Source organism: Lysinibacillus sp. DFXJR4 (genome assembly GCF_057196045.1).
The window spans coordinates 167,018-224,688 of record NZ_JBXUNW010000004.1; the positions used below are offsets into that span (position 1 = coordinate 167,018).

Sequence of the window (57,671 nt, forward strand, 5' to 3'; positions counted from 1 at the left end):
CTGTCATTTGGTGTGCAGCGACTACCTTCATTACAAGGGCTTCAATCCCGTTATATGGTATCACATCTGTCTTAAGCTCAATATTAATACGATGATTTGTACCTGCAAATAGTTCAAGTATTTCACTCAAAGTTGGAATACTTTCACCTTCAAATTCCACAGAAAACCATGAACCAAAATCAAATCCGCGCAACTGCTGTAAGGTATAATCTTTTACATAGCCACAGCCATTGGATGTCCGATCAATTGTTTCATCATGAATGACTACTAGCTCGCCATCAGCTGTTACATGTACATCTAATTCGATACCTGCAATAGGAAGCCTCGATGCTGCGCGAAATGCAGCAGCCGTATTTTCAGGGTAATGTGCAGAAATGCCTCTATGTGCGAAAATATCCAAACCTATAACCCCCTTTGATACCTTTTAATGTGATAAAATTTCCAATTGTATATTCGAACAATTTTTCTTGCTTCTAAATCTAATAGTAACATAATTAGCCTATTTCGCTTTCACTTGATGGTAAATATTATATATAGTAGTATGATAATCTACTTTGAAATTGTTAGTACTTAGGAGGTGCTAAAAATGACTGCACAACATCCAGATTTTCAGGCTGAGGTGGAATGGCTGACCTTCACTAAAAATTATATGCAACAAATTTTAAGTGAATCGAGAAGAGATTTGCAATCTGCTCAGGAAAATATTCGGAAATCAATGGCAGATCTTGATTACTTAGACTCTAGTTTGAGTTATTTAAATATCCTTGCCAACGCCCGATTTTTTGAAATGGCTCGAAACCAGAAAGAAGGCTTAGAGGCTGTTCAAAAGAAACCATATTTTGCTAGAATCCATTTTCAAAAGACTGGTGATCCAGAGGAGTTTCTTTATATCGGCAAAACCTCATTATTCCATCGAGAGACACACGAGCCAATTATTGTAGATTGGCGTTCACCAGTTGCTAACGTCTATTACGATGGGCGACTTGGTGATATGGAGTATGATGTTCGAGGGGAAATCTATAAAGGTCACCTATTTGCCAAGCGTCAATATAAAATCGAAAATGGTGAATTGCTTGATATTCGGGATATTGATTTAACGACCAATGATGAATTACTCCAAGAAGCATTAGCTGGTAAGGCAGATGTCCGTTTAACGGAAATCGTCTCAACCATTCAAAAAGAACAGAATGACATTATTCGAGCACATCTTCGTCAGCCTATTATCGTACAGGGTGCTGCTGGTAGCGGAAAAACAACGATAGCTCTCCATCGAATCTCTTACTTCCTCTATACTATGGGCGAGCATTTTAACCCTGAACAGCTCATGATATTAGCACCAAATAAGCTATTTATCGATTATATTGGTGACGTATTGCCAGAACTTGGCGTTGATAAAATTTGCCAAACAACCTTTTCGGATTATGTCCTTGCTGCCACTAAGCTTAAGCTAAAACTTCAAAACCCTAATGAGCAGTTAGAAGGGCTTGTCGCGGGTGAATCACAGCAGTCCACTGCTTGGATACCTGAGATGAAGGGCTCACTCTATTATCGTGATGTTATAGAGCGTTATGTTCAAAAGCTTGAGCAGGAAATTGCTGAGCAATTTGAGGATGTATTCATCGAAAAATATTGTATTATGCGCGCCTCCCATCTAAAGAAGCTATTCTTATATGAATTTTCTTATATGCCTATTGAAAAACGGCTTGATCATATTAAAAAGATTTTAGCTAGCCATGTACGCCAAAAGAAGCAAGCCGTCTTAAATATGTTGCATAAGAAATATGATGAAGCACTTGGCAAAGCTTTGAATGGAATTCGAGATGATGACAAACGTCGTCGTGTCGTAACAAAGTTTATTGATGAGCGTGATGAACGAATACCCGCCATCGAAAAAGAGGCTAAATCCACTGCAACTGTTTATATGCGTCGTTTCTCTAAACATAATATAAAAACACTATATCGTACTCTACTTACAAAACCTGAGCTTTTAGCAGAGCTTGCACCGGAGTGGCATTACCTTGAACAACAGCAGTTTTTACAGGCTCATCTAAAGGAACATTGGGTTCTTGAAGATTTAGCCGCATTGTATTATTTACAGGCTCGCCTAAAGGGTATTTCAGATGAATGGAAAATGCGGGTGGTTTTTATTGATGAAGTGCAGGACTATAGTTTATTCCAGCTTGCTGCTTTAAAATCTGGACTTGAGACAGATATGTTTACAATGGTAGGTGATTTAGCCCAGGGTATTCATAGTTATCGTTCACTAACTGCCTGGGAGCCTGTCCAACAGTTATTTCCTCGTGCAAGCTTTAGGACACTTCAAAAAAGTTACCGTACAACCATTGAAATCATGGAGGTCGCAAATAAGGTTTTAGCACAAATGGAAGAACAGCTACCCCTTGTGGAGCCTGTAGTTCGTCATGGCAATGCGCCAACCTTCATACAAGCAAATGCATTCGATGCTCTGAAAATTAAATCAATTTTTGAATCAATACGTGCGAAAGGACATCGATCCATTGCGTTAATTTGTAAAACGTCAATAGAGGCGCTCAAAATGCAGAAAGCTTTAACTGACCACGAGATAAATGCCCAACTGCTAACAGAAAACGATTCCATTGATCAGGAATTATTACTTGTAGTGCCAAGCCATTTAGCAAAGGGTCTTGAATTTGATGCAGTCATCGTCGCAGCATTCGATACACCTTTCTATGATACAAAACTTGACAGAAAGCTATTATATGTGGCACTTACACGAGCAATGCATGAACTCTATTTAATCGGTCCAGCAAAAGAAGCGTTTCTTTTAGAAAGCTAAAATTCCCATTCGTAATAAAAAGTCGCTATTTGGGCGACTTTTTAAAATGCTCTTTTATTAATTCCGAGGAGGTAAACGGTAAAACTTCCCTCGGGCTAAATACGCTTTAACAACTTTCCACCATGAGCTAGGTGCTTCCTTTGGAGGAGACTTCTTTTTAGGCAATGCTGGCATGCGCACGTGTCACGACTCCTTTCATAGGGTTATTAATACTATATGAGGATAGTAGGTATTTATGATAAAAAAGCAGTGTTAAATTCTTTCATATAAAAAAGTAAGGAGTTTTTTACTTTTGCTCCTTACCATTCTTTCTAATGCTTTACATAATAATCGATTTGCTGTGCCTTCATAAAGCCAGCCTTTTCATAAACAGAAAGGGCTTTTCCATTATCAATTTCCACATCAAGCATCACAAATTTTGCTCCTATTTTACTTGCATAGTCCTTGGAAAAGGATAGCATTGCTGTACCAATGCCCTGCCCTTCACAATTTGGATGAACGGCCAATGCTGTGACCCATTGAATTTCATTTTCCTGAGCGGTTGTCACTGTTCCAACAACTTCACCGTCCTTGCGGGCTAGCCATAGCTTTCTGCCATTTGTAGATGTATTAAAGGCTATTAGTTCTTCAGACTCTTCTGGTAAATCTCCAAATGCTTCACTATAAATGGCAATTAACTCTGCCTGCTCACCTGCATATGGAATAATTTCGACATCCTTGCTTAACTTTACTGATTCTGCTCTTGTTTCTAAAGTTGCCTCTGAAAAGCTATATGTAAAGCCTTTATTCTCAATAAACGTATGACCAAAGGGTGATCCATCTATTACTACAGCCAATTGCCCCTCTGCTCCACGCTCTTGAAGACCAGCCTGTAAAGCTTCTACTAAAGTGGTTCCGATTCCTTTTTGACGATACGTAGGCGTTACTACCAGGGACCATTCATATGTATGTAGTCCCATTAAGTCTACAGCACTTGCTACTCCTACTAACACATCCTTATCATCTTCATAAGCAAGAACCATAAAGCCCTTTGTTTCAAAAGATCCCGCCATCGGAACTCCCAGCGCAGTTTCATATACACGATAATCATGTACGGTTGCTTCTTCACATAATAAAGTTACTTCTTTTAATGTTTCCCCATCTAACGGAAAAGACACCGTCATCACTGAAATATTCATCGTTTACTCCGTTCTTGAATCAGACTATTGCCCTATTGTAGCAAGAAAGAAAATCAGCTTGCAACAAAATATAATAGTAACTTCTAATAATCAACTATTTTTCTATTAATATAAAGAAAATAAATGGATTTATACAATCATTAATGACTATAATAACTGAAAACTACTATAATTTATAGATATATATTCATACTAAGCGCTCTTATTCAATATTTCAACCCTCCTTATAATTATACCATTTATACAAATAAATTACATTTCTGAATTAGAAAATTTCTTTACTTCAATTTGATTTTTTCGCCTTATAAACGATTCTTTTTCTATTTTTCTAACTTAATGTTTAACCTAAGAAAGGAGCAATCCCAAAGAGAGATCACTCCTTCCTATGAATCAATCACGGCAAGTATAATGCGTCTTAATTTTTTCAAGTACGCTTGAAAAGCTCTTCTCCAAAATCGGTGGCATCTGCCCAGGAGGGGCTTTATCTTTATTCAGCGGACGGTTTAAAAACATTTTTTCTTTCGCATAGTAAAAATCTGAAGAAGCAAGATAAAATAGCGCTATTCTTCAAGATGATATGAAGAAGATTGTAACATTTGCGCATAAATGCCACCAGAGTCAATTAACTGTTGTTGAGGACCTGCCTCCACTAATTCGCCCCTGTGCATTACGAGTACAATATCGGCATTGTGTACAGTATTTAAGCGATGAGCAATCACAAAGCTTGTGCGCCCTAGCATTAGCGTGTCTAGGGCCTCTTGAATGGCAAGCTCAGTAACAGTATCAATACTGCTTGTAGCCTCATCCAGCAATAATATCTTAGGATTAGCAATTAATGCTCGAGCTATTGACAGCAGCTGCTTTTGTCCCTGTGAAATTTCTCGACCATCTGCGGCAAGAATAGTGTCGTAGCCATTTTTTAGCTTAATGATAAAGTCGTGAGCATTTGCGCGTTTTGCCGCCTCTACTATTTCTTCATCGCTTGCATCTAATCGACCATAGCGAATATTCTCGCGTACAGACGCTTCAAACAAAAATGGGTCCTGTAGCACAAAGGCCATTTGAGAACGCAATGCTTGTCGTTCTATTTGTTGAACGTTTACACCATCAAATAAAACCTCACCCTTTGTTACCTCATAAAATCTAGCAATAAGCTGTAAGATAGTTGTCTTTCCTGCACCCGTTGCTCCAACAAGGGCTACTGTTTGGCCTGACTCTACTTTAAAATTAACATCCTTTAACGTGTAAGCTTCCTCTTCTAGTTCATATTTAAAATAGACATGTTGGAAGCTCACCTGTCCTAATAACTTATGCTTTTGTGCTGAAGCAGTTTCTACTTCAGGCTTTTCATCCAGTAACGCAAATACACGTTCAGCACCAGCAATTGCTGATAGAACTGTATTAAATTGATTGGCTAAATCATTTAATGGGCGAGTAAACTGACGTGCGTATTCAGTAAAAATAACAATGACCCCAATTGACACATGTCCATAAAGAGCAAGTACGCCCCCAATCCCAGCTACAATTGTAAAGCTCATATTGTTTAAGAAATTCATGACCTTTGGGATATAGCCCGAATATGTCTGAGCCCAAAAGCCTGTTGTTTTTAATCGCAAGCTTTTCTCATGAAACTCCTTCATCATTCTGTCCTCTTGTGAGAATGCCTTCACAATTCGTTGACCTGAAATTGTCTCTTCAATCATACCGTTAAGCGCACCAATAGCCACCTGCTGTTGTTTGAATAGTGGAGCTGTTCTTCGTGTAATCCAGCGCATTGACCAAAACATAATTGGTATAATGGTCATCGTTAATACAGTTAGCAAAGGGCTTAAGCTTAGCATGATAATTACAGTACCTGTTAGCGTTAAAACACTGGAAAACACCTGTATAAAGGAACTATTTAATGTTGAACTTACCGCTTCTATATCATTTGTCATCCGACTCATTAACTCTCCATGTTGTCGACGATCAAAAAATGAAATGGGCAATCTTTGAAAATGTGCAAAGACACTTGTACGCAGTCTATAAATGGTTTGCTGAGCAATACCAATCATCCAGTAATTTTGTAAAAATAACGCTACAGCTAAGAGAGCATAAATGCCGATTAACAGCATAATGCCCTTACCTAGACCTGCCAGCTCACCATGCGTTACATACATATCTATCATTTTTCCGATTATATATGGTCCAAGAAGAGCTAAAATAGAACTTACCATAACAAGTAAAAGCACAATTATTAAGAGCACACGTTGTTCATCGACAATTTTCCATAATCGCAACAATGTACTTCGCCAATCTGTGGCACGGGGTCCCTTCTTTTTCTTGACAACCTGCTGTACATCCTCTTTTGTCAAAATCGGCTCATAGCCAAAAGGTTTCTGGAAAAAGGCCATTATTTCTCTACCTCCTGCTGGGAGACTGCGATTTTTTTATAGAGCTCAGAAGTTCGTAGTAGCTCATTATGCGTACCATACGCCACTACTTTCCCTGCATCGATTAATAATATTCGATCCGCTCCTTTAGCCGTACGTATTTTCTGAGTAACAACAAGCATAGTTGCTGGTTCTTCGCTCAGTGCCTCCCATAATGCCTGCTCTGTTTTTACATCAAGCGCACTTGTACTATCATCCAGCATTAATAGATGACCTTTTCGTAATAACGCTCTTGCAATAGATAGCCTTTGTTTTTGGCCACCTGAAAGATTAACGCCCTTCTGTCCAACTCTTGTTTCGTATCCCTGTGGAAAATCTTCTACAGAAGCATGTATTTGTGCTTGCATTGTTGCCTGTCGCACAGCAGCCATTTCAGCATCAGTGTCACCCCACCGAACATTATCTGCAATGTTACCTGTAAATAATAAGGATTGCTGTGGGACATAACCAATAATTTCTCTTAGCTCTTGTAAGTCCCAATGCTGAATATCCTTGCCTTCTACTAAGATTCTCCCCTCAGTGACATCATAAAAGCGAGGAATGAGCTGTAATAATGTTGATTTACCTGCACCTGTAGCACCCATTATGGCTAATTTTTCACCTGATTTAACATGAAAGCTTACATTCGCTAATACGGGAGAGTCTCCACCTGGATATATAAAGCTAACGTTTTCAAAGGCCAATTCGCCAAAATGCCTTCCGCTAGAAGGACTTTCTACAGATGATGACTGCTCAGTGTCATTTTCAGTAGACAGAACTTCTGCCATACGCTCTGCTGAAGCCTTGGCACGGGCATAAAAAATAATAATAAAGGCAAACATTGAAAATGAACCTGTCATACGCATTGTATAATTGACAATCGCCACAATATCACCAAGTGGTGTTGTACCTGAAGCAATTTGCTTTGTCCCAAACCACAAAACGGCAAGTAAGCTCATATTCATGATGAATAATAGTACAGGCATAATATACTCCATAGTACGCAAAGCCTTAACTGTATCTAATTTTAAGCGTGAAGCTACCTTATCAAAACGAGAGGCTTCATAGGTACCTCGTAAATAAGCCTTAACCAGCCGAATAGCCTGTAGATTTTCTTGCAATACACGATTTAATCGATCTATCCTCTTTTGAACAAGCCCAAAATAAGACACGCCCTTTGTCACCATAAAAATAAGAAAAATAAAGATTATGGGTGCACCAATTACTAAACATAAAGCAAGTTTTGCATTGACAACAAAAGCCATTACAATACTACCAATAACAGCTAACGGAGCCCGAAGCATAATTCGCAGGCTCATAAAAAGCACGGTTTGAACCTGTGTTACATCATTCGTTAGTCTTGTAATTAGTGAGGCTGTTGAAAATTTTTGATAGGTGGCTAATGTAAATGCTTGAATTTTTTCAAACATCGCATTTCGTAAATCATAGGAAAAGCTTTGTGCGGTATGTGATGAAAAATATGAGTTAATGACACCAGCAAAAAAGGCTACAAAGGAAAGTGCTAATAATATAGCACCCCATTGTAAAATCATCCCCTGGTTCTGAGCTCGTACTCCTTCATCTATGATTTTAGCCATAATAAGCGGCTGTACCAGCTCAACAAATAACTCTAACAGCATTAAACATAACGCTATAAATGCTGTCCATTTATAAGGCTTTACATAGGAAAAAATTTCTTTCATATTCTTCCCCCTTGTTACTTATAGGAATTTTCCCAATTTTAAAAATAGTAATAAACACCTGGCTAGATAATACTTTTATGCTTTTTCTCCGGCTACAGAAAGCCAGGTTACACAAACAAGCATAACAAACACACCAACTAATTGCCAAAAGCCTAAAGTTGTACCAAACACAATGACTGAAATAGCCATAGCTGTTAAGGGCTCTATACTAGATAGTACGCTAGTTTCAACCGCCGTAATATATCTCATACTACTTAAAAACAGCACAAAAGCTACTGTTCCAAAGAATATGAGTGCTAGCATTAACCCAACTATCTTCATATCAGTGAAGACAAGCCATAAATTGGACTGCCATACACGGCCAATTACCCCCAATGTTCCTCCTCCTATTAGCATCCCCCAGCCAACAACGAGTAGAACGTTCCACTCTTTCATCAGACGGGCTGGATACAAAGTGTAGAAGGCAAACGTTAGACCAACAGCTACTCCCCACAATAAGGCTTTATTACTAACTAACAAAGCATCAAATGAAGCGTTCGTTAGTAGGAGAAAAAGACCTATAAGTGTACCAATAATCCCTAACACTTGATATTTAGGGGGCCATTTCTTTAAACTAAGGGAGACATAAGCAACAACAAAAATCGGTGCTAAAAACTGTAATAGGGTTGCTAATACTGCATTACTCGCATTAATTGCCGCCACAAAGGCAAACTGCACACCCAACATTCCGGCGATACCAAATATAATAAGCTGTCTACTCCACAGTTTTTGCTGCCAAATACCGAAAATATCTTTTCCTGTTAACAATAAATATGTAAGCAAAAGTATACCTGCAACTGTTAAACGAATTGTTAACATAAAAGACACTGTTAGTGGTGTATGGCTAAGTAACCATTCCATTAAAGGCCCGGTTGCACCCCATAACATCGAGCCAGTAACGATAAATATTATTCCTTTTAAACGTTCCATACAATTCCTGCTTCCTATATACGTACTAAAAAATGTTATTTTTCTTCAAAACTTTTCTTGCATTTCACTAGAAAAGTCCTAATATTTTTCATCATCAAATATTTACAAATATATTCATAATGACTAATTCCCGATAATTAACTATAATATTAGTATATATTGATTACCCAAGGAGATCGAATAATCATGAGTCATATGCATAAATCATTTACGATTGATGAACATTATTTAAATTCACTTCCTTTTCCTGCAATTGTCGTGAATCAAGATGGACAAGCAATTATTTTTGGAAAACCTGCTGAACAACTATTTGGTATTTCAGCGACTGATATTAAAGGAAATACTACTCCATTCATACACGAAAATCTACTACGTGAGTTATCATACGAGACGTTTCAGGCTATCTTACACAATGATGAAAGTACGTATATTGATAAAGTTCAAGTAGTCACATTTACAAATGAAAAGATCACTACAGCATTGCTTGCTAAACCATTTATAGAGCAAGGAGAGCCTTATATTCTTCTGTTATTTATGTTGCCGGAATTAATGATTAATTCTGTGTCAAATAGCGGTACTCTCATTAATTTAAAGCAAGGGTTAGACGCATCATTTATGACCGTTACACTTGATCATGATGGTTTTATTTTAGAATGTAATGCTGAATTTCTAAAGACAAGTCAGTGGACTCCAAAGCGCGTCATCGGCAAAACATTTTGGCAACTATTCCCTGACAATGAGGCGAGTGAAAAGATTACAAACACTATTTGGCGTAATTTAAACAATGGTCATACGTGGCAAGGTGAGGTTGAAAAAATTACGAAAACAGGTCAATCTTATTGGGTACTTCTAACAGCTATCCCAACGTTTAGCCTAGAAACAAATGAACAACAATTTATATTAATCGAGAAGGATATCACGAAATCAAAGACTATCCAACACCAATTGGAAAAAATTGCTTATATCGATACTGAAACAGGTCTTATGAATGCACATCGACTTGAAAAAGTAATTTCCAATATGATTGAGGATGAGAGACACTTTTCTTTTGTCTATTTAAGTATCGATAAATTTTATACATTAAAAGAGCTACATGATCAGCAAATCGATCAAAGCCTTATTGTAGAATTTACAAACCGTATAAAAATGTATTTCCAAGATAGTACAATGGCACGCATTAATGAAAATGATTTTGTTGTCATCACACCTTTAAGTGAATGGTTTATCCAAGGTTTCCTGTCCTATCTACAGCAGCATCCAATTTATAGCAGCAATATTGCTGTACCGATTTCTATTAGCGGTGGTATTACAAGATTCCCGGAAGATCAAACAACATTCTCTCAACTAATGAAAGCATCTATAGCAACTATTTCTAATGTTCGTGAGGCAGGCGGCGATAAAATTGTCTCATTATCTAAAGCTACTCATAAGGCATTAAATCGAAAAGCTTTAATTGAAAAACGTTTACTTCAGGCTCTAGATCAAAAGAATTTGAAAGTATTATATCAGCCCCAAATCGATGTTTATTCTGGTAAAATCACAGCTGTAGAGGCATTAGTCCGTTGGGAGGATGAGGTAATCGGTGTTGTAGCTCCTGATGAGCTTATTCCAATTGCTGAGGAAACTGGTCTCATTAACAATATTGGTTCCTTTATGCTAGAAAAAGCTTGCGAGCAGGCATTAATTTGGAAAAAAGCTGGCCTAGACATGAAAGTATCTATAAACTCTTCCGTTCGCGAATTCCGTGATAAAAATATGGCAAAATCAATTCTGGAAAAGCTAACTAAAACGGGCTGCCCTGCCAGTCTCATCCAAATTGAAATTACAGAAAAGTTTGCCCTAGAGGCAGAGGCTGCTAGCTTCATTACTCAGCAAATGCGTAAGTTAGAGAACGAGGGAATTTCCTTTATTCTAGATGACTTTGGTACTGGATACGGCTCATTCAGATACATGCAAATTTTACCGATAGATACATTAAAAATTGATAAAACATTTACAAGCTCCTTACTAAAATCTGAAAAGACACAAAAGCTAATGCACGGCATGGTGCAGCTTGGAAAATCAATGGAACTTAAGGTTGTAGCAGAGGGTGTTGAAACAGCAGAGCAAGCAGACCTATTAATTACTTATGGCTGTGACGCTATCCAAGGCTATTATATTAGTAAGCCTGCTACTCCAGAGGAAATTGAAGCATTGCTTGTAAAATAGAAAAATAAAAGGGGCTCCGTTAGAGAAATTTTCAAACGCAGCCTCCTTTTATTTTATTTTTTATAGACTTTTTGTAATTTTGCTTTACTTGAACGAATCGACCTGAATATTAATTGCATAAATACCTCTGCAAAAACAAGACCCATAACGATAGCTCCTGTAATTAAAAATGCTTTTAACCCATACTGTAGACCTTGTAAGTAATCATCCTCTACAACGTTCCTCATGGCATTATAGGCCATACCACCTGGCACTAATGGGATGATCCCACCTACTATAAAAATAATCATCGGCATTTTAAAACGCCGCGCATATAAATGAGCAACTATCGCAATGACAAATGATCCGAAGAAAGAGGCATTGACGACGTCCATTCCTTTTTCTGTTAAAAGATAATAGATGATCCAGCCAATAACTCCAACAAGGCCGCAATGAAGTAGTGTTTTTCTAGGTACATTAAAAATAACAGCAATCCCAGCAGTGGCAAAGAAACTAACAACTAATTGAATGATAATATCCATCATATGCTATTGTGCGCCTCCTAAAATGCTAGAGTGACAGCAATTGCTGCACCAATGGCAAAGGCTGTTAGAAAGGCCTCTGCCCCCTTTGCCATCCCTGACATAAAATGACCTGCCATTAAATCACGCACTGCATTTGTAATCAATATACCTGGTACAAGTGGCATGACAGAGCTAATGATAATTTTATCAAGCTCTGTTCCGAAGCTATACTTGACTGCAAAGAAGGCAACAAAGCCGATTACGAGTGATGCTGTAAATTCTGAGAAAAACTTTACTTTGGTTAAATTATTTATCATGACAAGCACTAAAAAGCCTAGTCCCCCCGCTAAACAAGCAATCGGAAAATCAGCCCATCCACCCTTAAACATAATAAGAAAACACCCACTTGCAAGAGCCGCTGCTATGACTTGTAAATAGGTTGGTAAAAAATAATTTGTTTTTTGTATCGACTTTAACTCGTCATAAGCCTCTTCTAATGTTATCATGTGAGATGTGAGTCTCCGAGATACTGAATTTACCAAGGCTATTTTTTGTAAATCTGTAATCCTATTGGAAATTGATGTGATTCTCGTTGGCTGTGTCTTGCCTAACGAAAAAATGATCCCAGTTGGTGTGGCATAACACTGCGCATCAAGCATATTTTGAGAATGTGCCATGCGTAGCATCGTATCCTCCACACGGTATGTTTCTGCACCACTTTCAATCATAATACGCCCTGCAAGCAATAAGCAGTCAATCGTAAATTCATTATCCGCTTCATGTAAAACCATTACAGCTATCTGCCTCCTTCAAAAGGTTCCTTGCCAATAGTATCGAACTGCCCAAAAAAACTCAACTGAAATTTCAATTATTAATTCTATACTTTGGCTGTAATATGCTGATTAAAGCAAATTGATTTTATATGAAAACAAATTTCCCATAAATTGATAGCAAAACTTTGTAGATTCGTATAACTTTTTCAATGGCTAACACGTCTGATTGTATAGAAAAATAATTTAGGAAAGGAGCGTATCCATAAAAATGCCGGAACGCAGAAGAAGACGCGGCCCGATGATTGATTTTCTATTAATCGGCCTCATTATTACATTAACAACTATTATTTTAGTTATTATCCTATCAAAGGATGACTTTAAGTTTCAAAAAATTAGTGCCTCAAAAGAGACAGAATCAGTACCTAGTAATTTATCCACAGAAAGCTCTGCGTTTCCAGGTATACGTATTGTAACAGACGTTTCTAATGATAAACAAACACCTTTTGCTATTCATTATCCACAGACTGACAATAAAGCATTTAATGAAGCCGTTTTACAGTACATATCGGATTCAAAAGAAACCTATTTGTCATCAATGAAAAAAAATAAAAACAAAGAGGCTATGGGCGAGCTTAACATTAGTTTAGAAACATTCCCGTATCGTGAGCACTATTACTCCTTTGTACTAACAAAAATGGTGTACTTAGGTGGGGCAAATCATGAGGTATCAACTAAGACATTTTTCATCAATAACGAAACAGGCGAACAAATTACCATTAAAACATTACTGCAAGGCGATGAAAACAACTTAGCTTCATTGGCAGCTCAAGTACGTAAAGATTTACAGCAAAATCTTCAATTAAAGGATGATCTCTTTACAGATGAGCTAGAAAAAGCAACAGAGCCTAAATGGTCTAACTTCAATCGCTTCTCCATTGTAGAGGATTCGTTACAATTCTATTTCGATGAGTACGAGATTGCTAGTGGAGCAGCAGGTGCACCAATAGTGAAGCTTCCTCTTTCGCTAATTAACCCATTGTTAGCCTCTGATTTTCAAATTGCTATGGAGACTATAAAACCTACGAAACCAACTAACACAGGTGATTCCAATACAAAACGTATCGCCTTAACTTTTGACGATGGTCCACATCCAAAGGTCACTGAACAAATATTAGATACACTTGATAAATACCATGCAAAAGCTACTTTCTTTATGCTTGGTGGTCGTGTACAGTATTACCCTGATATTGCTAAGGATGTACTTGCTCGTGGCCATGAAATAGGTAACCATACATGGAACCATCCTGTATTAACAAAGCTTTCACAAGAGCAGGTATTGAAGCAGTACACATCAACTTCTGCAGAACTAAAGAAAGCAATTAATCAAGATGCTACTGTATTTCGACCTCCATACGGGGCAACAAACGATGCTATTAACGGGCAAATACCAATTCCTGTTGTACTATGGACGATTGACACATTAGACTGGAAGCATCGTAATGCACAGCAACTATTACCGTATGTAAAAAATAATCTACACAATAATGCCATTGTTTTAATGCATGATATTCATCAATCAACTGCCGATGGACTGGATGCCGTACTTGCCTATTTACAGGGGCAAGGCTATGAATTTGTAACAGTCTCAGAGATTCTTCCCTATCGTCAATAAATAACCCTTCAAGTACTACTTGTATCCAAAAAAAGTAAAAGTCCAATAAACTAAAATTAAGTTTATTGGACTTTTTTTTATTTTATTATTAGCTTATCTAACGGTTGGAAGTCTTTTAATTGATAGCTCTTCACCTCTTTGTGAGCTACTGTATAGAGTGCATCTCCTATATATACAACACGCTGTACAAGCTGATCCCAATTTTCATATGGCTCATCTGTGCTTTCTTCAATGATATTGCCTTTTAGCACGATTCCTTTATCTGCTGTAATTTCATAGATTTGAGCTCCCTGACCTTTGTAAACAATTTCATCGCCCTTTCCTGCCTCATAAAGGACAACTGGGAAGCCAAAATAATTGTATTCCTTATTGCGGAACAATGCCTTAGGATTATATTGAACATCCGAATAAGAACCTTTACCACCGATTTTTACTGATGATTGTTCTTTTGGATTCTTGAAATCTGAAACATCAAACAATGACATTTTCATATTAGTTGTTACTGTAAAATTTCTTTTTGAAAAAGTATCATAGCGTTGCTCTGTATCATAGCCAATTCCGATTAAATGGGTTTCATCTAATGGATGCAAGTAATTACTAAAGCCTGGGATTTTCAATTCTCCGAGAACAGTTGGCTTTTGAGGATTTGCTACATCAATCACGAATAACGGATCGACTTGCTTAAATGTCACCACATACGCTTTTTCACCCATGAAGCGTGCTGAATACACTTTTTCTCCTGGGGCTAAGTCTTTAACCGTGCCAAGCTCTTTTAAATTTTTATCTAAAATAAAGAGATGACTACGTGAAATATTTTTTTCATCCCACGTATTTCCTTCAGTTGTTACAATACGGAAATTACCCTTGTACTCATCCATTGAATATTGATTTAACACAGTTCCCTTTACTTCCGTGTTACCTACAAAATTCATGGTAGTGCCATCAACATTCCATTTAAAGATTTGTGTATTTGTTGCTCTTGGCATCCAAATCCTCATATCCATAATGCGGTTTTCAGCAGGAACGACTGCACTGCCATCATAGACAGGTGTTGTAAGATAAAGTGCATCCTCTGACATATACAGACCGCTACTACCGCCCAAATAACCTTTTGTATTGGCAGTTGCCTTTGCACCATTCTTTAAATCTAGAGCTGTTATTAAGCTATATGTTCCATCCAGGGTATTTGGTAAAATAGATATTTTCTCAAGAGGTAGGCTTTGGAATTCCTTCGTTCCTCTACTATCATATGTTTTTGGCTTTAAATCAATGGTTTTGTTATCTCGAAGCGCCCAATAATTTGGAAACATGTTCCCAATTAAATATAATGTGTCATTGGTAATACGAATATCCTGTAAATATCCCTCTTGCCCTACTTCACGTAAAAATTTGGGGCTCTTAGGATTTGAGATATCATACAAAGTAGCTGTTGACATGCTCGTGCCTGCTTTTTCTAAATATTTATCCCCAATTGCAATTAACAAATGATCGTATAAAGCAAGCTTTGAAATATATTTTGAATCTTCTATTTTTAGAGTCGCTGCTAATGCTAAATTTTTTGGATTGGTTGCATCTACCACTGTAATACTATGTTCTTTTACAGAATAAATAAAACCATCCTTTACAACGACTAAATCACCTTCTTCAACCCCCTCTACTTGATTGTTTGTCATAGAAGAATTACTGCTTACACTTGGGCTATCTGCCTTGTTTGCCATTTCTCTACTTGAATCATATTTTACTTCCTTATCTGGATTAGCTAAAAGAGTGTCAAAATACTGCTGTAACTCTCTCTCAGATTTTACTGCTTCCAGTTTTTCAATAATGGTAAAAGAAATTACTTGTGAGGCTGCTTTCGGTCCATCAAGTACAAAAGCGTCCTTCTGAACATGTAGTTTATAATTACCAGGTGCTAAATCATTAACAATTAATGTCTTTTTATCTTCTCCTAGTGTGATAGCTGCTTCTACCTTTTGATCCTTACTATTTGTAACGTAAACAGTATCTTCTGTTATCTTGCTTTCTTTCAAGGCTTTCGTAAAAGTTGCTTGCCAGCTTTTAGTGGTCATACTAACATTAGCTGCTTTTGCTTCAACAGTTGGGGCCATCGTCAACGTAATGATCCCAGGTAAAATGGCGAGTACGGCAATAACCAAAATTGCTATCCATTTATTTTTCATCTTTTTTCCTCTCTTTCATATGTTTATCAATTAGACTGCTGGAAAGTTGGAAAGTTACATTTTTCAGAAATTTTTTTTATTCTATTATTACTCCATAAGAAAAACGAGAGGAAGACTCTCCTCTCGTTTATTCATGAAAAGGCCATGGTGGCAGCATTTTACCTAAGGGTTTATCCTGACGTCTCCCTAATACATAATCAGCCTGCACAATAGTATGAATTTCACGTGTGCCTTCATAAATAACAGGTGCTTTGGAGTTACGTAAATAACGCGCAACTGGATATTCATCTGAATAACCATAGGCACCATGAATTTGCACCGCATCATCTGCTGCTTTATTAGCAAAATCACAGGCCTGCCATTTTGCAAGAGATGTCTCTCTCGTATTTCGAACACCTTTGTTTTTTAGTTCACCAACACGATAGACAAGTAGACGACTCATTTGATAGCCTGCCTCCATTTTGGCAATCATTTGCCCTACTAGCTGATGTTCACCAATAGGCTTACCAAATGTTTCACGTTCATGACAATATTTCACACTTGCTTCAAGGCATGCTTGAATGAGTCCCACAGCACCAGCAGCTACGGTGAAACGACCATTATCAAGAGCAGACATGGCAATTTTAAAGCCCTCGCCCTCTTCTCCTAGTCGATTCTCTACTGGTACACGTAAATCTTCAAAAAAGAGCTCACCAGTATTACCAGCACGAATACCATATTTCCCCTTAATAGCCTTCGAGGTAAAGCCAGCCATTGATCGCTCTATAATAAATGCACTAATACCGTGATGTTTTTTTGATTTGTCTGTATAGGCAAAAACAATAAAATGATCAGCTATATCACATAAGGAGATCCATGTTTTTTGCCCATTTATAACATAAAAATCTCCATCACGTACAGCAGTCGTTGACATTGCCGCTACATCTGATCCAGCTCCAGGCTCTGTTAGACCAAATGCCCCAATTCGAACACCCTTTGCCTGTGGAACAAGGTATTGTTGCTTCTGCTCCTCTGTCCCCCACTGCATTAAGGTCATACTATTCAAGCCCGTATGAACAGAAACTGCTGTTCGAAATGCCGTATCTCCTCTTTCGAGTTCCTCACAAACAATAGCAAGTGCATTATAATCCATACCACTACCACCGTATTTTTCAGGAACGCAAACGCCCATTAAGCCAAGCTCAGCAAGTCTTGACCAAATCTTTGCATCAAAGCCTCCTGTTGCATCCCACTTTGCAATATTAGGTATGATTTCATCATCTACAAATTGTCGAACGGTTTTTCGTAATAGCTCCTGCTCAGTGGTAAAGTCAAAATTCATGGTCGACACCTACCATTTCACAATCATTGCAGATTTATGGGATGTCTCTTTTATGACAACACCACGTTTTGCCATCTCTTCTATATACGTATCTCCTGGAACAATTGATTCAGGCGCAAATACACCGCGCTCTGTGATATTCCCTTCACCAATCATTTGCGCAACTACAGAAATTGTATTAGCCGTTGCACGAGCCATAGCTGTTTCATTTATTGTCATATCTTTTCTAACGACCATCTCGTACTCATATGTTACTTGCTGCTGTTCCTTTTCCCCAGCAACAATGACGCGCAACAGTACAGCATCCGGTTTTGTACCAAGCTCAAGCTTCTTTTTAAGTGCCTCTCGCACAACTGCTCGAACAGGCACTTCTTGATTATCTACCTCTACCTTATTTGTAGAATCAAGGAATCCTAAATCAGCTAATAGCTTAAATTTCTCTGCGTGCCCCTTATAACGAATTGTTTTGTACTCTAATGTGCGGACATTAGGGAATGTCTTATACAGCGTGGAAATTCCACCCGATGTATAAAATGCCTCTAGCACACCAAAATCGTCAAAATAAATAGGTTCGACACCTGATAAAGATGGAACTTCCTTAAGCTTTCCTTTTTGAATGGCTTTTGAAGGCTCTGTATAATGATCAAAAACCCCATCTAAAGAAAATACTCGCGTGTAATGAAGAGGTGGCTTCGGCTCTGTTGGAATACCTCCCACAAATAGCTTAATAGATTCGACTTCATCTAATTTTGATGCACCATAGCCCGCTAAGATATTGACCATTCCAGGAGCAACGCCCAGATCAGGAATAATTGTTACGCCTTTAGCTTTTGCGTCTTCATGAAGATCTAGAATTTTTTCCGTTACCCCACCGATATGTCCACCTAAATCCACGGAATGTACGCCAGCCTCAATTGCTGCTCTTGCTACACGTTCATTAAAGGAATAGAAAAGAGCATTTACGACCACATCGCCTTTAGATATGACATCCATTAAAGATTCATCGCTCTCTGCATGAAGCTCCACTACCTCAACCTTATCTGTATTTAACGTGTTCACAAAATCCTGTGCCACCCCTACATCAATGTCCCCTAAGATTACACGTTCTACTTTATTATTTTTAATTAAATCACGAGCTACCTCTTTTCCCATTAAACCTGCACCTAATACAACAACCTTCATCAAGAACATCCCCTTTCGTTGATCTGTTACTCTGTATCGATTTGTGCTCTTTGTAATTTACCGCTATAGTCTACATAAATACTTTTCCATTCAGTATAAACATCTAAGGCAGCTACTCCTGAGTCACGGTGACCATTCCCCGTACCTTTCGTGCCTCCAAATGGTAAATGGATTTCTGCCCCTGTTGTGCCTGCATTCACATAAACAATCCCTGTGTCTAAATCTCGCTGGGCGCGGAAAATTGTATTCACATTCTGTGAGAAAATTGAGCTGGATAAGCCAAATTTCACGCTATTGTTTACTTCAATCGCTTCCTCTAAACTTGCTACTTCGATTATTGAAACGACAGGACCAAAGATTTCCTCCTGTGCAATAATCATGTCTGGCTTAACATTAGTAAACAGTGTTGGCTCATAATAAAATCCTTTATCATAGGGTGTTTCGTTTAATATTCTGCCACCTGCTAACAATGTCGCTCCTTCTTGTTTACCGATTTGCACATAGTGATTGATTTTTTCTAATGCTGCTTTATTAATTACTGGTCCTATTTTCACCTGCTCATCTAGACCGTTCCCGATTGTTAACTTTTGCATTTCGTCCAATAGACGTTTTTCTAGTTCTTCTCTTACATCTTTATGCACAATCACTCGACTACATGCTGTACATCTTTGACCAGCTGTACCAAATGCACTCCATAAAATCCCTTCTGTAGCCAGCTGTAAATCAGCATCGTCCATAACAATTACGGCATTTTTGCCACCCATCTCTAGTGAAATCTTTTTCAGATGCCTTCCTCCCAGCTCCGCTACTTTACTTCCTGTAGTTGTTGAGCCAGTAAATGAAATGACCTTAACATCTGGATGCTCAATTAAGGCTGTTCCTACTGTTGGGCCACTGCCAAATACAATATTTGCTACCCCGTGCGGTAGACCGATTTCTTCAAAAATTTTACCCATTTCATAGGCCATCATCGGTGTCTCATTAGAAGGCTTCCAAATAAATGTATTGCCTGCAACAATAGCAGGGAATGATTTCCATGTTGCTATTGCCACCGGGAAATTCCAAGGAGTAATTAAGCCGACAACCCCTATAGGTGCCCGGACACTCATTGCAAATTTATTAGCAAGTTCAGACGGTGTTGTTTCCCCAAACAATCTTCGACCCTCACCAGCCATATAATAAGCCATATCTATCCCTTCTTGTACCTCACCTCTAGCCTCTTCAATTACCTTTCCCATCTCTTTCGTTAAAACGGTCGCCAAATATTCCTTCTTCTCTTTCATTTTTTGACCGATTGCATATAAATAATCAGCACGTTTAGGCGCGGGTACTAATGCCCAATTTTTTTGTGCCTGCTTAGCAAACGCTACCGCTTCATTTACCTCATTTACTGTGGAACGCGGAATAGTTGCTAGCTCCTCTCCATTCGCAGGGTTAGTCACTGCTATACTTTGTAAATGGGAATGTGTTACCCATTCACCACCGATAAAGTTTTTGATTTCCAATACTCACACCCCCTGAAGTAATCTAGATGCCTCGGCTACGTTGCTAAATCGTTACATCGCATGCAGGTATTATCTATCATTCTATTTAATCAATATTAAATATGTCAAAATTCCGAATTTTCAACAAACATCTCTCCTACTTAGCAACATCGGTGACAACCGCCAGAGGCCTTATTTTCCTTTAGCTTACTTCCGCAGAAAAGACATTACTAAACCTTTCACAGAAGGTACCTTTTGTAATCATTATATTAACAATCACTTAGGCACTTGACTAAATGAAAATAAATAATACACATTCTAGTTTTTTATATTCGACATTTTCTATGTTATTCCCTTTTTTTCTAAAATAATTAATTTTGCAATGAAACTAATGTCCCTTATAATCGTATACAGTAACAACAAAATTACTTTTGGAGGAATCCTATTATGAATAATCATGAAATTGACTACCAAATTTTTGGCGACGACATGCAATACGTAGAAGTTGAGCTTGACCCTCAAGAAACAGTAGTAGCTGAAGCAGGAGCCTTAATGATGATGGATGATGCAATCCATATGGAAACAATTTTTGGTGATGGCTCAAAAGGAAGCCAAAATAGTGGCATTATGGGAAAACTACTCGGTGCAGGTAAACGACTTATTACTGGTGAAAGCTTATTTATGACAACATTTACGAATGCTGGTTCAGGCAAACGTCATGTCTATTTCGCTTCTCCGTATCCAGGAAAAATCATCCCAATGGATTTAAGTCAATTAAACGGAAAAATTATTTGTCAAAAGGATGCATTTTTAGCTGCTGCCAAAGGCGTTTCAGTTGGTGTCGAATTCCAGAAAAAAATTGGTGTAGGATTCTTCGGTGGTGAAGGCTTTATTATGCAAAAGCTCGAAGGTGATGGTATGGCTTTCGTTCATGCAGGTGGAGCTATTCATGAAAAGACTCTACAACCTGATGAAGTATTACGCGTAGATACAGGATGTTTAGTCGCTATGACATCTAATGTGGACTACAATATCGAAATGGTCGGTGGCGTAAAAACGGCATTATTTGGTGGTGAAGGTATCTTCTTCGCAACTTTAAAGGGGCCCGGTAAAGTATGGATTCAATCATTGCCATTCAGCCGTTTAGCAAGTCGCGTCTTCGCAGCAGCCCCAATTTCACAAGGCGGTGGCGGTCAATCTAAAGGTGAAGGCGGCATTGGTGGTTTATTTGATTTATTTAATAGATAATACCTATGTAAAAGGAACACATCTAACGACGATGTGCTCCTTTTTATTTTACTTAGGTATCATTAATCGATTCTATTCGAAACAGCCTTGCCCTGTCCATAAGCAGTAAGTGCCTTCACGTTCAGCATAAACATAGCTGTTCTTGTCTCGAGCGATGCACTCCCGATATGTGGAAGTGCCACAACATTTGGTAGCGTTAATAACGGATGATCCAGTGCAATAGGCTCATGCTCAAAAACATCTAACCCTGCTGCCCATAGCTTACCATTTTTCAGTGTATGATAGAGGGCATCTTCATCAATAATGCCCCCACGTGATGCATTGATTAACACTGCGTCATCCTTCATTAAGGCAAGCTCCTCTGCCCCGATAAGACCCACAGTATCACTATTATATGGCGTCATAATGACAACAAAATCTGATAGCTTTAAAAGCTCCTCTAATGAAGCATACTTAAATCCATACATTTCCTCTGCCTCATGACGACGTCTTCGATTATTATATAAAATCTTCATATCAAAGCCTTTTGCACGTCTCGCCACCGCCTGACCAATACGCCCCATTCCAATAATTCCAATAGTAGCGGCGGACACATCTTTTCCCACTAATTGCATTGGATACCAGCTTTTCCATTTACCCTCCCGTAAATATCGTTCACTTTCTGGAATTCTTCTTGCCGTTGCAAGCAATAAGCCAAATACTAAATCTGCTGTGGTATTTGTTAAGACTCCAGGGGTATTAGTTGCCATTATGCCACGTTTGCGTAATGCTTTAACATCAATATTATTAAAGCCAACAGCTAAGTTTGTTACTAATTTAAGATTGGGTGCGTGCGATAACAATTCTTCATCCACTTGATCTTCAATAGTGACCCACAGTACCTCGCAATCGGTAACAGCCGTCAATAATTTTTCCCGTGGTATAACCGCTTCTTCCTCCTCCCATTGTTCGATTTCGTAATATTCTTGTAATGGTTCCACAATATGCACAGGAAACTTACGTGTAATAAATAATTTCTTTTTCATTTTCCGATCACCCCTCTTTTTAATTCCCCAATTCGCCTATAGCGTAACACTTAGTACACGCATTTTCTAGGTAATTCTTGTCTTCGCTAATTTGCTTACGCGTTCTTTCTTTCTGACTATTATTTCATCCGTCTATAAAAGGTTCCATCCTTCTAAAAAGCTGTTTTATCGAATCCAAGAACATTAAAAAACTATGCAAGACATCATGCATAGTTTTAACATATTTAAAAATCTCTTATTGTTGTATCTAATCGATTGGCTACTTTTTCTAATTCCTCAGAAGATTCACCAATCGTTTCGATAATAGTAGCTAATTCTGTTATTTGTCGTCCAACATTTTGGAAATTGGTAATAGAGCCCTCTACTGAGCCGGATATTGCATCAAATGCCTTTAAAGATTCTGCATTTTGTTCCATACTATTATTCACTAGCTCTTGGATCTCCTGTATTGCATGGACTACTTGATTTGTTATCCCATTAGACATTTTTATTAGATCAGCAATTCGCTCCACTGAATGTCTGGTTTGATCTGCAAGCTTTCGTACCTCATTTGCAACAACAGCAAAACCTTTTCCATGCTCACCAGCACGCGCAGCCTCAATCGCAGAATTCAATGCAAGTAAATTTGTTTGACCAGAAATACTTTTAACTATTTCGACAACATCATTAATTTTAGAGGAAGACTTATCTAATTCTCCTACCATTCCTGCCATATCAACTGTCTTATGATGAATTTTTCCAGTTTGCTCATTCATCAAAACTATTTTGGAATAACCTTCATTGGATACTTTTTGCATTGTTTTCGCTTCTTTAATACTGTCCTTCAAATAATCATTAACTTCCTTAGCACTAAAAATAAGTTCCGTAACGGTCTCGTTCGTGCTATGGGATTGAGTTTCTAGTTGTGTGGAAATCCCGCCAATTATTTCCTTAACATGTGCGCGCACACTATTTCGATGCTCTTCCATCAATATATTTGCATAATTATCATATTCCTCTAAAACAATTTGCTGCTCTAAATTACAAATTTTACTAATAGCTTCACAAAATTTTTCTTCCTCGCCCTTTGATAACTGAAGCTCATAAACTATTTTTCTTAATGATTTTTCAAGATTTTGAAAGGCGGCTAAATACCATTTAGGATATAGATTAATCTTTACATGCATTTTTGCCACACGTCTTCTCTTCTCCACAAAGGCTTCATCAATACGCCCTTCAAACATTTCTATAATATGATGGCGTAATGTTTGGCGTAAACGTTCGCTGGAGCTATGCTTTTGAATTACCTCAAGTAAGGCTGGCACACCTTCTACAGCTTGATAAAATGCTGCCACTACCTCTACGACATTGCGTTCGATATAAGGCTTTAAACTCCTAATCAACCGTAAATCCTGTCTAGTCAGATTTATAAGATTTATTTGTAACAAACGTTCCTGATCTTGAATAATAACCCCTATACTTGATTCATTACTAATTTCAATTGTATTTTTCTTAGGCCTATTTCCAATATGAAACATTCTCTCCACCTCATGCATATGTTCTTGGCCATACTATATCTATCCTACTAACCATCATCTAAAAGTAACAAGTATCCAGTTTACATCTGCATCTATTATAAGGTCTAATCCATAAAAGTTACAATATATAGGTAAATTCTGTCCGTTTTCGAGTTAATTACCCATTTAATTTAAGAATATCGAGGTCTTTTTTACTGTGTATTAGTCATCTTTTTCGATTCTATCCTAAATTTTTTACATAAGCACGGTTAAATTGACATAAAAAAGCCACTCATCTTTTTAAAAGAAGAGTGACTATCTAATTTACATAAAAAGAATAACGGCTAATACAGCTGCTAACACTAAGCGGTAAATAGCAAATGGCATCAGTTTCACTTTAGAAATGAGCGCTAAAAAGAATTTAATTGAAAGTAATGCAAAGACAAATGAACTAACAAAGCCTACTACATAGAAGCCTAAATAATCCATAGATAACGTATCCCAGTTTTTCAATACAGAGACTAGGCTAGCTCCAGCCATAATTGGTACTGCCATAATAAAAGTAAAATCTGCTGCTACACGGTGACTCATACCAAATAGTACACCACCAGAAATTGTTGCACCAGAGCGGGAGAACCCTGGCCACAGTGATAAACATTGGACTAGACCTACTTTAAATGCTAAGCCGTAAGAGATTTTATCCAGCGAATCCACTTTTGGTCTTTTTGGAGCAAGCTTATCTGCAGCAATCATTAAAAGTGCCCCAGCCACTAATGCATAAATAACATGCTCTACTTTAAATAAATGATCATCAATAAAATCTTTAAAGGCAAAACCTAACACAACTGCTGGCAACATCCCTACGATTACATGCAATAAGTTGAAGTGCCCCTTTACAGATGTTGTTTGCCCATCAATTTTATAAAGTCCAACAAGATTTAACATTCGCTTCCACATTACAACGACGACGGCTAAAATGGACCCTAATTGTACAACAATTTTAAACGTATTAGCGGGATACATCCCTAAAAATTCCTCTGTTTTTAACCACATATCGTCTACTATAATCATATGACCTGTCGATGAAACAGGCGCAAACTCTGTCATACCCTCTACAAAGCCTAAAATAAGTGCCTTTACTAACTCTATGATTTCCACGTTGTCACCTTACCTTTTTTTGAATATAACTGTTTATCATTGATTAGAACCTCAAATAGCTACTGCTATAGGTTATTGTAAATGTATATCCACTACCCATAGTTCTGAACGGCTACCTATCCTCATAGGGGGGCCCCAAAAGCCAAAACCTGATGAAACAAGTGTATGCATTTGCTCCTTCATCTTATAACCGTAATCCAGCTCAAATACTCGAGATGTTATATACTGATTAGGCCAAAGCTGACCTTTATGTGTATGTCCTGACATATGAAAGTCTACACCCAAATCTGCAGGTGTTTTTAAATCATTTGGCGTATGATTCATTACAAACCATGGCAGATCATCTGTTAACATCAAGGCATCAAGTTGTTTTCTTTCCTTGTTAGTCAAATCCTCTTGACCAGTTACTATTAACGTATTATCAATCAGAATAGTTTCATCTCGTAAAATTTTCACATGGGCTTTCTCCATCTCTTCCACAAACTCAGGGATTTTCTTGCCGTAATATTCGTGATTGCCCAGTACACCATACACGCCATATGTAGTAGTTAGCTGCTTCATCACATCAGCCATCCCCTCATTTACAAACCATTTAGGATCATCATCCACTATATCTCCAACTAAAAAAACAATATCTGGTTTTGCCTCATTCGATAATGTAACAAAGCGCTCTAAATGTTTTTTATGTGAAAGAACACCTAAATGAAAATCCGATGCCACAACAACTCTCAACGTATCTAACTCACTAGTCTTTTTCTCCATCGTGAACTCTAAATGACGGACTACAGGTGAATATGCTAAATAGGAACCAACAATGCTTAGTACAAACAACACAGCAATTGCTATACTACCAATTATCTGCACATTTTTAAAGGGGCTTAACCAAATTACAAGATGTGCTGTTAAACAAATCAATAATCCGTATTCAAAAATGAACATCCAGTAATTGCCTATTACAGAGAATGTTTTTAAAGATTCGTGTAGTCTTCCGAAAACAATGCTAAAAGCAGCAATAAACAGTACTAACCAATAGAGTATGGGATATCGAAACCATCCCAGTGAAACAAGCCACTGCTTCAATCCCCACCCTATGTAAAATGTGAATGCACTATAAAGACTTAATAGAAGAATTCCACTGATTACTTTTGGCATGCCCTAGTCCTCTACTTTCATTTATTCTTAACTGATTATAGCATTATCTTTACCATTCATATTTTAATAAGCACTTATAATCAATTACTCCAACGTTGACATTATCCACCAAATCTTAGGCCAACATAATGTTGGTCACTCAGGCGTTTTCACAGGATGTGAAGATCTTAAAGTTCCTCTATTTCAGCGGGCGTACAAACGAACGCTGAATAAGAAAGGAAATCATATTCATCTCGTGGCCTTTAGTGGCGGAACATATTTTATACCTAATGTTCGCTTTCGCACGATAGAGATCAGCTAAGTCAAAATAAACTTCTAGAGAAAATGAGTGTCTATTGCCAATTAAATTGTACCTATGTCTATCTACTTTTTCTCACGTTTTACATGACAATTTCATGGGATTAGTGACATTTTCGTCATCTTTCATGAATTACTCAATAAAATATAGCACTTTCACATTTTTTCCAGTATTATAACAAACAAGAAAGTAAATTTACGTATTTACTAGCTAAAAGGGGTGTTATTCAAATGACAAGGTATAAATTTGAATCAGCAGAGCATGAGTTATTCCGTAAAACTATACGTAAGTTTTTAGCAGAGGAAGCCGATCCACACTATGAACAATGGGAAAAAGATCACCTCATACCACTTAGCTTTTGGCAAAAGCTTGGAGAAATGGGCTATCTATGTCCCCAGGTAGAAGAACAATTTGGCGGTCTTGGATTAGATTTTAGCTTTGGTGTCATTATTCAAGAGGAGCTGGAAAGAATAGGCTCCAGTCTTATTGGCATTGGTCTGCATAATGATATTGTCGTGCCCTACATCGAAGCATATGGCACACAAGAGCAGAAAGCACGCTGGTTGCCTAAATGTGTTACAGGTGATTATATAACTGCCATTGCAATGACGGAACCAGGAGCAGGGTCCGATTTGGCAAATATTCAAACAACAGCTATTCGCGACGGTGATCATTATGTTGTGAATGGGCAAAAAACATTTATCACAAATGGCATTCATACAAATTTAGTAGTTGTTGCAGTGAAAACGAATCCTCAGGCTGAAAAAAAGCATCATGGCATAAGCCTTTTAGTCATCGAGGGTGGCACAGCAGGTTTCATAAAAGGGCGTAAACTTGATAAGGTTGGGATGCATGCACAGGATACAGCCGAACTATATTTCGAGGACTGTCGAGTGCCTGTAGAAAACCTTCTTGGTGAAGAGGGAAAAGGCTTTATCTATATGATGGAAAAGTTACAGCAGGAACGTTTAGCAGTAGCTATTGCTGCACAGACGGCCGCTGAGGATATGTTAGCCTTAACAATTGATTATGTAAAATCCAGAGAAGCATTTGGCAAATCCATTGGTCATTTTCAAAATACTCAATTTAAAATAGCCGAAATGGCCACAAAAATCGAGCTTGGTAAAGCCTTTTTAGAATCCTTAATTGAAGAACATATTGCTGGACATGATGTTGTCACAAAAGTATCAATGGCTAAATACTGGATTACCGAAAATGCACGTGAGCTTGCAATCCAATGCATGCAATTACATGGTGGCTATGGTTATATGGAAGAATATAAAATTGCTCGAAGGTACCGAGATATCCCTGTTATGTCCATCTATGCGGGAACCAATGAAGTCATGAAAGTAATTATAGCTAAAAACTTAGGCTTATAAAAAAACAGCGGCAAACTACTTGCCGCTGTTTTAACTATACTGCTGGAATACGAACGATGACCTTAAATAAATCACCATCTACATCTATACTCATTCGAGCATCATGAAGATCAACGATGGATTGAGCGATTGCTAAGCCCAGCCCTGAGCCCTCCGTATGTCGGGAAGCATCTGCTCGTTTAAATCGTTCAAATAACTCCTCAGCATCCTCGCTAATTTCATATTTAGCTACATTTTTTACCGTAAATTCAGCATCACCATCTGCTGTACGTTTCAATGTTACATAAACCCTTGTACCTTCTAATGCATATTTTAATACATTGACAATTAAATTATCGATTAGCCTCCACCATTTTTGCCCATCGACATAAGCATATAATGGTTCATTCGGTTTTGTAATTCGTAAATCTAGATGAGCTTGTACTAAATCTTCCTCATGTTCCCCTACTGCCTGCTGTATTAACTGTGATAAATCAACTCTACTTCGATGAAGCTCGATATTGCCACTTGCCATTTTCGAAACCTCAAAAAGATCCTCTATTAGAACTTTTAAACGCTCTGATTTTTTATCTAGTATATGAATGTATTGTTTGCGTTCTTCCTCTGTAATGTCAGGATTTTTTAGTAAATCGGTATAGGTAATAATGGATGTCAGTGGTGTTCGCAAATCATGACTAACATTCGTAATAAGCTCTGTTTTTAAACGCTCACTTTTTGCCTGCTCATGCATAGATGTACGAACACCTTCTCTTAAATGATTAAGATTTTCTGCATGCTCCTTAAGTGGTGATTTGCCTATTACCTTGACATCACGGTTTAAGCGCCCCTCTGCCATATCCTTAGTATCCTTCATAATTCTGTTTAAATAGCCCATTCTAGATAAGAAAATAACAAGGGACGGAACCCCTATAATTGTACAAATACCCAGAACTAGTACTGGGAATCTACTACCCATTAAAATGGAAGCAACAAGGCTACCACCACCGAAAAATGCTGCACTAATCATGACAATAGAATGTAGTGCGATGGATCGATTGATAAATAAATCAGTCATCGAATCCCCTAATGCCCATAAATAGCTTGACTTTAAATTCCCCTCTAATTTCTTGGCTGTATTCACCCGATCGTACAACCATATCAGCTGGACATAGAACAAAATACCAACAATAAAGAGTACCCCTACTTTAAATAAAAAATCGAGTACATAGCTTACATAATTATTTTGGTAGTGATATTCGATGGATTCTAAGGTAATTTCTGATGCCGCCCAATATATACAGCCAGATATAAACAAAATGATTAACTGAAAATCAATTTTCATCCTAGCAAGGGCTTCTTTTTCCTTGATACCCTGTACCACCTGTAGCACTTCTTTGCGCCCTTTCCATGCAAAAACAGCTGCTAAAATACCTGTTATCCAAATAAAGAAGAAAATATACTGATTTCGTGTAAACTGCTCATAGCCTTCCATAATGCCTGCTAATTGAGCTAATTTTTTAGAAATCGTAATAGTACCCGTGTAGTCAGTAGTTTCTCTTAAAGTCTCTGTTTCAACACTAGTATCTGTTCGATAAAAAATATGACTTAAATTATCACTAATATTCCAGGTAGTTAATGGATGCTGTGGGGTATATCTTATTTTATAGGCACTGCTTTCAGAAACATCACCTGAACGATATATTTCACCTGTATCTGTGTTTGTTAATTCATAGGACCAATAATTATAGTTTTTCACAAAACTTTTTGCTTCATCTTTTGCTGCCTTTATATATTGATCAATGACTTCTTCTTTTTGAGCAAGAATTTTTTTTCGGACATGCTCATCATCCTCAAAATTAGCTGTAATATCTTTTATCTTTTCATCACGTTCTTTTTCAAGCTTTGTTTTTAAATCCGTTGCATTCACATTGGTAGCTTCCTGAATGCGACTCTCATATTGAGCCTTTATATTATCGATCTGTTCTCCTAATGACCCATAATAATTGCGGTGATCTTCTATTTCACCTTGCGTAACCTCTATTTTACTTTTTAAATCGTCAGCAGTTGGTAAATTCAACACTAATGGCCCTAGCTGTGATTGAAAATTATCAATTTCATGCTGAAAATTTTCAGATTGAAAATAAGATTTTCCAATATATTGATACCCTACCCTAGAGAATGTAAATATACTGAAAATCGCCCAAATTAAACACAAAAGTGCAAGAAGGGTTCTCCATTTTTTCAACATGTTGCACACTCCCCTCTAAAAAATTCTTTCAAGAAATTGTAGTACCTCAGAAGAGCGAGCATTTACCATTTGATAGGCATAGATACCAAAATAAATTAACCCAATAACTCCTGCTACGAAACCAATTATTGTTACATATTGTTCAATTTTATTTTTCCATTTTATAGCCAACGCCCCATACCACCTTTAAATAGCGTGGATTTTTCGGATCTGCTTCAATTTTTTCACGTATTTTTCGAATATGAACAGCCACAATATTCTCTGCATTATAGGCTTCTTCATTCCAAACACGCTCATAAATTTCCCGAATTGAAAACACACGCCCTACATTTTTCATTAATAATTCCGTAATTTTATATTCAATTGGTGTTAATCGAACTGGTTCTCCTTCTAAAATTACTTCTTTAGCATCTTCATCTAATACCAGTCCATCAATTTCTATTTTTGTTGCCCCTTCATTGTACGTCCCAAGCTGTACATAACGACGAAGCTGTGATTTTACACGTGCCAGTAGCTCTAAAGGATGGAAAGGCTTTGTGACATAATCATCTGCACCAACAGATAATCCATGGATTTTGTCACCATCCTCTGCCTTAGCACTAAGCATAATAATTGGAATATTGCGCTCTTCTCTAATTTTAAATGTTGCTGTTATGCCATCCATATTGGGCATCATAATATCTAAAATAATTAAATGTACTTCATTGTTGTTTAGCTTTTCAAGTGCTTCTAAACCATCAGCAGCTTTTATTACATTATAGCCCTCATTTTTTAAATAGATTTCAATACCATCACGAATATCTTGATCATCGTCTGTTACAAGAACTGTTAGTTTCGTCATGATATACACCTCGCTCTCAATTAATATTGTACCGTTTAAATCTTAAAAACCACTTATTATAAAAATGAAGAATTTCTTAAGCTTTTAATGAATAATCCTCCACCAATTGTAGAACAAATCGTTATATGCCAATAATAAAGTAGTCAGAAGGACAAAAAATGAAAATATCATAAATAGCTCCTCCCCCATCGAAAACATCATCACCTTTAATAATACAGATTTATCCAAAATCAAACAATTACCATTTTTAAATCCTATGTGATGAATATGCTTTTCTTAGAAAAGGACGTTATAATAAAAGCGATCAATTATACTCCAGCGTAATTGCGTTCAGATTTTTTTCGAGCTTGATCGCAAAGCTCCTCTTCAAAATTTGTACACCCACCAGGGGCACGGTGTTGGTACTCAGGCGTTTTCACGGAATGTAAAGATCTTAGCTTGATTTCCTCTATTTCAGTGGGCTTTTTTATACTCACTGAAAAGAAATATCCTGTTACTATGAGTGGAAGCATCTTTACTTGTCACTTCGCTTTCGCACAGTAAAGATTTGTTGCTGTCGCTTCGCTTTCGCACAGTAAGGATTTGTTGCTGTCGCTTCGCTTTCGCACAGTAAGGATTTGTTGCTGTCGCTTCGCTTTCGCACAGTAAAGATTTGCTGAATTAAGATAAAAGGGGCGAAAATATGTATAAAACAGTTGAAGAAACAGCGATAGATCTTGGCATGTCTGAAGATCAAATTCTACGGTTAGTCTACGAGGGACGTATTCGATCTGTATATGATGGAGACCAAATTTTAATTAATAGCGGACAATTTAATACCTACTTTGATCAGTTAGAGCGTATCAAAGAAGAAATAGAGATTTGGCGTAATACTCCAATACCTGAGGATATCGATGTGAAGGACGAGGATTAACGTTGTTCAACAAGAAAAACGCAAAGTTATCAAGTAGCAATCCTTGTAACTTTGCGTTTTCTATATCAATTATGCCTCGGCATAATTGCGTCTGGAATCGTCTTGATGCTAAGGCCTGCGGGACACAGGTCTGTTATCTTATGGATGCGATTTTTTTAGGCGAACATCCTTTATTAACTCCTTTTCGATTCCGTGACATCCGCTGGAGGCTTACCTTATTTCAGCGGGTGTTTGGACACCGTCTGAAAAGTACTTAAATTCGTATTCATCTCACCACCTATAGAGGTGGGAGATATTTGTTGAAAGTAGTTAAATACTCACAAGAAATCCAGCACGCTTACCAATAATTTCAGCATAATCCTCAACCATAACACTTGCTGTAGGATACATGCCTGCACCAGGGCCTACAAGCGTCAAAGTACCGATATAGTTCGTATCTAAGGCAACAGCATTATTGACATCATCAACAGGATACAATGGATGTTCTGCGTCTACTAATAAAGGCTCTACTTTAGCTATAATCTTACCACCTGCCAGTTTTTCTACTTCTGCAACATGACGATAGCGCAGACCCTTTGCAGTTGCTTCCTTTACCTGTTCAGCAGAAATACTATCAATGCCAATCACTTCTACATCTGCCCAATCCGGTTGCTCACCGAATGCCAATGCACTTAACACCATTAATTTCTTGAAGGAATCTTGACCTGAGATATCATTATATGGATCTGCCTCTGCGTACCCTAAATTTTGCGCTTCTTTGAGTGCCATCTCAAATGACCATCCCTCTGCACGCATTTTCGTTAAAATATAGTTACAAGTTCCATTTAAAATACCCTGAATACGGCTTACGTCATTGACAAGTAAAATATTTTTCATTGTTTTAATGACAGGTACTCCGCCTGCCGTTGTCGCCTCGTAGCCTACAAAAACACCATTTGCTTTCGCAAGATCCTGTAGCTCTAAGCCTTTTTTAGCGAACATTACCTTGTTAGCAGTGATGACATGACATTTATGTTCAACTGCACGCTTTAAATACGTAAATGCTGGCTCCTCATTCACGATTGCCTCAAACACAACCTGCATGCCCGGTTCAGCTAATACATCGTCCATACTAGTAGTCATCAAATGTGCTGTGCCTGGTACGCGTTCACGGCTAGCATCTGTCACTAAAATTTTTGCTACTTCTAACTCAATGCCTAATTTATGTCTAAGCTCTTCTCGCTTTTCGTTTAATATATGGTAAATCCCTTGACCTACCGTCCCAAATCCTAAAATCGCTGCCTTTATAGTTGCCATTCCTGTTATTCCCTCCAACTTACATTCCGCAGTTTCATTATATTTAAGCGTTAGCTTCATCCGTACTAATTCTGAATTGTGCACACGCCCCGTAAAGTAACTTGTATAAATATTTGATATTTCACTCTCAGTTATGAATAAATTTGTCTTATGGAGATAAACTGACAAGCACACAAATTCAAATAATTCAAAATTTAACTTAAAGAAAATTGTAACGCAAATACATACATTGCACAAGAAAAATCTTTCTAGGAAGGACATTTGTTTTCCCTAGACGTGCAGAAGAAATCGGTTTCATTCCCTTTATTATACGTTTTTTAAGATGTTCTATAATCTATGAACAATTATTGACGATTTTTTTATAAAAGGATCGTCTTTCTTCTATTATATATGTATGTTACAACATCTATAAAAATTGTTCTTTTGATAGATAATTATAAAATTATTAAAAAAACAGCTTACTCCCTTTTTTTGTTAATTAAAAAGCTCATTCCCTGTAGCAGCAGAGAATGAGCTCAAATATATGAGGGAGGATTAACTAGCTTTTATTAACAACTGATAACGATATTGTGTAATTGCTTGCTGAACAAGTTCTATCTCATCTCGTGTAAAATTTGGTATAGCATACGTACGTTCAACTAGTTGAAATGTGCCATATTTTAAATAGAACTCTGTTGCAGGTAGAGGAATATGACTTGCTCCATATTTTTCATATGCCTCAAAAACTTCTTTTACTGTATAGCCTTCCTCTTTTGCATAAACGTTCTCCTCAAAAGCAGAATGTCCAAAAATTTGTTGCCATTTACGTTCAACTGATGCCAGTATGTTTTGAATGGACATGTTGTTCACAAACACATGACCTTCATTTAGTTCATAAATAAGATAAGATGCAATGTTTTGTGCACTATAAACATTTCCCATTTCAAACACTCCTTTAACATCAGTTTTTTAGTGAAAGTAGCTGCTGGCTTGGCAGCTACTCCTATATATTTCAAAAGTGGGGGAGCACTTATGAAAACGAATGGAATCAAAGTATCATTTGGAGCACCGAATCAGGCAAAAATCGGTGCCGAAAATTAGTTCTAGGTTGGTAGCCTTTCGAACGTTTAACTTATACCCTAGTATATAGCATGGTTTTATTTAAGTCAATAATACTTATAAAATTACTTGGTATTACTTATGAAAAATTTCTGATAACTTATCGAATGAGATAAGCGCTTGATGTAGCAAAGTTTTACGCATTACCAAATGAGGCTTATCGAATGAGAAAATACGTAAACGCCACAACATTAGCCTATGTTTTATGCTTCAACCTTTTGTTGTGAAGCTGTTACTTGCTCAATAGCTTGTTCTAAATCTGCAATAATATCCTCTACTGCCTCTAAACCGATTGATAAGCGAATGAGCGACTCGGTTACACCAGTTTGAATTAGCTCTTCAGCTGATAGTTGCTGATGTGTAGTAGAAGCTGGGTGAATTATTAATGATTTAGCATCCCCTACATTAGCTACATGGGAGAATAATTTCACACTATCTATTAATTTACGCCCTGCTTCACGTCCACCTTTAATGCCAAATGTAAGCACAGAACCGAAGCCATTTCTTAAATATTTTTTAGCCAAATCATGTGTAGGGAAATCTTCTAAGCCATTATAATTTACATATTCCACAGATGGGTGGTTTTGTAAATATTCGGCTACTGCTAAAGCATTTTCATTATGTTTAGGGATACGCAAATGAAGCGTTTCTAAACCTTGTAAAAAATTAAAGGCTGCATCAGCACTTAATGTTGGTCCAAAGTCACGTAGTAATTGCACACGCAGTTTTGTAGCAAATGCAGCCGCTGCTGTGTCAATGCCATATCGTAAACCGTGATAGGAAGCATCTGGCTCAGTAAATCCTGGGAAACGACCACGAGTCCAATCAAATTTCCCTGCATCAACTACAACGCCACCTAAAGTAGTTCCATGTCCACCAATCCATTTTGTTGCGGAGTGAACGACAATATCGGCACCGAAATCAATTGGTGTAGAGCCATAAGGTGAAGCAAAAGTGCTATCAATAATTAATGGTAAGCCGCTTTCATGTGCAATGTTAGCCACTGCTTCAATGTCTAGTACTTTTAAACTTGGGTTACCGTAAATTTCAGCGAATACCGCTTTTGTTTTATCAGTGATGGCTGCTTTGAAATTCTCAGGATTTGTTTCATCTACGAAAATCGTTTTAATACCATAGTTTGGTAGTGTATTGGCAAATAAGTTATAGGTACCACCATATAAAGAGCTAGCGGCAACAATTTCATCCCCTGCTCCTGCAAGATTTAAAATTGAAAATGCGATAGCTGCTGCACCAGATGAAAGTGCCACTGCTGCTGTACCGCCTTCTAATAAAGCGACGCGTTTTTCAAAAACATCTACAGTTGGGTTCGTAATACGTGTGTAAATATTGCCAGCTTCCTCTAGGGCAAAAAGACGTTGCGCATGAGCAGTGTCTTTAAAAACAAAAGCCGTTGAGCGATATACAGGTACGGTGCGAGATCCTGTTACTGGGTCTGGCTCTTGGCCACCATGTAACAGCAATGTTTCTGGTTTAAAATTTGTCATTTTGTACCTCCAAATGGTTATTTTTTTACGATGGTACCGGAGATGAGGAGGATTTTTTAGTAGAAAACAAAAACCCCCTTCAGCTAAGAAGAGGGTTGCAGTTGCAAGTTTTCCTCCCCTTATCTGCCAGATCCAAGTAAGAATCTGTAGGAATTAGCACCTTAGCAAGTTCGTCACTTACTGGTTGCCGGGCATCATAGGGCCTATCCCTCCGCCGCTCTTGATAAGAGTATTGAGATTCAATTTCCATCGTTGTTACACAGTATAAACATAGACATTTTTTCTGTCAACACTAAAATTTTATTTTTTCCGAAACTTCAGTCTGCTTCTTTACGTAATATGAACGCATACACTATTTTAATATTTATTTAGAAAGGAGGATTTTTGTGATTAAAACCATCATTTTATTTATTATTGTTGGTTATATTATTGGCTGTCTTCATGGCTCTAAAGTGGCACAGTTTTTATCTGGGGTAGATTTAAAAAAGACTGGCCATGGGAATGCAGGTGCATCCAATGCAACCCTTTCCCTTGGATGGAAATACGGAGTACTAGTAGCGCTTATTGATATTGGTAAAGGTGTATTAGCAATTATCGGTGCACATTTCTTTCTTGCAGATGCAGCACAATACACAGAGGTACAAGTTTGGCTCTTCACCTATCTCATAGCAGCTGGTGTCATTCTAGGTCATAATTTCCCATTCCATATGGGCTTTAACGGGGGTAAAGGTACAGCCTCCATCATAGGGATATTGCTTGCTGTTGATTGGAAAATTGGTTTATTTGCACTTATTTTATTTGTTATTTTATCTTTTGCAACGAACTATTTAATCGTTGGTGTTTTAGAGTTTTATCTTGTTTTTTGTACAGCAACTTTTTTATGGATTCCTGGGATGGGTCCAACGATCATTGCTTTGCTACTTTTTGGAATAGCTATCATTTTGCATATTGAAAATATTAAACGATTAGTCAAAGGAACAGAGCCTAAAGTAACTTCAGCTTTTAAGAAAAAGAAATAATATTTTTTTGGATGTTTTTGTCTTTTCTATGACCATATATTTTCTCTTTATTTACTATTAATGCTGTAAAAACAAAGTATTTTACATACTGATTTTTTCTCCAATAAATAGACAAATTATTTTCTTAATAAAACATTTTACTGACCGATGTTATAGACAATAATCGTCATATTTATCGTAGAAAGGATGAGAAAATATGTCTACACTTCAACAAGCAGGCGAAAAACGTAATTTAAAGCCACTTTGGATTGCTTTAGCCTTTGCTTCATTAATCATCATTATTTTTTTACCTAATAACGGCGATTTACCTGTTGCGGGTCAACGAGCCTTAGCGATCTTAGCTTTCGCAGTCATCCTTTGGGTAACAGAGGCAGTTTCATATCCCGTCAGCTCTGCCATGATTATTGCACTGGTAACCGTTTTACTAGGACTGGCTCCGTCAATAGACGATCCAACAGCAGAATTAGGAACAGCAGGTGCTCTAAAATTAGCATTAAGCGGGTTTAGTAATTCTGCAGTCGCCCTGGTAGCCGCAGCTCTATTTTTAGCAGCAGCAATGCAAATCACCAACTTACATAAACGACTCGCCCTATGGATACTTTCACTTGTAGGGACTAAAACAAAAGCAATTGTTTTTGGTGCCATTTTAGTATCTATAGCACTCGCATTTTTTGTTCCTTCTGCTACAGCACGTGCTGGCGCAGTAGTTCCAATACTACTTGGAATGGTTGCTGCATTTGGTTTGCCGCGTGATAGCCGACTTGCTGCGTTACTTGTCATTACCTCCGTACAGGCCGTCTCCATTTGGAATATTGGGATTAAGACAGCAGCTGCTCAAAATATGGTCGCTTTAAATTTTATTCAAGAACAATTTAATGTGGATATTTCATGGGGTGCCTGGTTACTCTACGCTGCCCCCTTTTCGATTATCATGTCTATAGCTTTATTTTTCATTATGATTTCTCTGATTAAGCCTGAGACTAGTAACATAGAAGGCGGTAAAGAGGTAATCAAAAAGCAGCTTGCAGAACTAGGCCCATTAAAAGCGCCTGAAATCCGTTTAATCATCACGTCAATGATTTTATTATTTTTCTGGGCAACTGAAGGCAAGCTACACCCATTCGACACAACAACAGTCACAATTATTGCTATCGCTATTCTATTAATGCCGAAAATCGGTGTTTATACATGGAAGGAAGTGGAGCCTCATATTCCTTGGGGAACCATTATCGTTTTTGCGGTAGGTATTATGCTAGGCACAGTATTATTGAATACGAAAGGTGCATCATGGTTATCTGACAAAGTGTTTGGTTCACTTGGTCTAGATACTATGCCGATTCTAGCAACAATTGCATTGGTTACACTATTTAATATTCTTATTCACTTAGGTTTTGCCAGTGCGACAAGCTTAGCATCAGCGCTTGTACCTGTGTTTATCGTTTTGGCCTCCACATTAACGGCTAACGTTGACCAAGTTGGTTTCGTTATCGTACAGCAATTTGTGATTAGCTTTGGCTTCCTTTTACCAATTAGCGCACCGCAAAATATGCTTGCTTATGGTACAGGAGCGTTTACAACAAAGGATTTCTTGAAATCTGGTATTCCATTAACCATTATTGGTTTCATCCTAGTACTTCTATTCTCTGCAACTTATTGGAAATGGATTGGATTATTGTAAATAGATAGGGCCCCCTAAGTATTTTAATAGGTATCTGGATAAGACAGGTGAGCGGTTCTTTGAGGGACCCGAGCTGTTCTTCGAGGGACCCGAGCTGTTCTTTGAGGGACCCGAGCTGTTCTTTGAGGGACCCGAGCAATTCTGGGGGGCGCCTGAGCAAGTTCTCTGGGGGACCCGAGCAATTCTGAAGGGCACCTGAGGAGTTCTCTGGGGGACCCGAGCAATTCTGGAGGGCACCCGAGCAGTTCTGGAGGGCACCCGAGCAGTTCTGGAGGGCAACCGAGCAGTTCTGGAGGGCAACCGAGCAGTTCTGGAGGGCAACCGAGCAGTTCTGGAGGGCAACCGAGCAGTTCTCTGGGGGACCCGAGCAATTCTGGAGGCACCTGAGCTGTTCTTCGAGGGACCCGAGAAATTTTTTGAGGTACCTGAGCCATTCTCTAAGCGACTTGATCAGTTCTCTGGGTCAACCCATACAGTTCTTTTGGGTACCATAATTAACACAAAAGCCTTGAAGGAATCATTAACTGTCCTACAAGGCTTTTATAAATCTATTCTATTATTTTGATAATGCTGCTTCCTTCATAGTACCACATTTTGCATAATTCACATGCCATGAAAGCGCTTTCTCTAGATCGTGGGGAGTATGGTGTCCACCTGTTGCTTCATTAGCATCATTAAAATACTTCCATAATTGATCACGGTATTCAGGATGTGCACAGTTATCAATAATTAGTGCGACCCGCTCTTTTGGTGCCAGTCCACGTAAATCAGCAACCCCCTGCTCTGTCACGATTACATCAACATCATGCTCTGTATGATCCACATGTGATACCATCGGAACGATACTTGAGATATTTCCACCTTTTGCATAAGATTTTGTAACAAAAATACCTAATCGTGCATTACGTGCAAAATCACCAGAACCCCCGATACCATTCATCATTTTTGTGCCTGAAACATGGGTTGAATTCACATTCCCGTAAATATCAACTTCCAGCGCTGTATTCACTGAAATTAGCCCGAGTCGGCGAATAATTTCTGGCTGATTGGAAATTTCCTGTGGGCGTAATACTAGTTTGTCAGCATATTTATCAAAATTACCGTAAACTCGGTTTCCAACTTCCTCTGACAGGGTAATAGAAGTAGCAGATGCAAAGCTTACTTTTCCGGCATCCATTAATTCGAATACAGCATCCTGTAGCACCTCCGAATAGACCTCTAAATTTTCAAACTCAGAGTCTTTGAAGCCCAATAATACAGCATTTGCCACGGAGCCTACTCCTGACTGGATTGGACGTAAACTCGTCGTTAAACGGCCTACTTTAATTTCATCACGAAGGAAGTTTAATAAATGCTTGGCCATAATATCTGTTTCTTCATCAGCTGGAACTATTGTTGATGGCGCATCTAAAATGTCTGAAACTACAATACCCTTTACCTTCTCTAAATCTAGTGGAATACCAATTGTGCCAAGTCTATCTGAAGCCTTTTGCAATAGAATTGGATCACGTTTTCCTTGTGGTCCTGGAACAAAAATATCATGTACTCCCTCTAATGCATCTAGCTGAGCCACATTCAACTCGATAATTACTTGATCGGCCTCTTGTACAAAAATCGGAGAATTACCAACTGAAGTTGTAGGAATTAGTAAGCCATCTTCTGTAATAGCAGCCGCTTCAATAATCGCAAAATCAATAGGACCTATAATGCCCTGACGTACCAATTCTGCATTATGTGAAAGATGCGCATCGACAAACATAATTTCACCGCTGTTGATTTTATTACGAATTCCCGCGTCCGCCTGAAAAGGGCCACGTTTACGAATAACGCCAGCTTCAGCTAAGTATTGGTCAACTTCTGGGCCTAATGATGCACCTGTATATACATCTACCTGAAAGCTCTCTTTTTTAGCTTTTTCAACAAGTGCAAGTGGCACAACTTTAACATCACCAGCACGTGTAAAACCACTCATCCCAAGTACCATACCATCCTTAATCCAAGATGCTGCTTCTTCTGCTGTGACAACCTTGCTTCGCAGCTGTTCATTACGAAGCTTTTTCGCTAACTTTTCTTCCATTGCTTATTCCTCCATCCCACTTTACTTTTGTTCAACTAGATTACTTGGTAGATATTCCGTTGCCATTTCTAAACATTAGAAGTTTAACCAAATAAACCGTCGCATAAATAATATTATACTATTTAGAATTTTTAATCTATACCAAAGAAAATATTTCATTTTTCGAGAAATTTTATGCATTTAAAAATTATCCAAAAATAATTTAAACGCCCAAGACATTCGATTTTGAAGAAAAAGCGTGATATGCTTTTCATATATATAAGGGGAAAAGGAGAATATTAAATGGTTAAAGATTTATTACGCAACCACTCTTCAGTTCGTATTTATGACGGTAATCCAATTTCGAAGGATATCATAGAGGAGTTAATTACTACTGCGCAAATGGCTGCTACATCTCATTTTGTACAAGCTTATAGCGTTATTTGGGTAACAGATGAGGAGAAAAAGGAACAGCTCGGCCTGCTCTCCGGTAACCCTCGTCAATATGAAACCTCTGGCGCTGCATTTGTCTTTTGTGTGGATTTTAAACGTCTACAAATGGCTGGTAAACTAGAGGGTGTGGAAATTGTAGCAGATACAGCCGAAAACGTGCTTGTTGGGGTTGCAGATGTATCATTATTTGCTCAAAATTTTGTCATTGCCGCAGAATCAATGGGATACGGTATTTGCTATATTGGTGGTGTTCGTAACAAACCAGCAGAAATAAGTGAGTTATTGAATTTACCTGATTATGTTTTCCCACTTTTCGGCTTAACAATTGGGGTTCCGGCTCGCCGTAATGAAGTAAAGCCTCGATTACCAGTCGCTGCTATCCTACATGAAAATGAATACAATGTACAACAATATGAGGAGCTTTTACCAATTTATAACGAAACACTAGAAGCTTATTATAATAGCCGTTCTTCCAATAGAAAAATTGACAACTGGACAAAGCAAATGGCTGATTTTTTAATTGAACAACGTCGTCCACATATTAATAAGTTCTTAGCTAAAAAAGGTTTTAATTGGAAATAGCATTTAATCTAGATTACATTGGTGGGGTTACTATCGTATGATATTAACTCCACTTTTTTAAATGTAAAATACCTCATCATGTTGCAATTAGTATTTTTGTCTCTCTTATTATGTTAAATTAAGGTACAAATTAAACGAAAAGACTCTTTCCTTTTCCAACATTTCCATTCATATTAATAGAGGATGACTTTACGTGGAAAGGAGCTTTTTTCTAATGTCCCATGTCAATAAACACCTTGCTCGTACCTTAGAACAACAGCATAAACGAAGTGTTAGAGGTTTATTTTTAAAAATTCAAGACTTAAACAATAAATGTACGTTATTAAGAAAGAGGCTCGAACCTCATATAGATATGGCTGTTCATCAGAATGCTATTGATTATGTTAATGAATTTATTTCCCATACCACTATTCTCAATTTAAAATTTATTACCAATACACAAAACTTAGAAGTATTAGTATTACATACACTTTTATTATCATATGTATTAGAAAATGAAAATCCGCGTTCTTTTGAATATGAACAAAAGCACCTTCATGAATATATTCAGGAAATTTTCGACTTAAATGAGCATGCAAAAACACTTTTTATGAATCATCAGGAAAAGATGCTTTACTATATTCAATCCCAACCAACATAAAAAAGACGATCTCGCAGTATATTTGCAACTAGATCGTCCTTTTTGAGTATATTTTTATTGTAGACCTTTAATAATAAGCGTTCGGACAGGTAGGAACTGCTCCCCTGTATCACCATAAGTAAGAATGACTTCATCACCTTCTTGTAAATAAATTGAAAGTGGTTCCGTCTCCGCACTCACTAAATAATTCTCCCCATTACTTAATAAAAACGAGACAATGGTAAAGTCACCTAAACGCTCTTTATATACACGTAATACTTTCCCACTAGCATTTTTTTCAGTTGCATTTGAACTGCCATCTACCGTATTTCCTCCACGGCTTAGTGCTGTTTTATATAGTTTTAGTGCCTCTTTTGGAGTTGTTGCATAAACTGAAATTTCAGGATTTGCTGCAGAGACAATGAAATAGTTTTGTAAAAAACCATTTGAATCAAGCACTGCAGTTAACCAGCTAGCTTCCCCGTAAAAGTTATATAATACAGGCATTTCACCAGACCATTTTTTCTCGATAAATTTTTTCTCGATAATTTGTAAATTCCCTTGTGAATCCATATAAGATGAATCTAAATTTCCAGTATAGTAAGTTGCTTGACCTGTTCTAGCATTTGTTAAAGAATAACCAAGCATTGAATCGACGCCCTCTTTAGGACTCGTAAAGTCTGTGAAATAATACATATCACCTTTTTCATCGAAAACCGGGCTAACATTTGATTCTGTTCCTTCATCTGAAGGAAGCTTTACATCCTTTTTACCAAACTTACTGTTCCAAAATCCATGAACATAATTTCCAAAGTAGCTGTTTTGTAAACTCACGGTCTCAGGTGAAACAGCCCCATCAATAAATTCTGGAACATCCTCTAACTTTACTACTTCGGATTTTCCTGTTAACGCATCCACCAATACAATCCCTTTTACATCAAAGCCATTACGTGCTGAAACAAATTCGCCATAGGAACGAATGTAATAAGGCTTACCATCATCATCTACTTCAAGTTGTACATCTCCATAGAAAATAAGGAGTGGATGCTGGAGACGAATATGACGCTCTAAATTTGAATTTAAGTAAGCTGAAGGCACATACTTCATTGCTTGCTCTACAAATTTTGGATTATCTGCTGAATCTGTGGCACTCATCATAAAATAACCTGGAGTAGAGCCACCATTCATCCATTTAAAAAAGCCAGAAAATTCAACTGGAGCAATATACACATACTCACCATTTACTTTTTGAATTTGTAAGCGCCCTAATTCATAATAGCTCGTATTCGGTACTTGACCAAATGCTTTCTTCATTTTATTACGTGCAAATTTTGGAGGTACACTAGCTGGTGTTTGTGTTTCATCAAACGGCTTTATCTCTACCTCTTCCTTCATTTCTGCTGATGTAAATTTGTCGTTAGCATTCCATAAAGGAGCTGATAATACATATATAGCGACCCCTAAACTAGCTAAAAATAATACACCTTTTATCTTTCTTTCAATACCACTTGCAAGGAATGCCCCACCTAATGTTAATAGAATAATAGCTGGCCAAAATGCAAGCCAGTTTACATCCAACTTTGTGACATATACTGTGATGCCAGTAGCTAGAAATCCTAGTACAAAGACACCTATAAAAAAGTAACCAATTACTTTTTTTGATTTTCCATCTTCTCGCTTCTTCGTAATAAGCGGTGTTAATAAAATACTCGCAATTAGTGCAATGACTGCTGAAGCTATTAATAGCTTGGTCATTTTATTCACCCTTTCTTAGCTAACTATCTACTTATTTACGGCTGCATTCGTAAAAAGTTTCATACATTGCCTGAGGAACGTGCCTTCTTAATTAATGATTTTTATTAAAAAAGAGGACTTTATAAAGGAAATTTTAACATAGATAAAGAATTTCAATGAAAAGGAGATGAAATAGTTGTTTAAAAAATTTTTAATTCCTGTCATCGCTGTGATTGGTTTTTATTATATTTTTTTCTACTCCCATATAGAAGATAATCTAAAGCTAATCTTTAAAGTTATCCCTATGCTATTAATTATTATTTTAGCTGCTTCTCAAAAAGGCTCTAAAAAGTACCAGCTACTAATTGTTGTTGGTCTTGCTTTTTGTATGGTGGGTGATTACACATTACAGTGGTTTCTCATTGGACTAACAAGTTTCTTAGTCGGTCATATTTTTTATATCTTTGCCTTTTCGTCTACTAATGAACGCCAAGTACCAGCATGGGCAAAAGTAATTTTACTTGTTTATGGGGCAAGTATGGCTGTGTGGATTGCTGGAACGGTGCTTTCCTCCGGGGATATTGTCCTAGGTATTGCAGTAATCGCATATATATCCATAATCTTATTGATGGGTTGGACTGCCATTCGCACAGGTTCCACTTTTGCGATAATCGGGGCGCTGTTATTTATCGCATCGGATTCCTATTTAGCTATTAATAAATTTGTAATGCCCCTATCCTTTTCACATGAGATAATTATGCTGACCTATTACAGTGCTCAATTACTTATAGCTTTAAGCATCCTTCAATATTCCGAAATCCGAAGTAAAGTGTTACAATAAAATCAATTATGCCTCGGCATAATTGCGTCCTGAATCGCTTTGTGCTTAGGCCCGCAGATGTTTTTTGTGCGAAAGCGCAGTGCTAACGAAGCGTCCGATCCCGTGAAATCTGCTGGGGGCTTTGGGCTAACTTGATGTTGGTCTCTCAGTCGAGTGTTGTTGTTGTTGTTGCTGTCGCTTCGCTTTCGCACAGATAAAACCATGTTGCTGTCGCTTCGCTTTCGCACAGATAAAACCATGTTGCTGTCGCTTCGCTTTCGCACAGAGAAAACCGTGTTGCTGTCGCTTCGCTTTCGCACAGATAAAACCGTGTTGCTGTCGCTTCGCTTTCGCACAGGTAAAACCATGTTGCTGTCGCTTCGCTTTCGCACAGGTAAAACCGTGTTGCTGTCGCTTCGCTTTCGCACAGATAAATTGCCACAAGGCGTGACGTTCTTAGACTTTGGACACCCGCTTATAGAAATTAAACATACACATTAGGAGGCCATACTTTATGAAAGAACAAGTAATCGAGCGATTAATTCGTTATGCAAAAATTGATACACAATCCGACTTTACAAGCGAAACAACTCCTTCTACACAAAAGCAATATGATTTATTGCACGTTCTTAAAGACGAACTAGCTACAATAGGCTTAACGGATATTACATTAGATGAAAATGGTTATTTATTTGCTACTTTAGAGGCAAATACAGATAAAGAAGTACCGACTATCGGCTTCTTAGCACATGTCGATACAGCTACTGATTATACGGGTACAAATGTCAATCCACAGCGTATTGATAATTATGACGGCGGAAATATTCAGTTAAATGAAAATTTAGTAATGTCTCCAACAGATTTTCCAGAGCTTAAAAATTATGTAGGGCAGACATTAATCACAACAGATGGTACTACATTATTAGGCGCAGATGATAAAGCTGGTATTGCAGAAATTATGACGGCAATGGAATACCTTAAAAACAACCCTTCTATTAAGCATGGTAAATTACGTGTAGCCTTTACGCCCGATGAAGAAATTGGCCGTGGTCCACATAAATTTGATGTAGCTGCTTTTGGAGCCGATTATGCTTATACGATGGATGGCGGACCACTTGGCGAGTTACAATATGAGAGCTTTAATGCTGCAGGTGTAAAGATTGTGACAAAAGGTACTAGTGTACACCCTGGTTCTGCAAAAAACAAAATGGTCAATGCTATCACAATGGCTATCGCCTTCCAAAATGAAATGCCTGCTGATGCAGTACCAGAAAAAACAGATGGCTATGAGGGCTTTATTCACTTAATGGGCTTTAAAGGAGCTATCGAGCATACAGAGCTTTCCTATATTGTACGTGACCACGATCGTCAAAAGTTTGAGGACAAGAAGCAGCTTATGCTTGACGCAGCAGCCAAAATTAAAGCTCAATTTGGCGAGGATGCATTAAACATTACTATTGAAGATCAATACTATAATATGGGTGAAAAAATTGAACCTGTAAAAGAAATTGTTGACATAGCACGTACAGCAATGGAAGAATTAGATATTACACCGATTACTTTACCGATCCGTGGTGGTACTGATGGCTCACAGCTATCTTATATGGGCTTACCAACACCAAATATTTTTGCTGGTGGCGAAAATATGCACGGTAAATATGAATATGTATCTGCTGAAACAATGGAAAAGGCGACACAGGTTATTATTGAAATTGTTCAGCTATTTGAACAGCAAGGAAAATAATATATAATTTTAATTACGAAGAGGGGCTTGGTCCTTTCTTCGTAATTTTTTCAGCAGCACCGAGGCAGGTCAGTTAGCCATTTTCGCAGGATGCGAAGGTTTTAGGCAAACATCCTTTTATTCATTCCTTTGGAAATCCGTGACATCCGCCGGAGGCTTTATCTTCGACATCCACTGACAAGGAACCAAAACCTTATTCATCTCACCACCCGGAGAGATGGGAGTCTGCTGCTGTGCGAAGATAAATAACTGAATTTTCGAATTACATATTAACATTTCACTTACGAATTATTAACTCAAATTGAGGTGACTTCTTTGAAAGAAATTGCATTAGGTATTTTGGCTTCCCTATTTTTTGCTGTTACATTTATCTTAAATCATGCAATGGAGATGCAGGGTGGTAGCTGGTTATGGAGCGCATCTCTTCGTTATTTCTTTATGCTTCCGTTTTTACTCGTAATTGTCTTCTACAGAAGGGGCTTTCCCCAATTATCTGGCGAAATGAAAGCACAGCCTATCGCATGGCTACTATGGAGCTTTGTTGGTTTCGTATTATTTTATGCACCTCTTACATTCGCAGCAGCCTTTGGTCCAGGATGGCTGGTTTCTGGAACATGGCAGTTTACAATCGTTGCTGGTGTATTACTTGCTCCCCTCTTTGTTTCGATCGTAGCGGGAAAAACAGTGCGTCAAAAAATACCACTTATCTCATTACTGATTTCATGTGTTATTTTAGCTGGCATTTTGCTTATTCAAATACCGCAGGCACAATCTGTTCCAATGAAAAGCCTAATGCTTGGCATCCTGCCTGTTGTAGTCGCATCGTTTGCTTACCCTCTTGGCAATCGCAAAATGATGGAAATATGTGGAGGTCGTATTGATACATTTCAGCGAGTTCTCGGTATGACAATAGCTTCTATGCCAGCATGGATTATTATGGCTATCTATGCCCTGGCAACAGTTGGGCTACCTTCAATAAATCAAATGCTGCAATCTTTGCTTGTCGGTATCAGCTCAGGCGTTATTGCCACAATCTTATTCTTCATTGCGACCGACCGAGTACGAGACCATCAAGGTAAACTTGCAGCAGTTGAAGCAACACAATCGACTGAAATTCTTTTCGTTATTATTGGTGAAGTATTATTACTCGGCATTACCTTCCCGGACCCAATTGCTTTAGCAGGTCTAGGTGTCATTATTGTGGGTATGCTTTTACACAGCTACTATACAATGGTGCTAGGGAAAAAAGGTGCTAATCAACAATCTACCTCTCATAACAGCTCTACTCTGTGATGTACATTCATACTGTTGAAAAATTTCAATCCCTATAGCCATGTATTTTATCTTTTGTTGAAGGCAATAAAAGCCCTAAAATTAAACAGGTGAGGAAAAACAATTCTTTTTCCTCACCTGTTTTTCCTTTCACTCTTCAAGCAAAGTAAAGGAATTGTTATTCATAGGACCTTAGTTCGCTGCTATATCCCTTAATATAACCATAGCCTGGTGCAAAAAATTCACCATAGGACGTTTCCACCACATTGTTAAATGTTCCTGATGATTCTGTGAATGTGTAATGAATGGCACGAACAAACCCTTCATTTTTCATTCCGTTCTCTATTCTAGTCACTTTTGAGCCTTCTGTAACTGGCTTATCAAAAATATATTTGATACCATCCTTTTCATAACTAAAGGTTTGTTCTGTTTCAAGATAGTCAATGAACTGATTGTTGCTCTGCGCTTCAAAACGATTATTAGCCGTTTTCTTGTATACACCATTCGTATACACTAGTTGTTGAAGCGTATCATTTGGTAAGAAAGATGTTGTAATAACCGGTGATTCGTTCGGTTTTATGGTAGCTAGGACTTTTTTTGGTACATAATATGTTTCCCCATCTATCTCAATCCAAGCTGTCATATTTTTTTCAGTCAATAACATTACTTCATCAAAACGCTTTAGCTCTTTTGACTTTTTACCTTTACCAACTACACCATATCGAATATAGCGTTTCTCTTGAGCTTGCACAGGTTGGAGTAATGTTACAGGAATATATGTAAAAATAAAATCTTCTCCCCATGTCCCTAGCTCTTGCATTCTAATATATCCATTTATTTCAATTCCTAACGATTGAAAAACAGTTCCTTTTGAATATTTTCCTCCCGCATTTCTTCCAGCCATTGGACCTCTTAAGTGCCGTGTATCAGCTGTTAGCTTATAGAGGCCTTCATCTCTTTTTATTGTTTCGGCAATGCGAATATCTGTGGCATCAATATAGCCCCCTCTAATATTTCCCTCAGATGGGTACGTATAATCGTAATATAGATTTTCACCAATAACAATATCATAGCTAGGGGACCCATATTCAAATCCTTTTAAATAATGTGTTCCATAGTTTAAGTTTGAGGCTTGACCATTGATGTTGATATAACCGGGATTATCATAAAGCGAAGCGCGTACGTTCAGAGGTACTTTCTTAAAAACAACTAAATCCGTCGCTTGGACACGGTAACCCGAACTCATCCAATAAAATGTTTTGTTGTCATACTTTTCGATATCATACACTCGGAAATAGTTATTGCGCTTGACTGTCATTGAGCTATATGTTCCATTTGCATTCTTCTTATATACTTTCACATCTTTTGTAAAGGTCATTTTTCCTGTTTGCCCCTTTACAACTTGTGCCCCATCCCACTGTGCTTCCGCTGCTTTAGATGATGATGGGTTTGTAACAAAGGCTAACACGATGAGCAAAGTAATCATATATTTCTTCATTCATTTCCCTCCATTATTTCTAATTAAGTTCCCATTTTTATCATACCATATCCATTCTGTTACTTATTTCCCCTATTTAAAGACAATCGAAAAAAAGAGCAACTTATCCATAAAGGCATAAGTTGCTCTGAGATTTTACGTTCCCAAAAAATGAGGGGGGTTTTAGGAGCGTTATTATGAACTAGCAAACTTCTGGAGAAAAGTAGCTAAAGTTCATCCTCTCTACACTGTATTGTAGAGGAGGAATAATCTTTATACGATAATGATAATCATTATCAATTAAAATGTCAACAGTAATCCGAAAATTATTTATTAATTTTTTTATAATGCCTTCTTCAACGAACGATAATGCAAAAAGCCTCCTACACAAAAGCTGATTATGCTGTTGAAGAAGCAATGCCTACCATACCTGTAGCTGCGACACCGAAAACCTACCTTTCGGATATGTTTAATGTATTTTACTATATTGCTTTCCATTTGTGAAGCAAAATTGAATAATTTATAATTGAAATAGCAGACGATTGAAAGAATAGGTGATAACAATGCCAGCATTAACGATGGATCAAGTTCGACAATTAAATTCCTACAGCATTTATACGACAGAGCCGAAACGAACATTATTTACATTAGCCGATATACATAAGGACTTTTACCATCCTGATTTTTTAAATCTGATGATGGGTATTACGGACGCAGCCACAGAAGCGGCAGCTATCTCCCATTTTGGACGCCGCTATGGAATGTTTTTCGCAATGCAGTTTTACATGCTAGCTGCCTATGACGAGGTGTGGGATGGAAAGCCAATTGAGCTTCGCTTTGATGCAGCAAAGGAATTTAACAGCTATACAGTCGCAATGTTTGTCAACCCAAATGATTGGCGTTACGTGGATGAAGATGAACGTCAGTCAGTTATCGAGAAGATCTTATATGATGGGCATGTTATTGTGCAACAGCTTCGTAAAGTGACATCTGTTTCGCCCTTGACAATTTGGGAAAATTTCTTTGGTTATCTACTGTGGCATTATCATATGTTGTTATCGAATCCTTGCTTAGCAGACCAAGCGATGGATGATATTGAAATATTAGAGGATCCTAAAACTTGGGCACGTTTCTCAAACAAGTCATGGTGGGCACAATATACAGGCGGTCAAAGCCCATCAAATTTAGTAAATGTCCCTGTCCGAAAATCGTGTTGTTTTTCCAAAGACATACCTGGTTTAATGGCTTGTGGCTTTTGCCCAATAAAAAAATAACAAACCTTTGCAAAAAGGCCCTGCTCTTCGCAAACTGTGAAGAACAGGGCTTATATTTTATTTACTTTTCATAAACAACGAGCCAATCATTTTGGTCTTCATACATGGAAGTACCAGTATAACCCTGTTTTAAAAGCTGCTGCTGACCTACCGTATCATCCATCGATATTGTTTTCATTTCTTTAAAAATTGGTAGCTCCTGTCGTAAATCTTTAAAGAATATATAGCGTAATTTATCAACGTACTTAATCTTTAACCCTTTCACCACTAAACCTTGCGCGAATTTATCCTTTAAGCTAGGAATATTATAGGGCTTAACAGTAGAGCAAATGTAATCATATTTCGCTAAATCAATCTGACTCATAATAATATTAGCTAATATTTTTTGTAAGCCAAAGCCGCGGTATTTAGGAGAAACATTCGAAATTTCTTGATATAAAACACGATTGAATGCATCCTCCGTAATCCCACAATCATAGCCAAGATGCTCATTATCTACAGGAGGATTTAAGAGTGCACGGAAGGCTATTAGCTCCTGCCCAACATAAGCACCTATCATCATGCCATTGCCTTTTAAAATATATTCAAATTCTTCAGAAGTAAGTGGCTGTAAAATACTTTGGTCCACTAACGATTCATAAACCTCAACTTGTAAATTCTCAATTTCTTGTAAATGCTGAAGATCTAGAGTTGTTACATAAAACGGTGTTTCTCCAAGCATTCCTTCATAGATTTTTTCCATAATGTATCTCCTTAGACCGTTACAACCGTTGAAAATTTACATAATTCTTTAAGAATCTCTTCATCTACATCTATACCTAAACCAGATTTCTCATTTAAACAGATGAACGGAACATCATAATGTAGGTTTCCAACATCCTTAGAGAACTTTAATGGACCTGTTAATTCTACACTTGTCATTATTTTTTTAGAGAATGCCACATGGAAGCCTGCTGCTGAGCCAACAGATGATTCTACCATTGAACCAACCTGACACTCAATGCCTGCCATTTCAGCCATCACAGCTAGCTTCATAGCAGGATAAATGCCACCACATTTCATTAGTTTTATATTTACCTTGTCTGCTGCTCGCTTAGCAATAATTTCACGCATCTCACGTACGCCACGAAGTCCTTCATCAATCATTAGTGTAACATCGGATTTTGACTTAATCTCAACCATTCCGTCAATATCCTCACTATCTACTGGCTGCTCTAACCAATCTATATTTAAGTCCTTCATTGCACGTAAACCTTGTAATGTAGTGGACGCATTCCCCCATCCTTGATTAACATCTACTCGAATGGCAATGTCATCTCCTACCCGTTCACGCACCGCTTTAATACGGGCAACATCACGTACAACTTCTGTTCCTACCTTCATTTTAAATGAGCGATAGCCCATTTCTACTCGATCTGCTGCCTCATCTGCCATTGCTTCTGGCGTTCCAATGCTCAACACATGTGTGATTGGGAATTTCTCATGATAACGTCCCCCTAACAGCTGATACACTGGAACCTGCAGTGCTTTCCCAGCAATATCAAAACAAGCTATATCAATGGCTGCTTTTGCGGCAGGTACATCCTTGACAATTTTATTCATTTTATCGTGGATTTTTTCAAATTCAAGTGGATTCGCTCCAATAATCGCAGGAACTAGCTGATTTTTTAAAACAGCATATGTGCTTTCCCATGTTTCCCCTGTTACATGCTCATCTGGCACAGCTTCGCCAAAGCCTATAATACCGGTATCTGTCGTAACCTTTAAAATAATAGAAGGCATTGAGTCATATGTAGCATAGCTAATTACGAATGGTTCAATTAATGGTAAATGAATTGCAAAAATTTCTACTTGTTGGATTTTCATTTTTATCAATCTCCTATATAATTTAGTTGTCGTTAATATGTCGCTAATTGTTGAAAAATAAAGAGAAGGAATGTTACCTATGTCTACTAAAATAGCAGTTATTTGCTCTAAAGCATTTATGAAACGTATTACTAGTATCGCACAAAACATTAAGAATATTCAATTAGAATTTTATCCTTACAGCCATCCTGAAGAGGCACCAATTTTACTAAAGCAAATTAGACCATGTGATGCGCTATTGCTTGGCGGAACATTGCCTTATCTACATGTTCAATCGTCTTTATCGGAAATACCAATCCCTTGGAATTATATAAAACAAGACGAGACTGCTATTTCTACAACATTGCTATCAGTAATGGCCAATCATGCAATATCTTTAAGTAGAATTTCTATCGATGTGATGAATCCAATTTTTGTTGAAAATGTTTTAAAAGATATTGAGTATTCTGGTCCAAGACCCTTTATTCAGCAAATCGCTGTTACGAGGCCTACTCAAGAAATACTTCAGCATCATATTGCTTTATGGAATGCCCAAAGCATTGATTTTGTTATTACAAGTATTCATAGTGTTTTTGATGAATTACAAAAACATCAAATACCTGCTATGCGTATGATAGACGCAACAAACTCTATTGTTCAACACTTGGAAGAAACAAGGTCTCAATCACTTTTAACTAAATCTGAATCTGTGAAAGCCGTTGTAGGGATATTAGAAATTCCAGAGAACCATTCATTTGACACCTATATTTTATCAAAAATCACTACAGCTACACATTCAACCTATAAACAAATTACGGCAAATTCTTTTGAACTTTATACAACAGCAGGATATTTGCAAAATACTCTAGCAAAAGAAAATTTGCAAAGTTTAATGCAACAAATTGAAATACCATTTAAGCTTGCTTTTGGTTTTGGTCACTCCATCCTTGAGGCGAGCCAAAATGCAAATAACGCCTTAACTTTTGCTAAACCATGTGAAATATTTATACTAGATGAACATAAAAATTTGTTAGGTCCGTTCCCAAAATCGGAAATAAAGCTTGCTTTAAAAACGGATGATCCTGACGTTTTAAAAATGGCAAAGCTAACAAGCCTAAGTCCTTTAAATATTTCTAAAATCATCGACTTTAGTCGAGAGCGACAATCAGCTCAATTTACTGCTTACAATCTTTCAGAATACCTTCAAGTGACAAGACGTACAACAGAGCGTATCATAAAAAAATTAGTAGACAATGGCTATGCTAAAGTTGTAGGAGAAGAAATGACCCATCAGCAAGGTCGCCCACGCACAATCTATGAATTGAACTTTGCTATTTATTAAAAATTCTCGCAGATACTTTTGGCATCTGCGAGACTACGGTTAGCTAGTAGATGGGATGGAATTATTCCACTACCGCCATATTCGCATCGTTTATTTCTTGCTCCTTTTTACGCTTCTCTGCCTCTGCAATTTCTTCAGGAGTTAGTTTTACTATTGCAAACCCGATATAAGCATAGATAATTGAAATAATAGGTACAGTGAAGTTAAGAATCGCATATGGTGCATATTCCATAGCACTTACGCCTAATGTTGCTAAAATAAACACACCACAAGTATTCCAAGGGAAGAATACGGACGTTAATGTTCCCCCATCCTCTAACGCACGAGATAGGTTTTTAGAATGTAAACCACGTTGTTGATAAACACCTGCAAACATACGTGAAGGTACTACAATCGAAATATATTGCTCAGAACATGTAGCGTTCGTTGTGATACAAGCTGCTATCGTTGAAGCAACTAGACTACCTGTAGATTTAGCAAATTTCACAATAACGTTCATAAGCGCTTTTAACATGCCTGAGTATTCTAAAATACCACCAAACGTCATCGCTACGATTGTCATTGAAACCGTATTCATCATTGAATCTAAGCCACCACGGTTAAATAAATCATCCACCATGTGATTACCTGTAGAGATTTCAAATCCAGCCTGTAATGCTTGTACAGCACTTGCTGCTGAACCACCTTGTACAAAAATTTGTAGTAAGAAACCTGAAACAATCCCAATAATTAAAGCAGGAATTGCTGGCACTTTTTTTGCAACTAATACAATAACACCAACTGGAACAAGTAATAGCAAAGGAGAAATAACAAAGCTTTCCTCCATTACTTTTAAAGTTGTTAAAATTTCTTCTGACTTCATAGAGACATCTGCAAATTTTCTTCCCATAATGCCAAAGACAACAAGCGCAATGACAAGAGCCGGAATTGTTGTGTAAAGCATGTGCTTAATATGATCAAAAAGGTCTGTCCCGGTTAAACCTGCTGCAAGATTGGTCGTATCGGATAAAGGCGACATCTTATCGCCAAAATATGAACCTGAAATAACAGCTCCAGCAATCATTGCTGCCGGAATTCCCATACTTAAGCCAATCCCCATTCCAGCAACACCGATTGTTGCCATTGTAGACCATGAGCTACCTATCGCCAATGAAACGATTGAACATAACAGCATAATTGTTACTAAGAACCATGCTGGAGAAATTAATTTTAAGCCGTAATAAATCATTGTTGCTACGACACCGCCACCAATCCATGCACCGATTGTCAAACCTACTAAAATAATAATGACAATTGCTGGTAAAGCTAGGCGTATGCCCTTATACATCATTTCCTCAATTTCCATCCACTTAAATCCATGTAATTTGGCAACAATTGCTGCTACTGTTGTGCCAACAAGAAGAGGTACGTGAGGGCTTTGCTCTAATACAACTACTGTAATAAGCATTGTAATAATCATAATTGCAAAAGTTAAAAGTGCCCAAAGAGCATTAATTTCTTTTTTCATGGTCCCATCCCCTTTTTTTGCACCTGATTACTTTGTCGAATTTTTAAGGCGCAAATAATTTTTTACGTTTTTTAGCTTAATATTCAAAAAATTAAAAGTCAACGCAAAAAATTTATGCCTCTCAAGCAAATCTCACTATTTTAGCGTAATAAAACGCTTTCAAGTAGCTATTAAAAACAATGCAAACCCTTGTATATCCATACATTTTGTAAAATGTTCATACAAAAAAGCTATATTAAAAGAAAATATAATCTTTTAATATAGCTTTATTTTTTATTCGGATTTTGGTTTTTTTTCTAATACACATGCAAGTACTTTTGCAGCATCGATTAGCGCACTACGCTCGAAGGTCATCTTAGGATGATGTAATCCTGGTGCCAAGTTAGCCCCAATACCTATCATCGCCGCTTTTAGTTCTGGTTTTTTCACCGTGTAGAAATGGAAATCATCGCTACCTGGTGTAGTAATTTCATCCGCTAAATGCTCCTCACCTAACGTTTCAATGATTGCCTCTTTCGCCATTCCTGCTGCAATTGGTGAAACTTCAGCACCTGGCGTGTAATCAATCCACTTCCAGTCCATATCAATTTCAAACTGTAACTGTATAGCTTTTAAACCAGACTCAATACGACTTCGGAGTAATTCGAGCTGTTGATTATGCTGTGCGCGAATATCCATCGAAAAGCTAGCGTTACCTGGAATAATATTTGTACTACCGCCATCTGCAATAATTTTTGTTAGTTTTGCAGAATATGGTTCAAACGGTGATAGATGAATACTGTTCAGCATTTGTTGAACAGCCATAATCACATCAATGGCATTCTTACCTTGATGTGGTCTTGCACCATGTGCATCTATTCCATGAATTGTTCCCTCTAAAAAATAAGCAGCACCATGATGGATGGCTGGAGAAACCTTTCCAAGTGGCAATTCTTCAATCGGTCTTAAATGTACACCGAATAAATGCGATACCCCTTCAACTGCTCCACGATCATAGGCTGCACAGGCGCCATTTCCTAGTTCTTCAGCAGGTTGAAAAATAAACCGAACACGATGTTGCAATGGCAGATCTTTAAGTAGTAATAATGCACCAAGAACCATTGTCATATTTGCATCATGACCACATGAGTGATTCGCCTGCCATTTCCCATCTACCTCTTGCCACAACGCATCAATATCTGCTCTAACAGCAACGATCTCATCCCCTGTCCCAATTTCAGCAATTAATCCAGGCACATCGCCTAATAAACGATAGGACACATTTAATTCGTCTAGTATGGACGCAATTTTTTTAGTTGTCTCAAATTCCTTCCAGCTTACCTCAGGAAATTTATGAAAATGATCAAACCATTGAAATATTGAATCTTCTAACGATATAACATCTGCCATCATTACACCTCATACTCATTTTTGTTACTCATTATACATGAAATAATTTCAGAAAAGTACATATGTAATTCGACCCATATTTCAAATATTTTATACAATTTTCGTATTTCTTATATATGAAACAAAAGGACCGTGCTGAAAGTTTATTCTCTTTCACACAGTCCATCAAATAAATATTATAAACTTGTAAAAAAACCTTGTGGATATTCATCATAATGAATGATTGTAGCCTGCTCTTCATTTTTTTCTTTTTCCATCACTAATTCAGGCTCTTGATCCATTAAATACGTTTCAAACTTTGAAATGAACAGCTTTTTCATTTTACCACCTCAATTTAATAGAATTTTCTGATAATAGAATTATACATTACCTTTTTATAAAAAAGCAACAAATAATGCTACATATGCATAATAAATATAAAACCAATCACTTAATTAGATTAATATCAACCATAATATGGATAACTCATTTTTTCAGAAAGTAAAAAAGAATCTACATGAAAACTATAGGGAAAATAAACCTTATACAATGGTTTAATCCCCTATAATAATCAGCAGATTCCTGTTAAATTTCATTAAGTATTTAAGACGCTGTCACACTAGTATCATTCTTTTCCTTTTTTCCGGGAATGTCTTTATGCTGTGTTATAAACTGAATGATAAACAATATGATAAAAATTGCTAGCCCTGACCAATCTGAGAATTTCTCTGGATAGATTAGTAATAAACCTGCAGCAATTGCTATCAAACGTTCTACCCAAAGCATTTTACGATACCAGTAACCGATTACTCCTGCCCCAATCGCTACCATGCCAGTAATTGCAGT

General features: G+C 37.5%; 46 protein-coding genes and 1 riboswitch (2 of these 47 running past the window's edge). Of the genes, 15 read left to right on the plus strand and 31 right to left on the minus strand.

What is annotated here, in order from left to right:
- Positions 1 to 400, minus strand: partial view of a glycerophosphodiester phosphodiesterase gene (locus AC2CGN_RS12205; protein ID WP_484514069.1) — the 5' portion only. It extends 332 nt beyond the left edge of the window; only the first 400 of its 732 coding nucleotides appear in the window; its start codon is at positions 398 to 400; its stop codon lies beyond the left edge, outside the window.
- 186 nt (positions 401 to 586) lie between these two features.
- On the opposite strand from AC2CGN_RS12205, the gene helD reads away from it, so the two are divergent.
- Positions 587 to 2,815 (plus strand): RNA polymerase recycling motor HelD, encoded by a 2,229-nt coding sequence (gene helD, locus AC2CGN_RS12210; RefSeq protein ID WP_484514071.1) that lies wholly within the window; start codon positions 587 to 589, stop codon positions 2,813 to 2,815.
- Between the two features lie 311 nt (positions 2,816 to 3,126).
- On the opposite strand, the gene AC2CGN_RS12215 is transcribed toward helD, so the two are convergent.
- The 4 genes from AC2CGN_RS12215 to AC2CGN_RS12230 all read right to left on the minus strand — a co-directional run bounded on the left by AC2CGN_RS12215 (position 3,127) and on the right by AC2CGN_RS12230 (position 9,076).
- Positions 3,127 to 3,993 (minus strand): GNAT family N-acetyltransferase, encoded by an 867-nt coding sequence (locus tag AC2CGN_RS12215; protein ID WP_429986645.1) that lies wholly within the window; start codon positions 3,991 to 3,993, stop codon positions 3,127 to 3,129.
- 560 nt (positions 3,994 to 4,553) lie between these two features.
- A complete protein-coding gene (locus AC2CGN_RS12220) occupies positions 4,554 to 6,386 on the minus strand; it encodes an ABC transporter ATP-binding protein (protein WP_429989188.1) in 1,833 nt (610 codons plus the stop codon).
- Positions 6,386 to 8,107 (minus strand): ABC transporter ATP-binding protein, encoded by a 1,722-nt coding sequence (locus tag AC2CGN_RS12225; RefSeq protein WP_429988528.1) that lies wholly within the window; start codon positions 8,105 to 8,107, stop codon positions 6,386 to 6,388. Before AC2CGN_RS12225 ends, AC2CGN_RS12220 begins: the two co-directional genes overlap by 1 nt.
- 75 nt (positions 8,108 to 8,182) lie before the next feature.
- Positions 8,183 to 9,076, minus strand: a complete 894-nt coding sequence (locus AC2CGN_RS12230; RefSeq protein WP_429980134.1) for a DMT family transporter — start codon at positions 9,074 to 9,076, stop codon at positions 8,183 to 8,185.
- A gap of 186 nt (positions 9,077 to 9,262) precedes the next feature.
- Here AC2CGN_RS12230 and AC2CGN_RS12235 point away from each other — a divergent pair, with 186 nt between their 5' ends.
- On the plus strand, positions 9,263 to 11,284 hold the full coding sequence (locus tag AC2CGN_RS12235; RefSeq protein ID WP_429989189.1) for an EAL domain-containing protein: 2,022 nt from the start codon (positions 9,263 to 9,265) through the stop codon (positions 11,282 to 11,284).
- 53 nt (positions 11,285 to 11,337) lie between these two features.
- Here the strand turns inward: AC2CGN_RS12235 and AC2CGN_RS12240 are convergent, their stop codons facing one another.
- Entirely contained in the window at positions 11,338 to 11,805 is a 468-nt protein-coding gene (locus tag AC2CGN_RS12240; protein ID WP_286924139.1) for a threonine/serine exporter family protein, read from the minus strand.
- A 20-nt stretch (positions 11,806 to 11,825) separates the two neighbouring features.
- On the minus strand, positions 11,826 to 12,578 hold the full coding sequence (locus AC2CGN_RS12245; protein ID WP_283870598.1) for a threonine/serine exporter family protein: 753 nt from the start codon (positions 12,576 to 12,578) through the stop codon (positions 11,826 to 11,828).
- Between the two features lie 250 nt (positions 12,579 to 12,828).
- Here AC2CGN_RS12245 and AC2CGN_RS12250 point away from each other — a divergent pair, with 250 nt between their 5' ends.
- Positions 12,829 to 14,232: a polysaccharide deacetylase family protein gene (locus AC2CGN_RS12250; protein ID WP_286924088.1), complete on the plus strand. Its 1,404-nt coding sequence runs from the start codon at positions 12,829 to 12,831 to the stop codon at positions 14,230 to 14,232.
- A 77-nt stretch (positions 14,233 to 14,309) separates the two neighbouring features.
- On the opposite strand, the gene AC2CGN_RS12255 is transcribed toward AC2CGN_RS12250, so the two are convergent.
- The 4 genes from AC2CGN_RS12255 to AC2CGN_RS12270 form a co-directional block, all read right to left on the minus strand.
- Complete coding sequence (locus AC2CGN_RS12255) at positions 14,310 to 16,412, minus strand: beta-propeller domain-containing protein (RefSeq protein WP_484514075.1); 2,103 nt, start codon at positions 16,410 to 16,412, stop codon at positions 14,310 to 14,312.
- A 127-nt stretch (positions 16,413 to 16,539) separates the two neighbouring features.
- Complete coding sequence (locus tag AC2CGN_RS12260; RefSeq protein WP_484514077.1) at positions 16,540 to 17,733, minus strand: acyl-CoA dehydrogenase family protein; 1,194 nt, start codon at positions 17,731 to 17,733, stop codon at positions 16,540 to 16,542.
- A 9-nt stretch (positions 17,734 to 17,742) separates the two neighbouring features.
- Positions 17,743 to 18,915: a saccharopine dehydrogenase family protein gene (locus AC2CGN_RS12265; RefSeq protein WP_286926526.1), complete on the minus strand. Its 1,173-nt coding sequence runs from the start codon at positions 18,913 to 18,915 to the stop codon at positions 17,743 to 17,745.
- 26 nt (positions 18,916 to 18,941) lie between these two features.
- Entirely contained in the window at positions 18,942 to 20,420 is a 1,479-nt protein-coding gene (locus AC2CGN_RS12270; RefSeq protein ID WP_429986637.1) for an aldehyde dehydrogenase family protein, read from the minus strand.
- 426 nt (positions 20,421 to 20,846) lie between these two features.
- Here AC2CGN_RS12270 and AC2CGN_RS12275 point away from each other — a divergent pair, with 426 nt between their 5' ends.
- On the plus strand, positions 20,847 to 21,647 hold the full coding sequence (locus tag AC2CGN_RS12275; RefSeq protein ID WP_484514080.1) for a TIGR00266 family protein: 801 nt from the start codon (positions 20,847 to 20,849) through the stop codon (positions 21,645 to 21,647).
- A gap of 62 nt (positions 21,648 to 21,709) precedes the next feature.
- Here the strand turns inward: AC2CGN_RS12275 and AC2CGN_RS12280 are convergent, their stop codons facing one another.
- From AC2CGN_RS12280 to AC2CGN_RS12295, 4 genes are all read right to left on the minus strand, one after another.
- Positions 21,710 to 22,672 (minus strand): 2-hydroxyacid dehydrogenase, encoded by a 963-nt coding sequence (locus tag AC2CGN_RS12280; RefSeq protein WP_429980127.1) that lies wholly within the window; start codon positions 22,670 to 22,672, stop codon positions 21,710 to 21,712.
- 224 nt (positions 22,673 to 22,896) lie between these two features.
- Entirely contained in the window at positions 22,897 to 24,189 is a 1,293-nt protein-coding gene (locus AC2CGN_RS12285; RefSeq protein WP_484514081.1) for a protoglobin domain-containing protein, read from the minus strand.
- A gap of 303 nt (positions 24,190 to 24,492) precedes the next feature.
- Complete coding sequence (locus AC2CGN_RS12290) at positions 24,493 to 25,326, minus strand: undecaprenyl-diphosphate phosphatase (protein WP_429980125.1); 834 nt, start codon at positions 25,324 to 25,326, stop codon at positions 24,493 to 24,495.
- Positions 25,327 to 25,398: 72 nt separating this feature from the next.
- Positions 25,399 to 26,478: a metallophosphoesterase gene (locus tag AC2CGN_RS12295; protein WP_484514083.1), complete on the minus strand. Its 1,080-nt coding sequence runs from the start codon at positions 26,476 to 26,478 to the stop codon at positions 25,399 to 25,401.
- Between the two features lie 528 nt (positions 26,479 to 27,006).
- On the opposite strand from AC2CGN_RS12295, the gene AC2CGN_RS12300 reads away from it, so the two are divergent.
- Positions 27,007 to 28,155, plus strand: coding sequence for an acyl-CoA dehydrogenase family protein (locus AC2CGN_RS12300; RefSeq protein WP_429980124.1), 1,149 nt, complete (start codon positions 27,007 to 27,009; stop codon positions 28,153 to 28,155).
- Between the two features lie 34 nt (positions 28,156 to 28,189).
- On the opposite strand, the gene AC2CGN_RS12305 is transcribed toward AC2CGN_RS12300, so the two are convergent.
- Genes AC2CGN_RS12305 through AC2CGN_RS12315 form a run of 3 tightly spaced genes read right to left on the minus strand, consistent with a single transcriptional unit; the run spans position 28,190 to position 31,223 of the window.
- Positions 28,190 to 30,382, minus strand: a complete 2,193-nt coding sequence (locus AC2CGN_RS12305) for a histidine kinase dimerization/phospho-acceptor domain-containing protein (protein ID WP_429988522.1) — start codon at positions 30,380 to 30,382, stop codon at positions 28,190 to 28,192.
- Between the two features lie 15 nt (positions 30,383 to 30,397).
- Positions 30,398 to 30,553, minus strand: a complete 156-nt coding sequence (locus AC2CGN_RS12310) for a hypothetical protein (protein ID WP_286926535.1) — start codon at positions 30,551 to 30,553, stop codon at positions 30,398 to 30,400.
- Positions 30,531 to 31,223: a response regulator transcription factor gene (locus AC2CGN_RS12315; RefSeq protein WP_283870585.1), complete on the minus strand. Its 693-nt coding sequence runs from the start codon at positions 31,221 to 31,223 to the stop codon at positions 30,531 to 30,533. Before AC2CGN_RS12315 ends, AC2CGN_RS12310 begins: the two co-directional genes overlap by 23 nt.
- A 682-nt stretch (positions 31,224 to 31,905) precedes the next feature.
- Between AC2CGN_RS12315 and AC2CGN_RS12320 the strand changes: the two genes are divergently transcribed.
- Complete coding sequence (locus tag AC2CGN_RS12320) at positions 31,906 to 32,136, plus strand: MerR family transcriptional regulator (protein ID WP_283870584.1); 231 nt, start codon at positions 31,906 to 31,908, stop codon at positions 32,134 to 32,136.
- A gap of 309 nt (positions 32,137 to 32,445) precedes the next feature.
- On the opposite strand, the gene AC2CGN_RS12325 is transcribed toward AC2CGN_RS12320, so the two are convergent.
- The 3 genes from AC2CGN_RS12325 to AC2CGN_RS12335 form a co-directional block, all read right to left on the minus strand.
- A complete protein-coding gene (locus tag AC2CGN_RS12325; RefSeq protein WP_286926539.1) occupies positions 32,446 to 33,432 on the minus strand; it encodes a homoserine dehydrogenase in 987 nt (328 codons plus the stop codon).
- Between the two features lie 534 nt (positions 33,433 to 33,966).
- Positions 33,967 to 34,353, minus strand: a complete 387-nt coding sequence (locus AC2CGN_RS12330; RefSeq protein ID WP_429986632.1) for a hypothetical protein — start codon at positions 34,351 to 34,353, stop codon at positions 33,967 to 33,969.
- 380 nt (positions 34,354 to 34,733) lie between these two features.
- Positions 34,734 to 36,035: an O-acetylhomoserine aminocarboxypropyltransferase/cysteine synthase family protein gene (locus AC2CGN_RS12335; RefSeq protein ID WP_429986631.1), complete on the minus strand. Its 1,302-nt coding sequence runs from the start codon at positions 36,033 to 36,035 to the stop codon at positions 34,734 to 34,736.
- Positions 36,036 to 36,151: 116 nt separating this feature from the next.
- Positions 36,152 to 36,265: riboswitch (SAM riboswitch) on the minus strand.
- A 156-nt stretch (positions 36,266 to 36,421) separates the two neighbouring features.
- Between AC2CGN_RS12335 and AC2CGN_RS12340 the strand changes: the two genes are divergently transcribed.
- On the plus strand, positions 36,422 to 37,054 hold the full coding sequence (locus AC2CGN_RS12340) for a glycerol-3-phosphate acyltransferase (RefSeq protein WP_429986630.1): 633 nt from the start codon (positions 36,422 to 36,424) through the stop codon (positions 37,052 to 37,054).
- A gap of 196 nt (positions 37,055 to 37,250) precedes the next feature.
- A complete protein-coding gene (locus tag AC2CGN_RS12345) occupies positions 37,251 to 38,732 on the plus strand; it encodes a DASS family sodium-coupled anion symporter (protein ID WP_283870580.1) in 1,482 nt (493 codons plus the stop codon).
- A gap of 556 nt (positions 38,733 to 39,288) precedes the next feature.
- Here the strand turns inward: AC2CGN_RS12345 and scpC are convergent.
- Positions 39,289 to 40,809, minus strand: coding sequence for a succinyl-CoA:acetate CoA-transferase ScpC (gene scpC, locus AC2CGN_RS12350; RefSeq protein WP_484514089.1), 1,521 nt, complete (start codon positions 40,807 to 40,809; stop codon positions 39,289 to 39,291).
- Positions 40,810 to 41,091: 282 nt separating this feature from the next.
- Here scpC and chrR point away from each other — a divergent pair, with 282 nt between their 5' ends.
- Complete coding sequence (chrR, locus tag AC2CGN_RS12355) at positions 41,092 to 41,823, plus strand: class II chromate reductase ChrR (RefSeq protein WP_484514091.1); 732 nt, start codon at positions 41,092 to 41,094, stop codon at positions 41,821 to 41,823.
- Between the two features lie 214 nt (positions 41,824 to 42,037).
- Complete coding sequence (locus AC2CGN_RS12360; protein WP_484514093.1) at positions 42,038 to 42,463, plus strand: hypothetical protein; 426 nt, start codon at positions 42,038 to 42,040, stop codon at positions 42,461 to 42,463.
- A 54-nt stretch (positions 42,464 to 42,517) separates the two neighbouring features.
- On the opposite strand, the gene AC2CGN_RS12365 is transcribed toward AC2CGN_RS12360, so the two are convergent.
- Positions 42,518 to 44,197, minus strand: coding sequence for a hypothetical protein (locus tag AC2CGN_RS12365; protein ID WP_484514095.1), 1,680 nt, complete (start codon positions 44,195 to 44,197; stop codon positions 42,518 to 42,520).
- Between the two features lie 175 nt (positions 44,198 to 44,372).
- Between AC2CGN_RS12365 and AC2CGN_RS12370 the strand changes: the two genes are divergently transcribed.
- On the plus strand, positions 44,373 to 45,017 hold the full coding sequence (locus tag AC2CGN_RS12370) for a lysoplasmalogenase (protein WP_484514096.1): 645 nt from the start codon (positions 44,373 to 44,375) through the stop codon (positions 45,015 to 45,017).
- A gap of 126 nt (positions 45,018 to 45,143) precedes the next feature.
- On the opposite strand, the gene AC2CGN_RS12375 is transcribed toward AC2CGN_RS12370, so the two are convergent.
- Positions 45,144 to 45,440 carry a hypothetical protein gene (locus tag AC2CGN_RS12375; RefSeq protein WP_484514098.1) on the minus strand — a complete coding sequence of 99 codons (297 nt, stop codon included), beginning with the start codon at positions 45,438 to 45,440 and terminating at the stop codon, positions 45,144 to 45,146.
- Between the two features lie 70 nt (positions 45,441 to 45,510).
- Here AC2CGN_RS12375 and pepT point away from each other — a divergent pair, with 70 nt between their 5' ends.
- Positions 45,511 to 46,740 carry a peptidase T gene (gene pepT, locus AC2CGN_RS12380; RefSeq protein WP_429986624.1) on the plus strand — a complete coding sequence of 410 codons (1,230 nt, stop codon included), beginning with the start codon at positions 45,511 to 45,513 and terminating at the stop codon, positions 46,738 to 46,740.
- Between the two features lie 315 nt (positions 46,741 to 47,055).
- On the plus strand, positions 47,056 to 48,033 hold the full coding sequence (locus AC2CGN_RS12385) for a DMT family transporter (protein ID WP_286926552.1): 978 nt from the start codon (positions 47,056 to 47,058) through the stop codon (positions 48,031 to 48,033).
- Between the two features lie 157 nt (positions 48,034 to 48,190).
- On the opposite strand, the gene AC2CGN_RS12390 is transcribed toward AC2CGN_RS12385, so the two are convergent.
- Positions 48,191 to 49,510 carry a hypothetical protein gene (locus AC2CGN_RS12390; RefSeq protein WP_429986623.1) on the minus strand — a complete coding sequence of 440 codons (1,320 nt, stop codon included), beginning with the start codon at positions 49,508 to 49,510 and terminating at the stop codon, positions 48,191 to 48,193.
- Between the two features lie 542 nt (positions 49,511 to 50,052).
- On the opposite strand from AC2CGN_RS12390, the gene AC2CGN_RS12395 reads away from it, so the two are divergent.
- Positions 50,053 to 50,763, plus strand: a complete 711-nt coding sequence (locus AC2CGN_RS12395; protein WP_484514101.1) for a Fe-S oxidoreductase — start codon at positions 50,053 to 50,055, stop codon at positions 50,761 to 50,763.
- A 61-nt stretch (positions 50,764 to 50,824) separates the two neighbouring features.
- Here AC2CGN_RS12395 and AC2CGN_RS12400 read toward each other — a convergent pair whose 3' ends face one another.
- Both AC2CGN_RS12400 and AC2CGN_RS12405 read right to left on the minus strand, forming a co-directional pair.
- Positions 50,825 to 51,505 (minus strand): GNAT family N-acetyltransferase, encoded by a 681-nt coding sequence (locus AC2CGN_RS12400; RefSeq protein WP_484514103.1) that lies wholly within the window; start codon positions 51,503 to 51,505, stop codon positions 50,825 to 50,827.
- Positions 51,506 to 51,516: 11 nt separating this feature from the next.
- The gene (locus tag AC2CGN_RS12405; protein ID WP_429980113.1) at positions 51,517 to 52,629 is read right to left on the minus strand and encodes a mandelate racemase/muconate lactonizing enzyme family protein; all 1,113 of its coding nucleotides are present in this window, start codon (positions 52,627 to 52,629) and stop codon (positions 51,517 to 51,519) included.
- A 79-nt stretch (positions 52,630 to 52,708) separates the two neighbouring features.
- Here AC2CGN_RS12405 and AC2CGN_RS12410 point away from each other — a divergent pair, with 79 nt between their 5' ends.
- The gene (locus AC2CGN_RS12410; protein ID WP_484514105.1) at positions 52,709 to 53,950 is read left to right on the plus strand and encodes a hypothetical protein; all 1,242 of its coding nucleotides are present in this window, start codon (positions 52,709 to 52,711) and stop codon (positions 53,948 to 53,950) included.
- 61 nt (positions 53,951 to 54,011) lie between these two features.
- Here AC2CGN_RS12410 and nhaC read toward each other — a convergent pair whose 3' ends face one another.
- The 4 genes from nhaC to AC2CGN_RS12430 form a co-directional block, all read right to left on the minus strand.
- On the minus strand, positions 54,012 to 55,457 hold the full coding sequence (nhaC, locus tag AC2CGN_RS12415; protein ID WP_429980111.1) for a Na+/H+ antiporter NhaC: 1,446 nt from the start codon (positions 55,455 to 55,457) through the stop codon (positions 54,012 to 54,014).
- 273 nt (positions 55,458 to 55,730) lie between these two features.
- Positions 55,731 to 56,846, minus strand: a complete 1,116-nt coding sequence (locus AC2CGN_RS12420) for an amidohydrolase (protein WP_429980110.1) — start codon at positions 56,844 to 56,846, stop codon at positions 55,731 to 55,733.
- A 176-nt stretch (positions 56,847 to 57,022) separates the two neighbouring features.
- Entirely contained in the window at positions 57,023 to 57,166 is a 144-nt protein-coding gene (locus AC2CGN_RS12425) for a hypothetical protein (protein WP_484514108.1), read from the minus strand.
- A gap of 262 nt (positions 57,167 to 57,428) precedes the next feature.
- A protein-coding gene (locus tag AC2CGN_RS12430; protein WP_484514110.1) for a TRAP transporter permease crosses the window boundary here: on the minus strand, positions 57,429 to 57,671 show its final stretch. The gene runs 1,800 nt beyond the window's last position; the window shows 243 of its 2,043 coding nt (coding positions 1,801-2,043); its start codon lies off the right edge, out of view; its stop codon occupies positions 57,429 to 57,431.

Excerpts from the sequence above, each read along its gene's own strand:
- pepT (WP_429986624.1), top strand. The coding sequence starts at position 45,511 with ATGAAAGAACAAGTAATCGAGCGATTAATTCGTTATGCAAAAATTGAT.
- AC2CGN_RS12325 (WP_286926539.1), bottom strand. The coding sequence starts at position 33,432 with ATGGCAACTATAAAGGCAGCGATTTTAGGATTTGGGACGGTAGGTCAA.
- AC2CGN_RS12285 (WP_484514081.1), bottom strand. The coding sequence starts at position 24,189 with ATGTTTCATATTGGAAATAGGCCTAAGAAAAATACAATTGAAATTAGT.
- AC2CGN_RS12365 (WP_484514095.1), bottom strand. The coding sequence starts at position 44,197 with ATGACCAAGCTATTAATAGCTTCAGCAGTCATTGCACTAATTGCGAGT.
- AC2CGN_RS12400 (WP_484514103.1), bottom strand. The coding sequence starts at position 51,505 with ATGGAAAAAATCTATGAAGGAATGCTTGGAGAAACACCGTTTTATGTA.
- scpC (WP_484514089.1), bottom strand. The coding sequence starts at position 40,809 with ATGGAAGAAAAGTTAGCGAAAAAGCTTCGTAATGAACAGCTGCGAAGC.
- AC2CGN_RS12320 (WP_283870584.1), top strand. The coding sequence starts at position 31,906 with ATGTATAAAACAGTTGAAGAAACAGCGATAGATCTTGGCATGTCTGAA.
- AC2CGN_RS12265 (WP_286926526.1), bottom strand. The coding sequence starts at position 18,915 with ATGAAGGTTGTTGTATTAGGTGCAGGTTTAATGGGAAAAGAGGTAGCT.
- nhaC (WP_429980111.1), bottom strand. The coding sequence starts at position 55,457 with ATGAAAAAAGAAATTAATGCTCTTTGGGCACTTTTAACTTTTGCAATT.
- AC2CGN_RS12230 (WP_429980134.1), bottom strand. The coding sequence starts at position 9,076 with ATGGAACGTTTAAAAGGAATAATATTTATCGTTACTGGCTCGATGTTA.
- AC2CGN_RS12240 (WP_286924139.1), bottom strand. The coding sequence starts at position 11,805 with ATGGATATTATCATTCAATTAGTTGTTAGTTTCTTTGCCACTGCTGGG.
- AC2CGN_RS12335 (WP_429986631.1), bottom strand. The coding sequence starts at position 36,035 with ATGACAAATTTTAAACCAGAAACATTGCTGTTACATGGTGGCCAAGAG.
- AC2CGN_RS12280 (WP_429980127.1), bottom strand. The coding sequence starts at position 22,672 with ATGAAAAAGAAATTATTTATTACACGTAAGTTTCCTGTGCATATTGTG.
- chrR (WP_484514091.1), top strand. The coding sequence starts at position 41,092 with ATGGTTAAAGATTTATTACGCAACCACTCTTCAGTTCGTATTTATGAC.
- AC2CGN_RS12390 (WP_429986623.1), bottom strand. The coding sequence starts at position 49,510 with ATGAAGAAATATATGATTACTTTGCTCATCGTGTTAGCCTTTGTTACA.
- AC2CGN_RS12305 (WP_429988522.1), bottom strand. The coding sequence starts at position 30,382 with ATGTTGAAAAAATGGAGAACCCTTCTTGCACTTTTGTGTTTAATTTGG.
- AC2CGN_RS12295 (WP_484514083.1), bottom strand. The coding sequence starts at position 26,478 with ATGCCAAAAGTAATCAGTGGAATTCTTCTATTAAGTCTTTATAGTGCA.
- AC2CGN_RS12425 (WP_484514108.1), bottom strand. The coding sequence starts at position 57,166 with ATGAAAAAGCTGTTCATTTCAAAGTTTGAAACGTATTTAATGGATCAA.
- AC2CGN_RS12220 (WP_429989188.1), bottom strand. The coding sequence starts at position 6,386 with ATGGCCTTTTTCCAGAAACCTTTTGGCTATGAGCCGATTTTGACAAAA.
- AC2CGN_RS12250 (WP_286924088.1), top strand. The coding sequence starts at position 12,829 with ATGCCGGAACGCAGAAGAAGACGCGGCCCGATGATTGATTTTCTATTA.
- AC2CGN_RS12260 (WP_484514077.1), bottom strand. The coding sequence starts at position 17,733 with ATGAATTTTGACTTTACCACTGAGCAGGAGCTATTACGAAAAACCGTT.
- AC2CGN_RS12225 (WP_429988528.1), bottom strand. The coding sequence starts at position 8,107 with ATGAAAGAAATTTTTTCCTATGTAAAGCCTTATAAATGGACAGCATTT.
- AC2CGN_RS12215 (WP_429986645.1), bottom strand. The coding sequence starts at position 3,993 with ATGAATATTTCAGTGATGACGGTGTCTTTTCCGTTAGATGGGGAAACA.
- helD (WP_484514071.1), top strand. The coding sequence starts at position 587 with ATGACTGCACAACATCCAGATTTTCAGGCTGAGGTGGAATGGCTGACC.
- AC2CGN_RS12275 (WP_484514080.1), top strand. The coding sequence starts at position 20,847 with ATGAATAATCATGAAATTGACTACCAAATTTTTGGCGACGACATGCAA.
- AC2CGN_RS12235 (WP_429989189.1), top strand. The coding sequence starts at position 9,263 with ATGAGTCATATGCATAAATCATTTACGATTGATGAACATTATTTAAAT.
- AC2CGN_RS12255 (WP_484514075.1), bottom strand. The coding sequence starts at position 16,412 with ATGAAAAATAAATGGATAGCAATTTTGGTTATTGCCGTACTCGCCATT.
- AC2CGN_RS12360 (WP_484514093.1), top strand. The coding sequence starts at position 42,038 with ATGTCCCATGTCAATAAACACCTTGCTCGTACCTTAGAACAACAGCAT.
- AC2CGN_RS12330 (WP_429986632.1), bottom strand. The coding sequence starts at position 34,353 with ATGGGAAATGTTTATAGTGCACAAAACATTGCATCTTATCTTATTTAT.
- AC2CGN_RS12315 (WP_283870585.1), bottom strand. The coding sequence starts at position 31,223 with ATGACGAAACTAACAGTTCTTGTAACAGACGATGATCAAGATATTCGT.
- AC2CGN_RS12405 (WP_429980113.1), bottom strand. The coding sequence starts at position 52,629 with ATGAAAATCCAACAAGTAGAAATTTTTGCAATTCATTTACCATTAATT.
- AC2CGN_RS12345 (WP_283870580.1), top strand. The coding sequence starts at position 37,251 with ATGTCTACACTTCAACAAGCAGGCGAAAAACGTAATTTAAAGCCACTT.
- AC2CGN_RS12300 (WP_429980124.1), top strand. The coding sequence starts at position 27,007 with ATGACAAGGTATAAATTTGAATCAGCAGAGCATGAGTTATTCCGTAAA.
- AC2CGN_RS12245 (WP_283870598.1), bottom strand. The coding sequence starts at position 12,578 with ATGGTTTTACATGAAGCGGATAATGAATTTACGATTGACTGCTTATTG.
- AC2CGN_RS12420 (WP_429980110.1), bottom strand. The coding sequence starts at position 56,846 with ATGGCAGATGTTATATCGTTAGAAGATTCAATATTTCAATGGTTTGAT.
- AC2CGN_RS12395 (WP_484514101.1), top strand. The coding sequence starts at position 50,053 with ATGCCAGCATTAACGATGGATCAAGTTCGACAATTAAATTCCTACAGC.
- AC2CGN_RS12410 (WP_484514105.1), top strand. The coding sequence starts at position 52,709 with ATGTCTACTAAAATAGCAGTTATTTGCTCTAAAGCATTTATGAAACGT.